The 57671-nt window shown below is 52.9% G+C and carries 44 protein-coding genes; 29 read left to right on the forward strand and 15 right to left on the reverse strand.

Annotated elements, in window-relative coordinates:
• A partial coding sequence (locus tag JRF57_05890; GenBank protein ID MBW2303229.1) for a response regulator occupies positions 1 to 283 on the reverse strand: 283 nt, incomplete at its 3' end.
• A 96-nt stretch (positions 284 to 379) separates the two neighbouring features.
• Entirely contained in the window at positions 380 to 1174 is a 795-nt protein-coding gene (locus tag JRF57_05895; protein ID MBW2303230.1) for an RNA methyltransferase, read from the reverse strand.
• Positions 1175 to 1268: 94 nt separating this feature from the next.
• On the opposite strand from JRF57_05895, the gene JRF57_05900 reads away from it, so the two are divergent.
• The 4 genes from JRF57_05900 to JRF57_05915 all read left to right on the forward strand — a co-directional run bounded on the left by JRF57_05900 (position 1269) and on the right by JRF57_05915 (position 6668).
• Positions 1269 to 2192 carry a hypothetical protein gene (locus JRF57_05900; protein MBW2303231.1) on the forward strand — a complete coding sequence of 308 codons (924 nt, stop codon included), beginning with the start codon at positions 1269 to 1271 and terminating at the stop codon, positions 2190 to 2192.
• Between the two features lie 53 nt (positions 2193 to 2245).
• Positions 2246 to 3382 carry a hypothetical protein gene (locus tag JRF57_05905; protein ID MBW2303232.1) on the forward strand — a complete coding sequence of 379 codons (1137 nt, stop codon included), beginning with the start codon at positions 2246 to 2248 and terminating at the stop codon, positions 3380 to 3382.
• 112 nt (positions 3383 to 3494) lie between these two features.
• Positions 3495 to 4547, forward strand: coding sequence for a hypothetical protein (locus JRF57_05910; GenBank protein MBW2303233.1), 1053 nt, complete (start codon positions 3495 to 3497; stop codon positions 4545 to 4547).
• 6 nt (positions 4548 to 4553) lie between these two features.
• Positions 4554 to 6668 carry an adenylate/guanylate cyclase domain-containing protein gene (locus JRF57_05915; GenBank protein MBW2303234.1) on the forward strand — a complete coding sequence of 705 codons (2115 nt, stop codon included), beginning with the start codon at positions 4554 to 4556 and terminating at the stop codon, positions 6666 to 6668.
• A gap of 53 nt (positions 6669 to 6721) precedes the next feature.
• On the opposite strand, the gene JRF57_05920 is transcribed toward JRF57_05915, so the two are convergent.
• Entirely contained in the window at positions 6722 to 8359 is a 1638-nt protein-coding gene (locus JRF57_05920) for an NAD+ synthase (GenBank protein MBW2303235.1), read from the reverse strand.
• A 300-nt stretch (positions 8360 to 8659) separates the two neighbouring features.
• Here JRF57_05920 and JRF57_05925 point away from each other — a divergent pair, with 300 nt between their 5' ends.
• The 13 genes from JRF57_05925 (at position 8660) to JRF57_05985 (ending at position 21508) form a co-directional block, all read left to right on the forward strand.
• Complete coding sequence (locus JRF57_05925; GenBank protein MBW2303236.1) at positions 8660 to 10195, forward strand: response regulator; 1536 nt, start codon at positions 8660 to 8662, stop codon at positions 10193 to 10195.
• A gap of 70 nt (positions 10196 to 10265) precedes the next feature.
• Positions 10266 to 10778 carry a chemotaxis protein CheD gene (locus JRF57_05930; protein MBW2303237.1) on the forward strand — a complete coding sequence of 171 codons (513 nt, stop codon included), beginning with the start codon at positions 10266 to 10268 and terminating at the stop codon, positions 10776 to 10778.
• 536 nt (positions 10779 to 11314) lie between these two features.
• Positions 11315 to 12241, forward strand: a complete 927-nt coding sequence (locus tag JRF57_05935; GenBank protein MBW2303238.1) for a M23 family metallopeptidase — start codon at positions 11315 to 11317, stop codon at positions 12239 to 12241.
• On the forward strand, positions 12238 to 12945 hold the full coding sequence (locus tag JRF57_05940; protein ID MBW2303239.1) for a hypothetical protein: 708 nt from the start codon (positions 12238 to 12240) through the stop codon (positions 12943 to 12945). The genes JRF57_05935 and JRF57_05940 overlap by 4 nt, the downstream gene beginning before the upstream one ends.
• Positions 12946 to 13372: 427 nt before the next feature.
• Entirely contained in the window at positions 13373 to 14461 is a 1089-nt protein-coding gene (locus JRF57_05945) for a protein phosphatase CheZ (protein MBW2303240.1), read from the forward strand.
• An 82-nt stretch (positions 14462 to 14543) separates the two neighbouring features.
• Positions 14544 to 14927 (forward strand): chemotaxis response regulator CheY, encoded by a 384-nt coding sequence (locus JRF57_05950; GenBank protein MBW2303241.1) that lies wholly within the window; start codon positions 14544 to 14546, stop codon positions 14925 to 14927.
• Positions 14928 to 14990: 63 nt separating this feature from the next.
• Positions 14991 to 17240: a chemotaxis protein CheA gene (locus tag JRF57_05955; GenBank protein ID MBW2303242.1), complete on the forward strand. Its 2250-nt coding sequence runs from the start codon at positions 14991 to 14993 to the stop codon at positions 17238 to 17240.
• A gap of 32 nt (positions 17241 to 17272) precedes the next feature.
• Positions 17273 to 17752, forward strand: a complete 480-nt coding sequence (locus JRF57_05960; GenBank protein ID MBW2303243.1) for a chemotaxis protein CheD — start codon at positions 17273 to 17275, stop codon at positions 17750 to 17752.
• Entirely contained in the window at positions 17749 to 18597 is an 849-nt protein-coding gene (locus tag JRF57_05965; GenBank protein ID MBW2303244.1) for an HDOD domain-containing protein, read from the forward strand. The genes JRF57_05960 and JRF57_05965 overlap by 4 nt, the downstream gene beginning before the upstream one ends.
• A 71-nt stretch (positions 18598 to 18668) precedes the next feature.
• Positions 18669 to 19100: a response regulator gene (locus JRF57_05970; GenBank protein MBW2303245.1), complete on the forward strand. Its 432-nt coding sequence runs from the start codon at positions 18669 to 18671 to the stop codon at positions 19098 to 19100.
• Positions 19051 to 19527 carry a chemotaxis protein CheX gene (locus tag JRF57_05975; GenBank protein MBW2303246.1) on the forward strand — a complete coding sequence of 159 codons (477 nt, stop codon included), beginning with the start codon at positions 19051 to 19053 and terminating at the stop codon, positions 19525 to 19527. The genes JRF57_05970 and JRF57_05975 overlap by 50 nt, the downstream gene beginning before the upstream one ends.
• A 7-nt stretch (positions 19528 to 19534) precedes the next feature.
• The gene (locus JRF57_05980; GenBank protein ID MBW2303247.1) at positions 19535 to 20581 is read left to right on the forward strand and encodes a chemotaxis response regulator protein-glutamate methylesterase; all 1047 of its coding nucleotides are present in this window, start codon (positions 19535 to 19537) and stop codon (positions 20579 to 20581) included.
• Between the two features lie 450 nt (positions 20582 to 21031).
• Positions 21032 to 21508 carry a hypothetical protein gene (locus JRF57_05985; GenBank protein MBW2303248.1) on the forward strand — a complete coding sequence of 159 codons (477 nt, stop codon included), beginning with the start codon at positions 21032 to 21034 and terminating at the stop codon, positions 21506 to 21508.
• 65 nt (positions 21509 to 21573) lie between these two features.
• Here JRF57_05985 and JRF57_05990 read toward each other — a convergent pair whose 3' ends face one another.
• Positions 21574 to 22320 carry a hypothetical protein gene (locus JRF57_05990; protein ID MBW2303249.1) on the reverse strand — a complete coding sequence of 249 codons (747 nt, stop codon included), beginning with the start codon at positions 22318 to 22320 and terminating at the stop codon, positions 21574 to 21576.
• The gene (locus JRF57_05995) at positions 22310 to 22885 is read right to left on the reverse strand and encodes a PilZ domain-containing protein (protein MBW2303250.1); all 576 of its coding nucleotides are present in this window, start codon (positions 22883 to 22885) and stop codon (positions 22310 to 22312) included. Before JRF57_05995 ends, JRF57_05990 begins: the two co-directional genes overlap by 11 nt.
• A gap of 366 nt (positions 22886 to 23251) precedes the next feature.
• Between JRF57_05995 and JRF57_06000 the strand changes: the two genes are divergently transcribed.
• Positions 23252 to 24406, forward strand: coding sequence for a cyclic nucleotide-binding domain-containing protein (locus JRF57_06000; protein MBW2303251.1), 1155 nt, complete (start codon positions 23252 to 23254; stop codon positions 24404 to 24406).
• Between the two features lie 85 nt (positions 24407 to 24491).
• On the opposite strand, the gene JRF57_06005 is transcribed toward JRF57_06000, so the two are convergent.
• The 4 genes from JRF57_06005 to JRF57_06020 form a co-directional block, all read right to left on the reverse strand.
• A complete protein-coding gene (locus JRF57_06005; GenBank protein ID MBW2303252.1) occupies positions 24492 to 25700 on the reverse strand; it encodes a CoA transferase in 1209 nt (402 codons plus the stop codon).
• An 80-nt stretch (positions 25701 to 25780) separates the two neighbouring features.
• Positions 25781 to 27373, reverse strand: a complete 1593-nt coding sequence (locus tag JRF57_06010) for a hypothetical protein (GenBank protein ID MBW2303253.1) — start codon at positions 27371 to 27373, stop codon at positions 25781 to 25783.
• Positions 27374 to 27686: 313 nt separating this feature from the next.
• Positions 27687 to 28544 carry a phosphoribosylformylglycinamidine synthase subunit PurQ gene (locus JRF57_06015; protein ID MBW2303254.1) on the reverse strand — a complete coding sequence of 286 codons (858 nt, stop codon included), beginning with the start codon at positions 28542 to 28544 and terminating at the stop codon, positions 27687 to 27689.
• The gene (locus JRF57_06020) at positions 28541 to 31534 is read right to left on the reverse strand and encodes a phosphoribosylformylglycinamidine synthase subunit PurS (GenBank protein ID MBW2303255.1); all 2994 of its coding nucleotides are present in this window, start codon (positions 31532 to 31534) and stop codon (positions 28541 to 28543) included. Before JRF57_06020 ends, JRF57_06015 begins: the two co-directional genes overlap by 4 nt.
• Positions 31535 to 31742: 208 nt before the next feature.
• Here JRF57_06020 and JRF57_06025 point away from each other — a divergent pair, with 208 nt between their 5' ends.
• The 5 genes from JRF57_06025 to JRF57_06045 all read left to right on the forward strand — a co-directional run bounded on the left by JRF57_06025 (position 31743) and on the right by JRF57_06045 (position 38227).
• Positions 31743 to 33554: an AAA family ATPase gene (locus JRF57_06025; protein MBW2303256.1), complete on the forward strand. Its 1812-nt coding sequence runs from the start codon at positions 31743 to 31745 to the stop codon at positions 33552 to 33554.
• A 177-nt stretch (positions 33555 to 33731) separates the two neighbouring features.
• Positions 33732 to 34925 (forward strand): 12,18-didecarboxysiroheme deacetylase, encoded by a 1194-nt coding sequence (ahbC, locus tag JRF57_06030; protein ID MBW2303257.1) that lies wholly within the window; start codon positions 33732 to 33734, stop codon positions 34923 to 34925.
• Positions 34922 to 35896, forward strand: coding sequence for a porphobilinogen synthase (hemB, locus tag JRF57_06035; protein MBW2303258.1), 975 nt, complete (start codon positions 34922 to 34924; stop codon positions 35894 to 35896). The genes ahbC and hemB overlap by 4 nt, the downstream gene beginning before the upstream one ends.
• 495 nt (positions 35897 to 36391) lie before the next feature.
• Positions 36392 to 37495 (forward strand): heme b synthase, encoded by a 1104-nt coding sequence (ahbD, locus tag JRF57_06040; GenBank protein MBW2303259.1) that lies wholly within the window; start codon positions 36392 to 36394, stop codon positions 37493 to 37495.
• 285 nt (positions 37496 to 37780) lie between these two features.
• Entirely contained in the window at positions 37781 to 38227 is a 447-nt protein-coding gene (locus tag JRF57_06045; protein MBW2303260.1) for an AsnC family transcriptional regulator, read from the forward strand.
• 57 nt (positions 38228 to 38284) lie between these two features.
• On the opposite strand, the gene JRF57_06050 is transcribed toward JRF57_06045, so the two are convergent.
• The gene (locus tag JRF57_06050; protein MBW2303261.1) at positions 38285 to 38578 is read right to left on the reverse strand and encodes a hypothetical protein; all 294 of its coding nucleotides are present in this window, start codon (positions 38576 to 38578) and stop codon (positions 38285 to 38287) included.
• A gap of 354 nt (positions 38579 to 38932) precedes the next feature.
• Here JRF57_06050 and JRF57_06055 point away from each other — a divergent pair, with 354 nt between their 5' ends.
• A complete protein-coding gene (locus JRF57_06055) occupies positions 38933 to 42064 on the forward strand; it encodes a PAS domain S-box protein (GenBank protein ID MBW2303262.1) in 3132 nt (1043 codons plus the stop codon).
• 49 nt (positions 42065 to 42113) lie between these two features.
• A complete protein-coding gene (ilvN, locus tag JRF57_06060; protein ID MBW2303263.1) occupies positions 42114 to 42602 on the forward strand; it encodes an acetolactate synthase small subunit in 489 nt (162 codons plus the stop codon).
• Between the two features lie 44 nt (positions 42603 to 42646).
• On the opposite strand, the gene radC is transcribed toward ilvN, so the two are convergent.
• From radC to JRF57_06075, 3 genes are all read right to left on the reverse strand, one after another.
• Positions 42647 to 43399 (reverse strand): DNA repair protein RadC, encoded by a 753-nt coding sequence (gene radC, locus JRF57_06065; GenBank protein ID MBW2303264.1) that lies wholly within the window; start codon positions 43397 to 43399, stop codon positions 42647 to 42649.
• A 2-nt stretch (positions 43400 to 43401) separates the two neighbouring features.
• Positions 43402 to 45015, reverse strand: a complete 1614-nt coding sequence (locus JRF57_06070) for a hypothetical protein (GenBank protein ID MBW2303265.1) — start codon at positions 45013 to 45015, stop codon at positions 43402 to 43404.
• A gap of 130 nt (positions 45016 to 45145) precedes the next feature.
• Positions 45146 to 45385: a hypothetical protein gene (locus tag JRF57_06075; protein ID MBW2303266.1), complete on the reverse strand. Its 240-nt coding sequence runs from the start codon at positions 45383 to 45385 to the stop codon at positions 45146 to 45148.
• Between the two features lie 257 nt (positions 45386 to 45642).
• Here JRF57_06075 and JRF57_06080 point away from each other — a divergent pair, with 257 nt between their 5' ends.
• The 3 genes from JRF57_06080 to JRF57_06090 all read left to right on the forward strand — a co-directional run bounded on the left by JRF57_06080 (position 45643) and on the right by JRF57_06090 (position 51006).
• The gene (locus tag JRF57_06080; protein ID MBW2303267.1) at positions 45643 to 46422 is read left to right on the forward strand and encodes an enoyl-CoA hydratase; all 780 of its coding nucleotides are present in this window, start codon (positions 45643 to 45645) and stop codon (positions 46420 to 46422) included.
• 94 nt (positions 46423 to 46516) lie between these two features.
• On the forward strand, positions 46517 to 48133 hold the full coding sequence (locus JRF57_06085; protein MBW2303268.1) for an acyl-CoA dehydrogenase family protein: 1617 nt from the start codon (positions 46517 to 46519) through the stop codon (positions 48131 to 48133).
• A 155-nt stretch (positions 48134 to 48288) separates the two neighbouring features.
• On the forward strand, positions 48289 to 51006 hold the full coding sequence (locus tag JRF57_06090) for a DEAD/DEAH box helicase (protein MBW2303269.1): 2718 nt from the start codon (positions 48289 to 48291) through the stop codon (positions 51004 to 51006).
• Between the two features lie 133 nt (positions 51007 to 51139).
• Here the strand turns inward: JRF57_06090 and JRF57_06095 are convergent, their stop codons facing one another.
• Together JRF57_06095 and JRF57_06100 are read right to left on the reverse strand one after the other, a co-directional pair.
• A complete protein-coding gene (locus tag JRF57_06095; GenBank protein ID MBW2303270.1) occupies positions 51140 to 51439 on the reverse strand; it encodes a helix-hairpin-helix domain-containing protein in 300 nt (99 codons plus the stop codon).
• Positions 51440 to 52358: 919 nt separating this feature from the next.
• Positions 52359 to 53858 (reverse strand): hypothetical protein, encoded by a 1500-nt coding sequence (locus JRF57_06100; protein ID MBW2303271.1) that lies wholly within the window; start codon positions 53856 to 53858, stop codon positions 52359 to 52361.
• Positions 53859 to 55889: 2031 nt separating this feature from the next.
• Here JRF57_06100 and JRF57_06105 point away from each other — a divergent pair.
• A complete protein-coding gene (locus JRF57_06105; protein MBW2303272.1) occupies positions 55890 to 57650 on the forward strand; it encodes an ABC transporter substrate-binding protein in 1761 nt (586 codons plus the stop codon).
• Positions 57651 to 57671: the final 21 nt, after the last annotated feature.

Raw genomic sequence — 57671 nt, forward strand, 5'->3', positions numbered from 1 at the left:
AGGACTTTTTGGTATCCTCGACGCTCAGGGCATGGGCGGTGAGCATGACTGCGATCACCTTTTTTTTCTTAGCCTTTTCCAGAAGTTCATATCCCTTGACACCCATTATATCCAGAACGGCGATATCGAAAAACTGGGTATCAAGGAGCCGTTCGGCCTCCTCGTAACTGGTCGCTTTCACCACATTGCACATGGGCAGGAGTTCTTCTAAGGTTTCAAGGACATCGGGCTCATCGTCCACGAGCAGAATCCTTTTCCCTTCCAACAGATCTTTCTGGTTCATGATCATGCTCCTTGTCGAGGATGGTCTTCACGCGGGGATCCGTTATCTCCCGGCATGCTTTAGTATCCCAAATATTAATACAAATAAGGTGTGGATTCAAGGCGGGGTTTCTGGATCTACCGGCATCCGATTCCCTTTCCCTTCGGATTCATCACCCTTCAGTTTTTCGATTTGACCGGTATACCAGTCGATTTGTCTGCAGATTCCACGGATGACTCTGACTTCGCGGGCTCGCAAGGGAAAGCGGGAGAGAAAACGCCGGATGTTGAGCATCCAATGTTCGGGATTTTGCGGGTGGATGAACCCGATCTTCATGAGCACCTGTTTGAGGTGCTCGTACATCCCTTCCAACTCAAAGGTGTTGGCGAGACGAGGGAGGTTCATGGTCTCCATATCGCCCCCGGCCGCGAACAGTTCGTAGCAGAATACCATGACGGCCTGGGCCAGGTTGAGGGATGCGAAATCAGCCGTCGGAATCGTGGCGATGGTGTGGCAGAGCTTGAGATGTTCGTTGGAAAGCCCACAGTCCTCCCGTCCGAAAAGCAGGGCCACCGAATTTTCCTGAGACAGGGGTATGAGTTCCCGGGCCAGGCGGCGCGGGGTTGTGAGAGCGGGGCGTTGAGCACCAAGGCGTGCCGTGGTCCCCACGACGTATTGGAATGGCCCGATTCCTGAAAGGAGATCCTGGTGGATCTCCATGGAATCGATGACTTCAGAAGAGGTCCCTGTCGCCATTTTCAGAATCCGCTCCATGTCCAGATTTTTGGGCTTGATCAGGAGCAACCGGCGGATTCCCATATTTTTCATGGCTCGGGCCACGGAACCAATGTTTTCCGGGATCTGGGGTTCCACCAGTACGATAGCGATGTTTTCAAGGTTAATGGCGCCCATGCCTTGTTCCCCGTCGGTGTCATACATTGACAGACCCTGGAATTTAATATAATTTCCAGTTCAGGAAAACCAAAAAAGAGTGAAGGAGGAAGAGATGGGCAGATTGAAAGGAATTCGATTCGGACTTCTGGCCCTCGTGCTAGCCGTTTTTTCCCTGCCGGCCCTGAGCTCAGCCCAGAATAAGGGACTCCGTTACAGCATAGCGGTGGCCAAGTTTGAAAACCATTCCGGCTGGACCGGGCGATGGAATCTAGGGGATGCTTGGTCGGCGGTATTGACGGACAGCCTGAACCGGACGGGAAAATTCATCGTCATCGCTGAGCAGGACATGAGGCGGGAGGCAATGGCCGAACAGGATTTCGCAGCGAGCGGCCGTGCGGCCGGAGGGGGAAAAACAGTTGTCACCGGTCAGATGACTCCTGCCCAGTTGCTGGTAAAAGGGACCATCACCCATTTCCAGGACGGGACGAGTGGCGGGGGCTTCGGCATAGGCATAAAGGGCTTTCGGATCGGTGCTAAGGGCGCAAAAGCCGAGATCAATGTGCTGGTCTACATCATCGATTCCTCCACAGGCCAGGTGGTGGCCTCTAAAAAGGTTTACGGCTCCATGCAGAAGACCGGCCTTTCCCTGGGATTGACGAGCGGGGATTTCACCGGCGATGTGGGCGGCTTTAAAAAAACGAACGCCGGCAAGGCCATGGAAAAAGCCGTGGATCAGGCGGTTTCCTTCCTTGTGGCCCAACTGGAAAAGGTTCCCTGGACCGGGAAGGTAATCTTGGCCAAGCGGGGAAAGATATATATAAATCGAGGCAGCAGAGAGGGTGTCGCCGTGGGCCAGACCTTTGACGTGGGAAAAGCGGATATTTTGAGGGATCCGGATACGGGTGAGGTCCTGGATTACAGCCTGAACCGGATCGGGACCATCCAGGCCGTGAGAGTGAAAGAGAAGGTGTCCATCTGCAAGGCGGTCAGGGGCTCTGGTTTCAAGAAGGGGATGATGGTCATGCTGCCCGAGTAAGATTCCGATCGTTTCCCCTTGTGAACGGGGAGGCGATACAAGGAGAAAAAAAGGTGATAGCTGGAAAAATAATCCGTTTGCTCCTCTTCATTCTTTTTATCGGGCTGGCGCTTTCTACAGGGGTTTCGGCGCAGGAGACCCGCCGGGTGAGGGCCGTCGGGGTGGCTGACGGTTCCTCCTCTTCCGCCCGGGATGAGGCCCTGAACGACGCCCTTCGAAAGGCAGTGGAACAGGGTGTGGGAACCTTTGTGACCAGCGAGATGACCGTTGAACAGCAAAAACTCGTGGAAGAACGCATCTATACCGAGAGCCTGGGTTATATCCAGAGTTACGATATCGTCCGGGAAGGTTCGTCAGACGGCCTTTACGAAGTGGAGATCTCTGCTTTGGTCAAGATGGGAAAATTGGCGGGCGATCTCGAGTCCATCGGCCTCCTGATCCGGAAAAAGCACTATCCCCGCGTCATGGTGGTGATCTACAGCCGGGAAGTGGATAGTTCCATATTCGGAAAGAACATGGAAGGCAACCGCCAAGTGGAAAACCAAGTGGAGGGGAGCCTGCTCGAAAAGGGTTTCAGAGTGGTGGACGCCTATCAGCTCGGACGTAAAAAAGAGGCTGAGAGGTTGCTTATCCAGGGTAACACCTCCAAGGCGGCCCAAATAGCCAAAGATCAGGGCGCGGAGATTCTGGTGGTGGGAGAAGTTCGCAGGTCCTTTGTGGAGGTCCGCAAGGTCATGGGCACTCCGACGCGATTCCTTTCCAACGAGATTCGGCTGAAGGCCCTGGAAACGGATACGGCAAAGGTGCTCTTCTCCGGTTACAGGACCCGTCCCCCTTCGGGAGCGGGGTCCTTTGTCCCCTTGGAGGACGCTGCTTCCGAGTTGATTGATGAGATGGTCCAGGGGATACTGAATCAATGGAGGAAGGACGTCTATCAGGCGGGGGCATACCAGCTCGAAGTTTCGAATGCGTCCTTCAATGAACTCACGCGCTTAAAGCAGGGACTGAAGGCCATCAGGGGAGTGGCCGGTGTCCAGGTGAGAAATTTCCGATCCGGGCGGGCCCTGTTGGAGGTAAGATACAGGGGGCCCTTGGAAGCTCTGGCGGAGAAGATTGGATCCATGAAGGGGGTGCGTGTGGAAATTATGGCCCTTCAGGCCAATACCCTCGAAATTGTCATCAAAAAATAATTCACAGGAGAACCTGATCCCAGATCGAGCCTGGCGCTTCGCGGGACAAAGGCCGGGTCCCCCGTACCGGCCCCCGGGATTTGAAGGCGCGGCCAACCGAAGTGAGAAGCAAGTGAGCCCACTGAAAAGAATCCTTGGTATCGCTGTTTTCTTTTTTCTTCTTTCCCCATCTATTTTCCTTAATTCGCCTTCCTGGGCCCGGACCCTTAAGACCAGGCCTTTCATCGAGGCGTTTCCCAACGGAAAAACGGACTGGGATGCCGGGTACTTTTACGGCACGGGGAAGGGTTACCTCAAACCAAACGGGGATTCAAAGGCGCGGGCCATTAAGGCCGCAGAGGCAGGGGCCCTTGGGGCCATCCTGCAGGTCGCTGCAAGGATCAGGGTGGATGATCACAGGACCCTTGAAAGACTCCAAAAGGAGGGCGTGATCCTTCAGATCAGAGGGTTGATTCATTACGAACCTGTCGAGCGCACCTTCATCAGGAAAGAAAACCCTTATTATCAGGTCACCTATCGGGCTCCCCTTCGGGGGGTTGAGGGACTTGCGACGAAACTGCTTCCCCGTTTGAGGTCCGGCTTTGCTCCCCCGCGTCCCGGCCAGGGGCCCTTCATGGAGGATTTAAAAGAAGACGGACCCTGGTTGGTCCTGGATGCCCGGGGGCTGCCGAGGGAAGCCGGAATCCAGCCCGCTCTTTTCCCAAGGATTCTCACGGAGGAAGGGGAAACGGTTTCAGATATGGAGACCGTCGATCAGGAGGCCTTGACCCGCCGGGGAATGGCCAGGTACGTGGTATCGGAGGAGCCACTTCGTGATTCCCGTGGCTCTATCGGAGGGGCGCTTTTTTCCCTTTTGCAGCATATCCTGGGGCCGGATCCCGCCTTTGCCCAAGGGACCCACAAGCGGAAAAAAAGGGGACGATACATCATCAAGCGGGTCAAGGGGGCTGAAGGTCTCCTGCGGACCAACCTGGTCATCAGCGAGAGGGACGCCAAGGACCTCAGGGCCGAGGATGCAGCGAGCGGGATCCTCAAACAATGCCGTGTGATCGTCGTGGTGTCCGGTTCCATCGGTGGAATCGAGGGGGGACACCAGGGATTCTTAGCCTTCTCCACCGTACCCTCTTCGAACCGATTCCCAGTGACGGTGAGAGGTGTTCCTTAAGAGGCGATGGATCCCCAACGGAAACTGGCCCGAAGCCACAGGATCTTTTCCTTCCTGCTTGCCCTCATCCTTATCCTGCTACTATCCTCTCTTTACTTGGCCGGATTTTTCCGGAGAGCAGACCTCTTCCTATACGATCTTCATTTCAAGTGGCGGGGGATCAGGTATCCTTCCGGAAAGGTGGTCCTGGTCCTGATGGACCAGAGAAGCGCCGATTCTCTTGGCAGGAAAAAGGGCTCCTGGTCCCGGCGCGACATGGCAAGGGCCGTCCAAAACCTGGATCGGGCCGGGGCTGGGATCATCGGACTGGACATGGTACTCTTCGCCCCGGGCAGCGATCCGGAGGCGGACAGGGAACTGGCCCAGGCCATTGAGCGGTCGGGGAAGGTGGTCCTTGCTAAATTCATCCCTGTAAATGAAAAAGAAGAGGTGAATCCCCTTCCCCTGTTTCAGGAGGGAATGATCGGCGATGGATTCGCAAACCTGTTTCCCGATCAGGACGGAGTCCTGAGAAAAATTCCCTTCTTGAGCGTCAGGCCCCTCCGGGAAGGGCTGGAGATCACTCCGAGCTTTTCTCTTGAGGTTGCAAGGGCATATCTCGACCTTGACTTTCTGCTGGATTTCTCCGGGAAGGACCGGTTTCGGTTGGGAGCAGAGGGGCCTGATCAACTTCTTCTTCCCTATCCTGACCTCAGAATTAACTTCCATGGTAACGAGGAGGTTTTCCCACGGTTATCTTACGTCGACGTAGTAACAGGGCGGTTCAACTCTGTCGCCATTAAGGGGAAGATAGTTCTTGTCGGGAGTAGTCTCCCAACGGACAAGGACTTCTTTCCGACTCCCTTCAGCAGGTACCGGTTCGGAAAGGAAGTCTTCAGGGACAAGTTCGGGAAGATTCTGGAGGAGGGCGTTGGGAAGAGAAGTCCGGGAGTGGCCTGCCATGCCGAGGCCGTTGAGACCATCCTGAGCGGACGGTTCATAGAAAGGGCGAGCGAAGTCTGGATCTTTCTTTCGGTGATCGCCTTCGGCATAGTTGGATTGGTTTTTTACTCCTACGGCCGCCCCGGCGCCCTTTGGGGATTGGTTATCCTGCTCGGTTGCTGGGGGCTGATCCTCCTATCCGCTCACCTGCTTTTTGTGAGGTCCCTTACATGGGTGGAGGTCTTCCCGGCCCTGGGAATCCTCGGAGCCCAGTACGTGGGAGGTATTGCGGTTCAGAAGGTCTATGCAAGGAAGAAAATGCGGCTGGTAAGCTCCCTGTTCGGCAAATACGTGTCCCGGGGGGTGGTGGATGGGATCCTCAAGGGGGAGATCCAGGTCGACCTCGAGGGCCGGGCAAGAGAAATCACAGTGTTTTTCAGTGACCTGCGGGACTTTACCAGGATCGCGGAAACCCTGTCTCCCCTTGAAACGGTAAGGCTGCTCAACGCTTATTTCGATGCAATGCTGCCCATCATTTTCGAACATGAAGGCACCCTTGATAAGCTCATGGGAGACGCCATCATGGCCTTTTTCGGCGCACCCAACGTATTGGTTGATCATGCCTCCATGGCCGCCGAAACGGCCCTGGAAATGGTGGACCGTCTCGAGGCCTTGAAGAGGGAGACGACCCTTAAGGGTATTGAAAGGCTCCGGGTGGGAATCGGACTGAATTCAGGTCTGGCCACCGTGGGAAATCTGGGGAGTCGTCATTTCATGGATTACACGGTCATAGGGGATGCGGTCAACCTGGGTTCAAGACTTGAGGGTCTGAACAAGGTCTACGGTACCTCCATCATCCTGAGTGAGAACACGGCCGCAGGTCTGGACAACCGGTTCGTTTTGCGTGAACTGGACCAGGTAAGGGTCAAGGGAAAAGAGGAGGCCGTGGCCATTCATGAACTCGTCGGCCTCTCCGACCGGGTCAAAGGGGAGACCCTGGAAATGATCGACTTTTTTAGCGAGGGACTTCGAAATTTCCGAGAAAGGAGATGGAAGGAGGCCGAAGAGGTGTTTTCCGGGATCCTGACCCGCTTCTCGAAGGACGGCCCCACCCGCCTCTATCTTGAAAGGACCAGAAAACTGCTTGCTGATCCCCCTTCCGGCGAATGGTCCCCGGTGACGATATTCACCACAAAGTGATTCCCCTTGAAAACCTTTGCCCAAGGGCATGGTCACAGCCTCAAGGGGAGCCGTTAGAAGGTTATTCCTTTGGCGATGGGGTATCGCCTTCCATACCCGAAGGCCTTGGTCGTAATCTTTAGACCCGGCGGGGCCTGCCGGCGCTTGTACTCGTTGAGGGCGAGCCGGCGAAGCACGTCCCGTACCGTATCGGGATCGTGCCCTCTTGCGATGATTTCCTCAGGCCCGAGGTTTCGGACGACGGCGGCCTCAAGGATGTCGTCCAGGATTTCATAGGGTGGAAGGGAATCCTGATCCGTCTGCCCCGGGCGGAGTTCCGCCGACGGCGGCCGGGTCAGGACCCTTGCCGGAATCAGTTCTCTTTCGCGGTTGACGTATTCGGCCAGACGATAACACAGGGTCTTTGGCACGTCGGAGATCACGGCAAGGCCCCCGCTCATGTCCCCGTAAAGGGTGCAATACCCCATGGCCATCTCGGATTTGTTGCCCGTAGAGAGCAGCAGGGAACCGAACTTGTTGCTGATGGCCATAAGCAGGTTGCCTCGAATCCTGGCCTGGATGTTTTCTTCGGTCTCGTCCTCCGGAAGGTCTCTGAAAAGGGTCTTCAGGGATTCCCGGTAGGCCGTAAAGATGTCCGTGATAGGGATTTCTTTAAAGGCAATGCCGAGGTTTTCAGCAAGCTTCCGGGCGTCCTCCCGGCTCATGTTCGATGTAAAAGGAGAAGGCATGCTCACCCCCAGGACATTCCCGGATCCAAGGGCCTGGGTTGCGATCACCGCCACCAGGGAAGAATCGATACCTCCACTCAGACCCACCAGCACTTTTTTAAATCCGCATTTACTGACGTAGTCCCGGGTCCCCATCACCAGACCTTTGAAGACCGTGGCCTCCATGGGGGTGGTGGGAGCCTCAAGCGGGGTATAGGGAATCTCGCTGTCCCAGATCAGCAGATCGGGCTCGAATTCCTTGCCGAGAAGGACCATGGCCCCGGTGGAATCCATAACCATACTGCGGCCGTCAAAGATCAATTCGTCGTTTCCACCGACCTGGTTGCAAAAGAGAGTCGGGATCCCATAACGATCCGAGATAGTCCTGAGGATTTCCGCCCTGATGGAAAGCTTGTAAAGGGTATAGGGTGAAGCGGAAATATTCACGAGAATATCCATCCCTTTGCCATGGAGGTCTTCCACGGGGGACTGGGAATACCTGGGAATCCCTTCCAGGTCCCCGACATTCCAAATATCCTCGCAGATGGTCACCCCGATGCGTTTCCCTTCCATTTCAAAGCGCAGACTTGAAGGGGCGGGCTCAAAATACCGTGCCTCGTCAAAGACATCGTAAGTGGGAAGAAGTTTCTTCCCACCACTTTTGACCACTTCGCCTCCCCGTATCAGGGCAACGCTGTTCAAGAGTCCCTTTCCATACGGACGGGGATTGATATCCACGTAACCGCACAGGGCCGAGATTCCTTGGATCCGTGAAGCCAGGGCCTCAAGGCACTTCAAGCCTTCGCTGATAAAAGAAGGCTTTTCCAGGAGGTCCATGGGTGGATAGCCTGTGAGACATAATTCCGGAAACACTGCAAGTGAACATCCTGATTCCCGGGCCCGCCTGCAACCATCGAGAATCAGACGGGTATTGTACGCAAAGTCTCCAATGATGGGGTTTATCTGGCAAAGGGCGATCTTCATGGATTGTTTCCTTTAATGAGTCGAGAAGGCGCGAAAATATCCCCCGAAAGTGCTCTGCTCGGAGAACCCATCGTCAAAAAAAAATCATCAAATGTCAAGAGAATGACTCAAAGGGCATATTTTTGAAAAGACCGTAATGTGGAACTCACAGCCAGAATGCGGAAGATTCGGGATCCAAAAAGATATGCTTTCCTGGCACGGAACTCGCAAGGGTATCATGTGTGATTCTCTAAAAGTTACGGTTTCCGGTGTCCTGTTTCCAAAGGGAGCCCGGGTTTTCTTGCCAAGAGAGGGGTGGTGATGGCAGGTGGAGATTCTGGAAAGGTTCAGGCGACGCGAAATGGTGAATGGTATGAACTCGCTCTAAATGAAATTTCCGAGGGTATTCTCGCTGTTAGTGAAGAGGGGGAAATCCTTTATGCAAACCGTAGCGCGGAGGATTTGATCGGCGGCCAAAGGGAAAAATTGCCCGGCAGGAAATTAATCGATCTCTTCCCGGCATCTTCCGATGATGGAGAAAGGGACATAAGGGCCCTGTTCCGCACTATCAGCGGCGATATTGGGGACTTCCCTTCGGATTTTACCGTGGACATGGAGGGAAGAACTCTCTCCCTCAAGGCCTTCCCTTTCAGGAATCGTAAAGGGCTTTTGATTCTGGTTCGTGATGAGACCGACCGGAGACGGTTGGAGATTCAGCTCCAACAGGCCCAGAAAATGGAGGCCATCGGTACCCTTGCTTCTGGAATCGCTCATGATTTCAATAACTTACTCATGGGTATCCAGGGGCAAGTCTCTCTTCTTCTCCTTCATAAAGATCCTCGCCGATGCCGGGACCGCCTGAGGACCATTGAGAGGCAGATCGAGAGCGGCACCCGGTTGACCCGGCAACTCCTGGGATTTGTAAGGGGATCAGAGGAGGATGGAAGGAGTTTTGACCTAAACAAGCTGGTAAAGGATGTGCTGGGGACCTTTGGGAGGATTCGAAAAGAGTATCCCGTCATCCTGGACCTGGGGCGGGACCTCTATGCCCTTGATGCCGATCGTGCTCAGATTGAACAGGTCTTGTTGAACCTCTATATGAACGCGGTACAGGCCATGCCCTCGGGAGGTGAGATCACGGTCAGGACCCGGAATATGTCCTGGAAAAAGATGAAGGCCCTTGGCCTGGACGGGAAGCCTGGGGATTATGTGCTCCTTTGCATTGAAGACAAAGGACGGGGGATTGAGAAAGAGACATTATCCCGCATCTTCGAGCCCTTTTTTACGACCAGGGGGAATCGCGGAGGGCATGGTCTGGGCCTGGCGTCGGTTTACTGGATCGTGAAAGGGAACGGGGGTCATATCGAGGTGGAGTCCGAGCAGGGGGTGGGGACCGCTTTTAAGATGTATTTCCCGGCACGCAAGGACGTCCTTCCCGAGAAAAGAAGAACGGATTCCAGTACTTCAACGATCGGGACGATTTCTGGAAAGGGAACGGTTCTTTCCGTGGATGACGAGGAGACCGTTCGAAAGGTCGGCCAGGAAATGCTGGAGGTCATGGGATACAATGTCATCACAGCCAAGGACGGTGAAGATGCCATTGAGCTGTTCATGAAGTACAGAGAGAAAATCGATATCGTGCTCCTGGACATGGTGATGCCCAAGATGAGCGGTGCCGAGGTTTTCGAGAAGCTCAAAGAAATCGATCCGGGCGTCAGGGTCTTGCTCTCAAGCGGTTACAGCATAGAGGGAAAGGCGGGAGAGATACTGAAGCGTGGATGTGACGGGTTCATTCAAAAGCCATACAAGATGGAAGAACTGGCTTCAACCCTGAAGGCCCTTTTGGACAGGAATTGAGATGGGAGTGCTTGACGATAAAGTTCAGTGCCGGGGGTTCCACTAAAAGGATGAAGGGTAAGGAAGCGCCATGACGAGGAAGTCGGAAATATTGGCTTCTGCCAACTATTTCTTGAAACCGGGATACATCCTTGTCGCCAACCAGCCGACCGTCATATCCACGGTCCTCGGCTCCTGCGTGGCGGTTTGTCTATACGACAGGAAACGAAAGGTTGGTGGGATGAACCATTTCCAGCTTCCATCCATATCACGTTCCGAAGGGGCGACGGCCCGATACGGTAATGTAGCCACTCTGGCCCTCATCGGAATGATGATCGAGGATGGGTCCAAGGTCAAGAACCTGGAAGCCCAGATTTTCGGAGGGGCTTTTAACCGGGAGGTATCCGATAAGGACGTTGGAAGAGAAAATATTCGGGTTGCGCGGAGGATCCTGGCCCGGAAAGGCATCAGGCTTGTCTCAGAGGACGTGGGCGGTGAGAAAGGGAGGAAGATCGTCTACGATACGAGTACGAACGAAGTCGCCGTGATGAGGGTCGACAAGCTTCGCCGGGGAGATTGGCATCCTTACAAGGATGATCGCTAGGTCTCCTCTCTTTCCAAGTATCGAGGACCGGAAAGGCCTGAAACCTTACCAAGTTCAAACCCGTCGGTTCAGGATCCCTTAAGATCAGCCAGGGATCCTTCATGCCGGGACCCCATCCTATCTCGAACTTCTTACCGCCCCAAAAAGTTTGGATCATCGTTGGATCATTTCCGTTTCAATGTCCATTCCGGTTCGGAATGCCTTAAGGGATCATGGGTTCAACGGTTCAAGCGGCGAAATATTTCAAAGGTCTCATTTCAATGTTTAACCCGGATTATGCAATCGGCAAATTTGCCGGATCTGCAGCGTTGTAAGACGCTTGAAGTACTAAAAGTACGTCATCTTGGTTTAAATCCTGAACCCTTTTGGAAAAACTCAGACGGAATTTTCGCTACAAGGCGGGGATTTCTCTGCCCATTACCAGAGAGTGACAATAAAAAGGCATGGAATTTGCTTTTCACTAAGACAAGAAGGGTGAAATTGGGAAAACCCCTGTCATTTCACCGACAGGAATAAAGACACAAGCGGGGTGATCCATGAAACGGGCACAAATGATTCTTGTTTCCAACAACGGGCTCGGAAAGGTCGTTTCCTTTTGTGTGAATCCCTGGCTGGTGGGGTGCCTGGTCTTTTTGATCGGGATTTGTATCTGTTCGGTTCCCCTCCTTGAAAAGAAGGTCATCAACCTTGTTGAAAGACTGCAGGTCATGGAGAAGAAAAAGAGGGCACTTGAGTCGGATATTTACCGCTTGGAATATGTCAAGAGATCCCTGGCACGCTTCGAAGAAAAAGAGAAGTTCCTGCGGGACTACTTCGGGATGGAAGGTTTCGGTTTTCTTGAAAAGGCCATCGGTGTAGGAGGGGATTACAGCCTCGCGGGGCCGAGTGATAGAGAGGCGGAAACGAATGAAGCCAAGGCGGTAAAGATGAAAACGGATCACTCTGGAGCCCTGCATTCGATCCCGGAGGATTTCAAGGAGAAAATCGAGACACTCATCGGTAACCTTGAGGTGATGAACCGTTTGGCGGTCAAACAGGTCAAGATCTGGGACAGGACCCCCAGCATCTTTCCCGTTGACCTGGCGCGTCCAAAGATTTCATCGGGATTTGGATGGAGGACGAATCCCTTTACTGAACGCAAAGAATTTCATGCAGGAATCGATATCATCGGACCGAAAGGGACGAAGATCATCGCACCTGCCTCCGGGGTGGTGGTGGCGAGAGGTTACGACCGATGGTTGGGCAATTTCCTTGTCCTTTCTCACGGAAATGGGCTGAAAACCATTTACGGTCACATGGAAAAGATCCAGGTCCAGAAAGGTATGGAGGTCAAACGGGGAGATTGCCTCGGGCTCATGGGGAACACAGGCCTCTCCACCAGCCGCCATCTTCATTACGGGGTGATCGCAGGTGAAAGGGTAGTGGATCCCATGCAGTTTATCCTGGAAAGAGGCGTGTCGTGAATTTCCTGAATCTCAACCGCTTTTTTCTTCTCCTGCCCTTGACCATGCTGTTTTTGTTCCTGGCACAGGGTTACGCCCCTTGCAAAACCGTTGTTCCCCTTGAGAGGGAGTCCCTGTTTTGTCTTTATCACAAGATGAGTGGCGAGGTGATAAAGGATCAAGATATCGAAGACCTCTCGGCCGAGGAGGGAAGACCCTTTTACTCGGCATACAAGCCATCGGAATTGTTTACGAAAAAAAGCCTCAAGGCTGCAAGGAAACGGCTGGAAAGGTTGATGCACGATTTGAACGGGGAGACCCTCTTCATGTGGCTGATCGAGTGCCGGGCGGTTTCCTCCAGGAGGGGTTCCCGTGGCCTGTATCTCAAGCCGTCTGTAACCGGACTTCCGGAATCCACCCCCTTTATTCGGGCCAAGTGGCAAAGGAACGGGAGACGCAGGTTGCTGAAGATTGTGAATAGTCTGCTTCCCAAGGTCCCTGACCTTTGGGAGGGAAAGACCCTCAGAGTTAAGATCCACTTGAAGGCTGTGAAGACTGTAGAGGCCTTGGAGGTCAGGAATATCGCAAGGCAGAAGGTGAGAGTTCCGATCCGCTACGTACTTTTTGAACCGCTTCAGGCGGAATTAGCTGCCGAGCCAAGCGTCCATCCCAACAACCTTCCGCCCTCCTTTTCTCGTAATCTCCTCTCTTCAAGAAGACAATGAAATGCTCATTGCTGGATGAAAGGGTTCCCACATTGAAGCCGTTTTTGGCAGGATGTCAAATGAATGACGTATTCCTCTCCCTGATTTTTTCGTTTTCGATTAAAGACCCAGTGCAATTCGGCCGACTTTCATCCATGGAAAACCGGGATTCATTCAGCGGGACTCGCCTTCTTTCTTATCACTCCGATAGGACTGGAGAAAAATCCGTTGTAACCTGTCCCACAGTTTTTGGAAAAAGGCTCTACACTTATTATTGGGGGCGGGAAAAATCGAATCCTTTGGCATAACTTTTGCTGATTGATATTATTCAAGTACAAGGTCTCCTGATAAATTCTGAGAGACCTTTGGGGCTCAGCCCTTTCAAGAGACTTCTCGCTTGAGCAGGTTTAATTTTCGCCATGGAACTTCATGTAAGGAGTAAGGGGTTATGGGTACGATCTTGATGGGTAATATTGGGGAGAATCAAAAGGGCATAGCTTTCCAGGCGCAAGATATCGTCCGTATCATCCGGAGCGGGGACATCCAGATGGTTTCTTCCAATGAGGAGCCCGGGGTGTTTCTAGATATAGGGGGACAAATGTATCCGGTCAGGGAAAAGATGGATAAGGAAAATTTAAAGCCCTATTTTATCCTCCACAAGTCCGGGGATATACTTAATGTGGAGGATTACCGGCTTCTTTTCAACGCCAGGGACCTTGACGGAGGCGATGTCGAAGGTGTGGATGTGGATGGTAAGGCGTATCGTTGTATGTGGTATGACGGCGGGCCGGATCCTAAAAATTCGATTTCAGGGCTTACACTGAACCAGATCGAGGAGAAACTCAGGCAGGTTGAAGATCCCCTTTGTGAATTGAAAGATCTAAAAGACATGGTGTTGAAACTGAAGCAGGGGGAATTCTATGAGGCTTTAACCATGGAGTTCTCCGGTAAAATAAAGGAAATCGCTCAGGAGCTGATCGAATTCAGGAAGGATATCCAGAGCAGGATCGAGCCTGGCATCGTCGAAATAGCCGCCAGAGACATCCCGGAGGCCAGTTATCAACTCGAGGGGATCAATCAGACCCTTGAGTCCAGCACCATGAAGATCATGGATATCAATGAGGAACAACTGGAGATAGCGAACAAGCGGCTGGAGCGCCTTACTTCACTGTTTTCCGGGAATGGTGGACCACCCGAAGCGGCTGAGGAAGCCCTGGAGATCCTAAAGGAAGATATAGAAATCCTTAAAAGGATCGGAAACCTGTCCATGAGCATGATGGAACCTCTAAGCTTCCAGGATCTGGTGGGACAGCGGATTCAGCGTATCATCAAACTGGTCAAGTCCATGGAGGCGCGGATCAGTGACCTGGTTATCTCCTTTGGAATAAAAATTCAAAAGCACCGTGAAAATCCGGAAAAGAGTTACGAAGATCTAAAAAAGGACGTTGAAGTTTATAAGTCTGAATTGAAGGGCCCCCAACTTGAGGGGGAGGGTCTCAAGCAGGAAGATATCGACGAATTGCTTGCCACCCTGTAATAGGATGTCATCTCCGATGGAGGTGCGCGGTACAGGAATGCAGGTAACAATAAAAATTTGAAATAAGCCAGGGAGGGTCAAAATGTCTTTTGACACATCAATGAAGGTTTTGGTCGTGGATGATTTTGCGACCATGAGGCGCATCGTTAAAGGGGTTCTCAAGCAGCTCGGCTTCAGTGATATAGTAGAAGCCGAGGACGGCAACATCGCCCTTGAGGAACTGAAGAAGGAAAAGTTCGGATTGATTGTCTCTGACTGGAATATGCCCAACATGACCGGACTGGACCTCCTGAAGGCCGTCAGGGGGGACGCCAACTTGAAAGACATACCCTTCATCATGGTTACAGCGGAAGGACAAAAGGAAAACGTGGTTGAGGCCGTAAAGTCGGGGGTCAGCAATTACATTGTAAAACCCTTCACCCCCGAGACTTTCAGCGAAAAGCTCCAGAAGGTCTTCGGAGGGTAACGAAAGCCGTCTTTTCCTTCACATTGGCCTTCGGCATGATCTCATCAGGGAGAACATAATTCAATGTCTGAATTGATCGGAAAAATAGGCAGCGAAATAGAGAAGATCGCCCTTGAGGTGGTCACCCTGGAAAATGGAGACATCCCGGCCATGGGAGACGTCATGAACCGGCTCTGCTTCCTGGAGGAAAAGGCCGGGGAGATCAAGGAAGGCGCTTTCAATAACCTGGTTTCCGCCCTCAAGGGTTATCTTGAGAAGTTGATCCTTTCGGAACTCGATGACATGGGGCCGTTTGAAGAGGGGATCGAAAAGCTTCAATCCATTCATCGGGCCATGGTCAACGAGGAACCCTTCAGGGGAGATATTCATCCTTTACTGAAAAAGTTGGGTTTCAATTCGAAACCGAACGATAAGGGAGAAGAGGTGCAAGAGGAAGCGACACCGGAAATCGCCGAAGGAGAGGAAAAGGAGCCGCAGACGGAATCTACAGATGCAAAAGAAGAATCGGCGGCGGAATCCTTCGAGGAATCTTCCCAGGAGACCCAGGAACTGAGCGAAGAGGACCGGCAGATCCTCCAGGATTTTGTCGTTGAATCCCTTGAAAACCTTGGGACGATCGAGGTGAGCCTCATTGACCTTGAGCAGGATCCCACGGATGCGGAGACCATCAACGCCATATTCAGGCCCTTTCATACCATTAAAGGTGTTTCAGGCTTTCTGAACCTGGACAAGATCAACAAGCTCGCCCATAGTGCGGAGAATCTCCTGGACAAGGCCAGGAACGGAGAAATCCGGGTGGAAGGCATGGTTATCGACCTGATCCTGGAATCCGTGGACATGCTGAAAAAGATGATCGAAGGAGTCCAGGATGCCCTGGAGACCGGCGGCCCACTGGATGCCGGTATCGACATCGGACCCCTTGTAAAACGCATCAACGATGCTCACTCAGGTGAGGGGGACAAGCCCCTGGGTGAGATCCTCGTAAACAAGGGGGCCGTTGCAAAGGAAGATGTCGAAGAAGGCCTGTCAAAGCAAAAAGAGGAACCCGACAAGAAGATCGGTGGAATCCTCGTAGAAGAGAAAAAGACGGGTTCAAAAGAAGTCATATCCGCCCTGCGGGAGCAGAAAAGATATAATCGCCGCCACATAGATCTCCAGGTAAAGGTCGATACCAAGAAGCTGGACAACCTCGTGGACCTGACCGGAGAACTGGTCATCAGCCAGGCCATGCTCAGGCAGAACGAATGGGTCCGGAATGCCAACGATCAAAAACTTTTTCATACCCTGAACCAGTTGAACCAGATTACATCGAGCCTCCAGAGGACGGCCATGTCCCTCCGGATGATTCCTATTAAAAGCACTTTTCAAAAAATGGTGCGTCTGGTCAGGGATCTTGCCAAGAACTCAGGAAAAGAAGTAGGCCTGGAGATGTCCGGTGAGGAAACCGAGATCGATCGGAACGTGGTGGATGAGTTGTACGAACCCATGGTCCACATGATCCGCAATGCCGTGGACCACGGGATTGAAATGCCGGATGAGAGGGAAAAGGCCGGAAAGGATCGAAAGGGGACTATTTTCCTCAAGGCCTATCACAGGGGAGGAAATATCATCATCGAAATCAAGGACAACGGCCGCGGACTTGACAAAGCCCGGATCCTTGAAAAAGCCAGATCCAGCAACCTGATAACCGATGAGGACCAGCTCACGGAATCGGAAATCTATAATCTTATTTTTCGACCCGGATTTTCAACGGCCCAGAAGGTGACTGATATATCCGGGAGAGGCGTTGGTATGGATGTGGTCAAGCGGGCCATCGAAAAACTCCGGGGCCGGGTGGAAATCAATTCCATCCCCGGCGAGGGATCCACCTTCGTGATCAGCCTTCCCTTGACCCTGGCAATTATTGAAGGGATGGTGGTGAGGGTCGGAAAGGAGCGTTACATCATCCCGGCGCTCGCCATCCTGGAATCCTTCCGGCCTCAAAAAGATCAGTACTCGACCGTGGAAGGAAAGGGTGAGCTTATCCTTTCCAGGGGAAGACTCATCCCGTTGATCAGGCTGGATCGGGTTTTCGGGGTACAGGGAGATTCCGTCCATCCGTGGGACGGGCTGGTTGTCGCTGTGGAAAGCGATGGAGAGCAGAGATGTCTCCTCCTTGACGAATTGCTTGGAAAGGAAGAGGTCGTCATTAAGAGCCTTGGCGAAAGCCTTAAGCATACCAAGGGAATCGCCGGGGGAGCCATCATGGGTGATGGCAGGGTCGGCCTCATCTTGGACATTTCAGGTCTTTTCGAGATTGCCCAAATGAACTGAACTTCAACCCCGAGAAGGAAAGGGATATTCTGGTGAACTTAGTCGTCGGCGTTTCTGACATGAAGGTGAGCAGTGATCTCGATTCCATCCTGGTCACTTACTCACTTGGTTCCTGTATCGGGATTTCCATTTACGACCCCGTAGCACGGGTAGGGGGGTTACTTCACTTTATGCTCCCGGATTCGAAATTGGATCCCGAAAAGGCGCGCAAGAATCCTAACATGTTTGCGGATACGGGCATCCCCAATCTGTTCAAGTCCGCTTATAAACTGGGGGCGGCCAAGCAGAGGATGAAAGTCATCGTGGTCGGCGGCGCCCAGGTTCTTGACCAGAAGGGCTTTTTCAATATCGGAAAGAGAAATTATATGGCCGTTCGGAAGATGTTCTGGAAGAACAACGTGATGATCGACTATGAGAATGTGGGCGGAAACGTGAACCGGACCCTCAAATTGGCGGTCAAAGACGGGAAGGCCTGGCTGAAAGTATCGGGCGAGGGGGTTTTTGAGATATGAAGGATATCAGAGAAATCATTAAAAAGATTGACGCGCTGAAGCCCATGCCGCAGGTCGCCCAGAAAGTCATGGCTATCGCAAAAGATCCTCAGAGTTCCATGGCGGACCTTTCCGAGATCATCATATACGACCAGGCCCTGACCGCAAATGTGCTGAAGCTTTGCAACTCGGCCCTTTTCGGCCTGCCGAACAAGGTGGAATCCGTTCAGCAGGCAATCGTTTATCTTGGAATGGACCAGATCGTGGATCTTGTTCTCATAAGCGGAGGAGCTTCAAACCTGAAGGGAAAACACGAAGGATATGACCTGGAGGAGGGGGAACTCTGGCGGTATTCCGTGGCTTCTTCTTTGATAGCGAGAGATCTTGCTGAAATCAAAAAGGCCGAGAATGTCCACTTGATATTCACCTCTGCCCTTGTAAAGGATATCGGAAAGGTCATTTTGAATCAGTACGTGGCGGATTCTTACGAAAAGATCAAGTTTCTTGTTTCCAAACACGGCTTCAGTTTCAAGGAAGCGGAGAAGGCCGTTATCGGCATTGATCATGCCGAGCTTGGGGGACTGGTCGCGGAAAAATGGAACTTCTCCTCCAAGATGATTGAAATCATCAGGTATCATCATTCCCCTTCAGAAGCAAAGGAATCTTCTTTCGAGACTTGCCTTGTTCATCTGGCTGATTCCCTTTGCATGATGATGGGAATCGGAGTGGGGTCCGACGGCCTGTCTTACCGTTTCGACCGCGATGCGGCCGAACAACTGGGCTTCTCCGAAAGAGATTTTCAGGAGATCATCGCCGGGTTCGGCGAAAAGATCCAGAAGGTGGAGGAACTCATCAATGCGGTGTAGGGTTTCAAGCGGCCCCTTGAACAGTATGGCCCGCGGTGGAGTACACCGGAGAAGCATACGAGAGGATGATTATGGCGTATAATGTCCTGGTAGTAGACGATTCTCTTCCCATGAGATCCGTCATCAAGAAGACGATCAAGGTTTCCGGGTTCAACGTCGGGCAACTCTTCGATGCCTCGAACGGAAAAGAGGCGTTGGAGATTCTCCGGAAGGAATGGCTCGATCTCGTCCTGACCGATTACAACATGCCGGATATGAACGGCCTTGAACTCATACGGGAGATGAAAAAAGACGATGCCCTTGAGGGAATACCGGTCGTAATGGTTACAACGGAAGGGAGCGAGCAAAGGGTCAAGGAATTCCTCGAAAGCGGGGCGGCGGATTATATCAAGAAGCCCTTCACCCCTGAGGAGATCAGGGAAAAACTAAACCGTATCATGGGAGAAAAAGACGATGAAGGAGAATCCGGCGCTGATTTCAGCGATGATGGCCTCGATTTCTGAGGTCTTGGAGACCATGTTTTTCATGCCGCTTGAATTTTCCGAGGACGCCCAGTTCGAGGACTGGTGGACCGGGACGCCGGAAAACGTGCTGGTGACCCGGTTGACTTTCAACGGTCCGTTTTCCGGGACCTTTTACTTTTTTATTCCCGAGGAATTGGGTCGATCGTTAGCCGCTAATTTCATGGGAGAAGACGAGGATGCGGTCAAAGAGAACCACGTGACCGATACGGTCAAGGAAATAGCCAACATGATCGTTGGCGGCACCTTTGCGAAATGGGATGCCAAGGCAGTCTTTGACCTGGGAATCCCTGAAAACACTACTTTCGGGGAAGCCGAAAAACACCACGGTGCATCGGAAAACAAGGTCTTTATCGGTATCACCACGCTCGACGATACCCTCGCCGCCGAAATGATCATGAACTCCTGAGGGAGCCATGGGACAGAAAAATATCAAGGTTCTGGTCGTGGATGATTCGGCCATCGTGCGAAAAGTTCTCTCTGAGGAATTGTCAAGGGAGAAGGATATTGAAATCATCGGGACGGCCCCGGATCCTTATGTGGCGAGGGATAAAATCGTACGGTTGAAGCCGGACGTGGTGACGTTGGATATCGAGATGCCGCGGATGGACGGCCTCACTTTCCTGAAGAAGTTGATGCGGTACTATCCCCTTCCGGTGATCATTGTCAGCTCACTTACCAGAAAGGGCGGAAAATTGGCCATGGAGGCTCTCTCCTTAGGTGCCCTGGAGGTGATCTCAAAGCCCTCGGCCGCCTATTCCGTGGGAGATATGAGTGTTCAGCTCGCGGATAAGATCAGGGCAGTGGCCCACGTGAAGGTGGAGGCACGGAATACTGCTGAACGGGCCCGGGATGAAGTTCCAAGATCTGAGCCCGTGCGCGCCCTGGCGGCCACTACCAATAAAATAATCGCCATCGGAGCCTCTACCGGAGGGACCGAGGCAATAAAGACCGTTCTCTTGGACATGCCTCCCAATTCTCCAGGGATTGTCATCGTGCAGCATATGCCGGCGAAATTCACCACCTCCTTCGCCGAGCGACTGGACAGCCTTTGCGCTATCAACGTGAAGGAGGCCGAAGACGGGGACTCCGTCATCAACGGCAGGGCACTCATCGCCCCCGGTAACTTCCACATGCTTCTGCGCAGGAGCGGGGCTCGATATTACGTTCAGGTCAAAAACGGTCCCATGGTTCACCACCAGAGACCATCGGCGGATGTACTTTTCAAGTCGGTCGCAGACTATGCAGGCCCCAACGCCGTTGGGATCATCCTTACGGGGATGGGGGCGGACGGTGCAGAGGGACTCTTGAAGATGAAAGAGGCAGGGGCCAGGACTATCGCCCAGGATGAGAAGAGCTGCGTCGTATTCGGGATGCCAAAGGAGGCCATCAAGTTGGGCGCGGCGGAAAAGGTGGTGGATCTTCACAAGGTGACAAAGACCGCATTGGACATGATCACTTGAGGCCGCACCGGTCTCAGGACCCATCTCCTCATCACCGGTTGACCATAAACATCCCGAAAGCCCCCCCTCAGTCTCTTTTTTCCCTGAAACCCTGAATATTTTTCCGGGAGGCATGGAAACATGAGCATGCTCCGTAACTATATCCAACCTTCGAACATCAAGGTGGAAGTTTTCGGTTTTTCCATCGCATCTATTTGATTTTTAATGGTTTTTTGTTTTCATTGGGATCGTTGGTCGTAAAAATTTTATGGGGACGGATGCAGTTGGAAAAAGTGGCAACTATTTTGCAATATACCGATGGTAAAAATAGGGGATTCCCCCTCCCAAGTAATGTGCTGGCAGTCCTGGGGGCGCTAAAACCGGAGATTTTTCTCTGTAACGGTTGGCACAAACGAAATACAGATCAGCGGGGTATGTGCTGAAAATGTTTCCCTCTGGAAGGAGAGAGTCATGAAAATTCAGGAAAACAAGGGCCTTTTGATTCAACAGGATGGTCGAAACGTCTCCCGGAAGCATGGAAAAGAAGGCGATTTCCGCAGGATTATGGACGAGATGATGGGCCCGATGGAAAAGGAAGCCGGGCAGGTCGTTCCCGGAAACCTGGATCCTGCTATCAACGGTGTTCAAATTCTCCAGGGGGCCGAAAAGGTGAACATGGGCTCAGTGCGACCGGAGGGTCAGGTGTTGGTGGATGAACTCAAGAGAACCCTGGATCTTATCGATTTTTACGCGCTCAAGCTTGCGGATGTTTCCATTCCGGTTGAGGGCATGGGCCCCCTGGTTGATCACCTGGAGGAGAGGCTCGAGGGCCTGAAGCGTCTGGAAAACGATCCCGGGCTTCCCAAACCATTGCAGAGCATCGTATCAGAGGTGGTCTTGACCATGGGAACGGAGATCGCCAAATTCAGGAGGGGCGATTATCAATAATTTGGGAAAGTTCAGGCACTGAACCTACGGGAAAAACCCGGAGAAAAAAATAGCCGGCAAAACCGTTAAGGGCTGGTTTTTTGCGGAAAAGGCAGGATTGCACGGATCTTCCCGCCACTCTCATTCTCCAGGCATTCCAAGGTGCACCCGAAACGCTTCAGAAGGAGTGAGGCCAGGTTCAATCCAAGATCCTCAGCCTCGATTCGAAGATTACCGCCAGGTGCCCCTCCAATCTCCAGGGCCTCTTTCAACCGTGAGGACGGGCTTACGCCCTCAATAATAAAATCAAGTACAATTTCTTTGTCCTGCTGTTCCCCTTCGATGATCAGCCCGGATCCCTTCCCTCTTTCCAGTTCTTCTGCCAGTCCCTGAAGGAGCCATTCCAGGGCCAGCAGCACCTCTGGCGAGAGTCCATCGGTGGAGGCGTTGTTTTTCAGTCGGATTTCTTTTCGAACATTATGCTTGAAGTAGAGGTTGGCCCTGAGAAAGGAGAGGGTTTCCTCGAAGAAGCCCCGGAGACTGCGCGATTCATGTAATACCTCGTCTCTTCCACCCTTGGCGGAAGCGGTTCGTACGAGGTGGTTGACAGCATCGAATTCTCCCTCCATTCGTTTGAGTCGGGTGGAGAAGTCCTCGGTCAGGCTGTCCTCAGGGGCCCTCTTCTGCCGGAGCTTATAGGTCATCATTTCCATGTCGATACCGATATTCTGCAAGGGGCCGTTCAGATTGTGGATCAACCCGTTCATCAATTTTCCCAGTGCGGCCAACCGATACAGATAAACCAAGGTTTCCAGTGGGATTTCAATGACCAATAATTTCCTCCTTTTTCGTTTTTTGCATGCGGATTTCCCGCCTGTGTTTCTTGAAAACGACATTGATGATCGCGTCCCTTCCCGTTTCGTCGATTTCGACGATCCGAGCGGCTGCTATCAGTCCATCCGGACATTTTTCTATTCGAAGGATTTCCGCGATGAGCTCAACAAGGTACTGGAATATGCCGGGGATGAGCAGGTGTACCCTGATGAAGGTTCCAGGGCTCAATTCTTCTTTCAGGACGAGCTTGAGGCCTGATCCGCTCAGTTCGATGACTTTGTCCCGGCGAAAAAGGGATTCCGATGGTGAGGTGAGCATCTGCTCGATTATGAAATCCAGCTTGTTGTTGATCATTTGAAGGGATCTGTACAGGTTTTCCTCTCTGGATCCAGGCTGGGTCTGTTGGAGAATATCCTCGATGGGGCTGGTGATTTCGGTTTGTGTGAGAAGGCTCTGGCCCTTTCCGCTTTTGAGGATCTCCAGTTCCTGTTCCGTCAATCTTTTCCACCTGGCGTGAAGGGTGATATTCACCCTGAAGTCCTTGCGCCTGTTTTCTGAAACCATGGGGAACCTCATTTAAATTTTCGGTTAGAAAAACACATATCTTTTTTGTTTGCAACAAAAATGCCACAGAGACCGAAAACCCGCCTTTCCTGTCCTCGGGCATGGACTTCACAACGAGTGTTTTTATCCTCCGGAGAGAAACATTGAAAGGCCTGTTCTCCACATGTATATTCGGGGCAGGAGGGGAAATTCAGTGAAAGAGGAAATTTCAAGAAGCGCCCTCTTTGGCCGATAAATGAAGGTAGAGAACACTTAGAACACTTGGCCTTATTTATGGATGGACACCGAGGGAGATGGGATGACTCTTGATAAGGATCGCCTCAGGTGTATCAAAAAAGGACCGGACGGAAGAATCGGGGGATGGATATGACAGAAAGACCGGCCTTTGCCGGTGATATAGGTTTTATCACCCTCGCCGATATCTTCCAGATCCTGGGAGGTAACAACAGCACGGGGGTATTGTACCTGAAGAGTCCCCATACAGAGGGACCGGGTGTGATCTATTTTTCCGAAGGCAAACCCATCAATGCCGCGGTCGGGTCCCTTTACGGCAAGGAGGCCATCTATGCCCTTTTCGGTTGGAGGGAAGGCAGCTTCGAGTTCCGCCTTGAACCGGTTCATGCCGGCAGGGTGGTGGAAGAAAGCTCCATGCAGATAATACTGGATGCCTTGAGAATGTTGGACGACGGTCAAATCCCCCGGGTCGGCGGTGGCGAGGGAAGGCCGGCGGGAGGAGGGTCGCCGATCCTGAAAGGCCGAGTTGTAGATTACATGTATGTGATCGACGAAGAGGTCATCCCGGATGGAGAAACCGTGGTCAGGGAGGGAGCACACGGGAAGTGGATCTGGGTGATCCTGGAGGGTTCTGTTAAAGTGAGCAGGGAGACGGGCCTGGGAACCTTGACTGTTGCAAGGCTCGGTCAGGGAAGTTTTATCGGCACCATCGGCTCTTTCCTTTTCAGTGACATACCCCGAAGTGCCACTGTCATTGCCCAGGGAGATGTGCGCCTCGGACTCCTGGACAGTCAGCGGCTTCACGAGGAGTATTCGAGGCTATCCCCGGATCTCCGGACCCTCCTGATCAGTGCGGCGCGACGCCTTCAGAGGATCACAGACCGTGCGGTGGCGCTTCATTCGAAGAGGGGGAAGGATGAAACGCTGCCACAGGCCCGAATGGTCGTCCAAAAAGGGACCCGGCTGGAGGAGGCCTTTTTCATTTCGAGGGGAAAGGCCCTGCTCCTGGGGGAAGGTCCGGGAGGGGCCGTTCCCCTTCTCACCCTGGATCGAGATGATGTTTTCGGGTTCCTGCCCTTCCTTGACCTCGGCCATGAACCCCTGTATGCATCAGTGCTTGGGTCCGGGGATCTGGAGACCAGGCAGGTGGATATCTTTTCCCTGAAGAGGGAATACGACGATATTCCCGGGACCCTTAAACATCTCATCGAACAATCCTGCCATTCAGTGGCCATGACCACGCGGCTGGTGTATCAACTGATGGAGGGAAAAGAAATACAGGAATAGAGGTGCAGAGGCCTTGAGCCTCCGACACCTCCACGCCGGTTACAGGTTCCAAAGAGTTCGAAGTCTTTTCCCCGGTGAATCTCTGTTATCCCAGGACGCTTTCCAGATATTCCGATATCTCTTCTTTCGAGTATCCCAGTTCTTCCAGGATTTCACCCGTATGTTCGCCCAGGGCGGGCGCAGGTCTGCGGAAGCGGGCCGGCGTATCGCTGAAATCCCACGGCCATCCCACCATATTTGTGGGTCCTTCTTTGGGGTGGTCCACCTTCACGAAATAATTGTTGGCCCAGGCCTGGGGATCACGGGTTACTTCAAGGGGATCCTGGATGGGCGTGAAGATGCATCCTTCCCTTTCCAGAATCTTCATCCATTCCTCTCTCGTTTTGGTCCGGAAACGCTCGTCGAACACAGCGACCAGTTCTGCGGCATGTTCCCCCCTGGCTTCGATACTGTTGAAGCGAGGATCCTTCTCCAGTTCCTCCACGCCCAGGGCCCGGATCACCTTAGGCCAGTAACGGTCGGGATCCAAGTGGGCGATGACGGTCCACTTGTCGTCCTTGCAGCAGTAGTGATTGTAAAGGGGATTTCCGGCCCGGGCCCGGACCTCCCGGGGAAAGGGTTGACCGAGGATTGCCGGGGCGGCCATAATAAAGCCGAGAAAAGAGATCACCCCGCCCATCAGTGAAGTGTCCACAACTTGTCCCCTGCCCGTTTTCTCGCGGGCATACAGGGCAGCTGTTACGCCCCAGGCACACATCAAGGCACCTGCTTCGTCGCCTATTCCGGGAAGGATCTGGGTGGGCGGAGAGCCCTTTTCTCCGCAGGAGAGCATAAGCCCGCTACGGGCAATGCCGGTATAATCAAAGGAGAAGTCATGGGCGTCGGGCCCCTTGCGGCCCCATCCCGAGGCGTGAGCATATATCAGCCTGGGATTCCTCTTCAGAAGCTCTTCAGGTCCGATTCCCAGGCGGGCGGGGGCATCGATACTCATGTTGTTCAGGAAGACGTCGGCCGTGTCGATCAATTTGAGAAAGATCTCCATTCCTTTTTCCGACTTAAGATCAAGCACGATACTTCGCTTGTTCCGATTGCAATGTTCAAAGTAGTAGTTGCGACCCTTAAGACCCGCCATGGCGCCGATGATCTTCATGAAACCCCTACCGGGATCACCGGCCCTGCTCTCTACTTTGATGACGTCCGCTCCGAGGTCCCCCAATCGCATGCCTGCGACGGGTCCCTGCTGGAACATGGTGATTTCCACAACCCGGACTCCGCTCAACGGTCCTTCGTTCATTATTCTTTTCCCCTCCTTTTGTCGGTATTTTTGGTATGTCACCCTCCGTTTATGAACGGAGAACTCTCCCTTCGGAATTTTTAAGCGATCCATATGGATTCCAGACACGGGCCCGAGGCGTCCACGCCGATCCTGGGTATGTTCTTCTCAAGGTCCCATGACACGAACCAGCTTATGAATTCAGGGTCCACCAAGAGGCTTTTGTCCAGTTCCTCCACCAACAACTCCCGCGCCCGTTGAAGGGTTCGGAGAATCAAGCGGTCCAGGTGAAGTTCCCGATTCCATCGCGCCAGGGTGCTGTTGGCCCGGAGTTGATCCAGGGCCTCCTCCCAGTGGATGCCGGAAATCTTGCGCCTCAAAACATAGGCGTTTCCCCTGTCTGCAAGGACCACCAGCGGTGGATTGCATCTCAGGACGGCCCCCAGGGCCTTTATGGCCGGTAATCCTGGGGTGAGCCTTTCCATCCAGGTCCTCTTTTGCCGGATCTTGGGGATTTGGCGTGCCTGGAGGCGTTCAAAGATGTAAGGTCCTCCTTCATGATCCCATTCCTTCAGCCGCGTGGGGTCGAATCCCAGGTCAAGCAGGTGGTCCAGGGTGAATGTAAGGGGCATCCGCAGGTCCCGCACTCTAAGCCAGGCCTTGAGGGTAGGGCGCTGATATTCGGGGAGGGCTTCGATAAAACGGGCAGGCTGATCCATGAGGGGGCCGGGAAGGCATCCGGGAATGGGCTCATACTCCTCGACCGCCACGGAATTTCCTGAAAGACCTTCAGGTGCGTAAGAGAGTAAAGGGAGGGAGGAAACCGCGGGAGAGGGGACGACCCGGTCCAGGGATTCACCGCCGGTGTATCCGATGAGGTCCCCCATCCTCCTCCTGAAAGCGATCAGCTTGGTGACGAATCGGGTGAACATGAATCGCATTAGGGGTGTGAAACGACCTTCTTCGAGTTCCCGCTCGAAGTAGGTCTCAAGGGCCCGACGGATCTCCTTGAACTCCTCAATGGCCCTGCTCACCATCATTTCGTTGTCCCGCATATCAATGAATGCCCGTTTACGTCTGATGTGGTGGAGAAGCCTGTATAAGGGATGTCGAAGATCCTTTTTCAGCAACGGCCGTGGGATGTAGACCATGTAATGTTCTCCATCTCCCGCAGAGGCATCCCCGATGACGGATTCGATCGGTTCCCAGGCATGCTTCAGGTAGATTCCCCAGGTGGGATCCTCAGGGGGAATGATATTATCCAGTAGTCCCACCGTGGACTTCTCGTCGAGAAACTCCCTGAAGGTGTCAAGAATCCGGTGCCCGAGTCCCTGTTTCCTGAAAAGGGGGTCGATTTCCACGTAGACCAGGTAATAGCAGGGGAGCGGTTTCTTCAGGTAGATCATGTTCAGATACCCGAGGGATTCCCCGGATTCAGTCCGGAGTTCCAGGATGTGAAATCCGTTCGTTGTCTCCTCGGGGGCCAGGCGATCGATTCGACTGCCTGCGATCGTGCGATTGATGATTTCCCAGAGGTTGCTGAACAAATCAGAGACTGCCGGGCAGTCCCGGGCCCCTGATTGTACTCCCTCGTCGATCAAGGATATCAGGCGCAGGCGTTCTATCAGGCCCAATGGTTTTCTTTCATTCCGTGTACCGGGTGCCTCGCTTTGCTGTTTTTGCACGATCATCACGGCGTTATCTCCTTCAGGGTTTTTTGGGAATAAAAAAAGCGGAGCGTGTGCTCCGCTTTTTTTATGAATGAATGTAGGTATGGGCACACGCTAGGCCATGCAGTACCTCCTGCTAAAGTAAAAGCTAAAAAAACTGTTAAAAGCGCGTGCCAATGGAGAACTCCTAAAGATTTTCGAGTATCATGGCCTTTGGAAAATTTTTTGTCAACCCCTTTTTCTCCATTCTCTCAACCTTGATTCGGCAAGTTCAGCAATCGCCTCATCAGGGTTCAAATCCCACTGAATACGGCCCTGGATGAAGAAATTTCTCAGATCAGTCTGCAAGTCGTCCGCTTTCAATGGCCTCCTTGATATATGCCACCGCGTTTCGAAAGATCCGGACGCCGTCGCCCTCGCGGGATTCAGGTTCTTTCCCGAGCCTTCTGAGTTCTTCCTTTTTCCGGGGCCAGTCGGGATGATTGGCCCAATGGTTGAAGGCCTCCGGGTGGGGCATGAGACCGAAGATGCGTCCCGTCGGATCGCAGATGCCCGCGATGTCCATGAGGGAACCGTTTGGATTGTAAGGCCAGCGCCCCCCGGCCGGATCTCCCCTTTCATCCGCATATTGGATGGCCACCTGCTTGTTGTCGAAAAGCCTCTGGATGTCCCGGGGCTCGGCGAAGAACTTCCCCTCCCCGTGCCGGACAGGAAGCTCTATGTGCGTGATCCCCCTCGTGAAGACACAAGGAGATTCAGGATGGACCTTCAGGCGTACCCAGGTGTCGATGAAGTTGCCGGAATCGTTATAGGTGATGGCTGCACGCCTCTCCCAGAAGTTTCCATTGAAAGCAGGTAGGAGCCCGGATTTGACAAGGGCCTGGAAGCCGTTGCAGATACCGATGATGAGCTTTCCCTTGCGGACAAAGCGCTCAAGTTTCTCGCCCAGGTGGGTGCGCAGCTTGGAAGCAAGGATCACGCCGGCCCCGTGGTCGTCCCCCCAGCTGAAACCGCCTCCTAGGGCAAGGATGTGAAAATCATCGAGATCCATGGGAGCCCCGCCTCGTGATCCGTCGATGAGGTCGTTGATATGGATCCGTCGGGATTCGGCCCCGGCCAGTTTCAGGGCATGATCCGTTTCGTAGTCGCAGTTCAGGCCGTAACCCGTGGGAACAAGGGCTCTAACCGTCGTCATATCAGTCCTCCAAAGGGAGCCTTCCAGCTTTGTTTCAAGGCGGAGATGTTTTCCTCCAGGATAATCCGGCCATCCGGGTCCCGAACTTTCAGCTGGGGCGTTTCAGTGACGTTCCCTATGCAGGCTGCAGGGAGACCCCTGAAGAGTTCCTCGAAGGCCTCCCGGTGGGCGGGATTCAGGGTCACCAGGAACCGGCCGGCGGATTCCGAGTAGAGCAATTGCGAAGGAGCAAGGGCCTGGGGCGAGGGGATTTTCCCCAGGTCGATATCCAGCCCCAACTCTCCCCCCATGGCCATGAGGGCCAGGTGGACCGCGAGACCTCCACGGGCAACGGCATGGGCCGAGGCCAGGAGACCTGATCTGATGGCCTTGTACAGGGCCCGGTAAAGAGGGACCACCTTCTCGACATCGACACGGGGGCAATGGAGGCCGATTTCTCCCATCATCCGGTAGTACTCGCTCCCTCCGAGTTCGTTTCCGGTCTCCCCCAGGACATACACCAGGTCACCGGGGAATTTGGCCTCCATGGTGATACAACACTCGATGTCATCCACCAGGCTTGAGGCGGTGAAAAGGAGGGCGGGTTTCCCGGACACCTTCCTTCGTTCTCCAAAGGGCCCCTCGAGATGGCCGTCGATATACATGCTGTCCTTTCCGGATAAGAGAGGGATTTCAAAGGCGAGGCAGGTGTCTCTCAGGGCCCAGTTTGCTCGAACAAGCTGGGCCGCCTTATACTTTCCATCCGGGTTCTGTTCCGGATGGTAGAGAATCGTGGGCCAGCAGAAGTTGTCCACCCCGCCGATGTGATCCGGATCTCCGCCCACGGCCAGGACCCTTCTGACCGCCTCATCGATGGTGACGGCGGTCATGTGGTAGGTGTCGATCTCGCCGTAAAAGGGATTAAGGACCTGGGTGACGGCGACTCCCCTTTGGCTGTGTAAAAGGGGTCGCATGACCACGGCATCGTTCGGTACATCCCGGGACCTGCCCACAAGGGGTTTGAGAATGCTTCCCCCCTGGACTTCATGGTCGTATTGACGGGCGATCCAGTTCCGGGAACAGATATTGGGCCGGGCCAGCATCGCTCTTAGAAGGGGGCCGTGGTGCCGGGGTTCGCTCAGCACGGGCTCCCTGAGGCCTCTCATTTCGGGTGGGATCCATTCCGCCTCGAAGGTCCATTGTGGAAAATCCGATTCCAGGAAGTCCATCCGGATATAGGCACAAGTCTTACCATTGTAATCCAGCCGGAGGTATCCCGAATCGTTGTATTCGCCGATGACGGTGCTCTCCACGGCGTGTTTGGCTGAGAGTTCCATGAAGCGATCCAGGTGCTCGGGCTTGACGGCCACGGTCATTCTTTCCTGGGACTCGGAGACCCATATCTCCCACTGGTCCAGCCCGTCGTATTTCAGGGGCACCTTGTCGAGGTCCACGCGGCATCCATTGCTGAATCGCGCCGATTCTCCAATGGAAGAAGACAGGCCGCCCCCGCCGTTATCGGTGATGAAGGCGATGAGTCCCTCGTCTCGGGCTTCAAGGAGGAAGTCGTGCATTTTTTTCTGGGTGTAGGGATCCCCGATCTGGACGTGGCCGGCGGGGGTATGGGCTCCGAAAGTTTCCGAGGCGGCCGTAACACCGTGGATGCCGTCTTTGCCCACCCGGCCGCCGCACATGATAATCAAGTCTCCCGGGTGGGTCTTCTTCCGGTGGGCGGGCTCGCCCTTGACGAGGGCGGGCATAATCCCCATGGCCGTTACGAAAACCAGGCATTTCCCGAGATAGCTTTCATCGAAGAGAAGTATTCCGTATGGCGTTGGGACCCCGCTCTTGTTCCCTCCGTCTCTGACCCCCTCGATGACGCCGTCCAGGAGGCGCCGGGGGTGAAGGTGGGGCCTTAGTTCCCCATCGTAGTCACGGGGACCTACGCAGTACCCGTACATCCCGAGGAAAAGCCGGGATCCTTTCCCGGTGCCCAGGGGATCGCGATAGATCCCGACGATACCCGTGATAGCCCCCCCGTATGCCTCCATATTGGAAGGGCTGTTGTGGGTTTCCCCCGTGATGGTATAGAGGTGCTCCTCATCGAATCGGGCCACTCCCGCATTGTCCCAGAGTACGGAGACCACCCAGTCCTTTTTTTCCTTAACTGCAAGGGTCGGGGCTTCTATGCAGGTCTTGAAGAGGTTGTCGACGACCTGCTCTTCGCCGGTCGCGAGGTCCCGGTATTTGAAGAGCCCCTTGAAGGTATTGTGGTTGCAATGATCGGAGCGGGCCTGGGAGATGTATTCCAATTCGACGTCTGTCGGTAGATCCAGACCGAAGGCCCTTCGGTCGGCCAGGATGTCTTCCCGCAGGAAATACCTTCGAATGATGGGAATGTCGCTTTCCTGCAAGGCAAGGTTTCGTTCCCTCGAAATCCGCTTCAGTTCTTCATCGCTTCCTATGGCTATAGTAGAGACCCGGGGTTCATGATTGAGGATTACCTTGGGCAGGATAAACCCGATCCCCTTCTCCGGATTCCAATCCCCCCGGGAATAGATCCGCCACTGTTGAATGATGTCGTTGGCCAGGATTTCCCGCGCAATGGTTTCGACCTCGTCGACCGTGAGGTTCCCTCTGATTTCATAAAGCTTGGAGGTATAGACCGCTTCATGGTCATTGAAGCGGATATTCAAGAGGTCCTCCATGGCCTCCCTGGCCGTGCTCCCCGCCGTATCCCGCACGCCGGGCCGGAATCCGACCCAGATGGCCCAGTCGAAGTCCTTGGCCAAAGGGGCAAAGGAGGATTCCTCTGTCACAGGATCGGTGAAGAGGGAAGTCCTGAGGGTCTCCAACTGATCCGTTGAAAGGTCGGCATCTATAGTCAGAACCCGGATGACCCGAACGTCCTCGAGAGCGAAGCCGAAATAATCTCCAGCCTTCCGAAGGACCGTCCTCCCCTCGGCATCCATTAAGTTGTCCTTAAGTCTTATCTCGAGCCTGGAAGTCACTGATTACTCCCTGATTTTTCAATGAGTTATCAAAATCTGCGCCCACTCTAATGCAATTGGACACCGGAGTCAACAGTGAAGCTACACCCAAATCGGCTTGAAATCCGCGATCCCAGTGAATATATTGGTTCCAAAGCATGAAGTACCGAAGAGAAGATCCCGGGTGGACCTGGGTTGCGGCTGGCCGGGAATCGAAGAGGGGTAACCGATGGAAAATGATTACAGGGGAGACAAGGAAGGTAGCGAAAAGCTTCCGAATCAGAAGGAGCTTGAGAAGGAACTGAGCGAGTACCTTTCCAAGAAATATGGGAACCGCATCAAGATTATTTCGCCTTTCCTTCTCCCAAAATCCCAGGAACAGGCCGTTGATGAAGGCCGGGGTGGAGAGGATAAAGGAAAGGGTATCCGCTTTAATATGCTCCCCGAGGAACTGGAGAAGCATCTGGACAGCTTCGTCGTGAAGCAGGACCGGGCCAAGGCGATCCTCGCCACCAAGGTCTGCACCCATTTCAACCGGATCAAATACCTGAAGGAGCATGCCGGCAGGAAAAGCACTGTGGGCGTGGGCATGATCAAGAACAACGTCCTTATGATCGGACCCACCGGCGTAGGGAAGACTTACATGATCAAGCTGATAGCCCAGAAGCTCGGTGTGCCCTTCGTAAAAGGGGATGCCACCAAGTTCAGCGAGACCGGTTACGTGGGGGGGGATGTTGAGGATCTTGTGAGGGACCTGGTTTACGAGGCCAACGATGACATAGAGCTTGCGGAAAACGGGATCATTTACATCGACGAGATCGACAAGATCGCTTCTTCCCGTAATATTATCGGGCACGATGTGTCCCGGACCGGTGTTCAAAGGGCCTTGCTCAAACCCATGGAGGAAACCGATGTGGACCTGAAGGTCCCCCATGATGCCGTGTCCCAGATCCAGGCCATTGAGCATTACAGGCGCACGGGCAAGAAAGAAAAAAGGGTGGTCAACACCAAGAATATCCTTTTCATTATGAGCGGGGCCTTTGGGGAACTGGGGGAGATCATCAAGAAAAGACTTCAGAAACAGGGAATCGGATTCGAGGCCGACGTGCGCTCACCCGAGGTGTCCTGGGAAATCCTGAAGGAGGTGACGGCCCAGGATCTTATCGAATTCGGCTTTGAGTCGGAATTCGTGGGGCGGCTCCCGGTGGTCGTGGTGTTTGATGAGCTGACCCGTGAAGACATGGTGGAGATCCTCAAGAATCCCAACAACCCCATCGTATTGAGCAAGAGGCAGGATTTCAAGGCCTACGGTATCGATATCAAGTTCGAGGAAGAGGCCCTGGAAAAGATCGCCGAACTTGCCGTCAAAGAGAAGACCGGCGCACGGGGACTTGTGAGCGCAATCGAGAAGGTCCTCATTCCCTTTGAAAAGACCCTTCCATCCACCCCTATCAAGCAGCTCTTGGTGACACCCGAAATGGTGGATGATCCGGAAGGAGAGCTGAAAACCCTTCTTGAAAACCCCGATGACCCCGAACGGATCGCCCGGTTCGAGAGGGGGGCTGCAAAAGAACTGGAAAACATCGCTTCATTCATCGGGGAGCGGGCAGGGGATCTTTTCCGGAAATCCGGCCTTGAAATATACGACCGGAGGATCCAGCTGATCGCTGAAATCTATTTGAAAAAGACCTGTGACGTTAATACCGCGTACCAGGACTTCGTGGAAATGTATGCCGAGATAAAGGAAGAGGAGGCCTCCCTGCCCGAGAGGATCGAGGTAAATGTCTCATTCGATGATACCGCCATCGACGAACTGATCCGGCAGGCCATCGATTCGAACACACGGGCGGGGACTCTGACTTTTCAATTGGCTAAGAAACTGGAGTACGGCCTGAAACTCGTCAAGGACCGTTCAGGAATAGAGACCTTCAGGATAACGGGCGAGGCCGTTACAAACATGGAAAAGTATATAAATGATCTAGTAAAGACTTATTATCGAAGGGAATACGAGACGATTGAATCTATAAATCGGGAGGATTGATCCGGCCCAAGCACTTGTGCTTGGAAGGAATATCGGGTTCCGCCTGCGCTTCGGCCGGGCCAAGGCCCGCGAGACGGGCATTAAGAAGCGGTCTATGTTTATGTTTTCAACTGAGAAGCCCTTCCTTTCCTGTCCCCTTCCAGTCTGAAACCCTTTCAAGAGGTCCGAAGAGAAACCATGATCGGCATATCCAAGCTTTACTGTGGAACCGTGGAGCCCTCTGACACTCTGCGGTATGGGAGGCGGTCCCAGGACCTCCCTTCTCACTTGCTTCAATTCTCAGAAGACAAGAAACCCGTGGTGGTGTGGAATTGTACCCGTTCCTGCAACCTCAAGTGTATCCACTGTTATGCCCATGCTGTGGAGCGACCCAGGGAGAAGGAACTTACCACCGAGCAGGCCCTTGCTCTTCTCGATGATCTTGCGGATTTCGGGGCGCCCGTGATCCTTTTCTCAGGGGGAGAACCACTCATGCGCCCCGACCTGGTTCCATTGGCCCGCCACGCCGTCAAGCGGGGCATGAGGGCGGTGATCTCCACAAACGGCACCCTAATCACCCGAGAGAAGGCACAGGAGTTGAAGGATATAGGGCTTTCTTACGTTGGTGTCAGCATCGACGGACTCGAAGAGATCAACGATCGCTTCAGGGGACGGCGGGGGGCTTTCAAGGCCGCCATGGAGGGAATCCGGCATTGCAAGGAAGCGGGTCTCAAGGTGGGACTCCGTTTTACTATCAACCGTATGAATAAGGACGAGGTCCCGCGGATTTTCGCTCTCCTTGAAGAACAGGGGATCCCGCGGGTCTGTTTTTACCATCTGGTCTATGCAGGCCGGGGGACGGCCCTGGTGGAACAGGACCTGAGCCACGAGGAGACCCGCCGCGTAGTGGATCTGATCCTGGACAGGACACGGGATCTCCACCAGAGGGGCCTTCCCAAGGAGGTCCTGACCGTGGACAATCATGCGGACGGGCCCTACCTTTACCTTCGGATGCTCCGGGAAAACAACCCCCGTGCGGAGAAGGTTTTGGAATTGCTGAAGATGAACGAGGGCAACAACTCGGGGCGGGGGATCGGGTGTATCAGCTGGGACGGTTCGGTCCATGCGGATCAATTCTGGCGACATTACAGTTTCGGGAATGTCTTGGAGAGGCCCTTCAGCGAAATCTGGACCGATCTTTCCGATCCCTTGATGAGAAAACTGAAGGAAAAGAAGAAATACGTGAAGGGGCGGTGTGCATCCTGCCGGTGGCTGGATATCTGCGGAGGAAATTTCAGGGTGAGGGCGGAGGCCGTGACAGGTGATGTGTGGGCACCGGATCCCGCATGCTACCTGAGGGATGAGGAAATAAAAGGGGAGGCGGAATTATGAACATTCGTCCGAGGCGATTGAGGAAGAGCCCGGCCCTGAGGGCCATGGTCAGGGAGACGTCCCTCTCGGTCAGGGATTTCATCTGCCCGCTTTTCGTTCAACACGGAAAGAACATCAAGGCCCCGATCCCTTCCATGCCCGGCCAGTATCGCTTTTCCGTGGATCGAATCATCGAGGAGGTCGAGGAGATCCGGTCCCTGGGGATTCCGGCCGTGCTGCTCTTCGGCCTTCCGGAGACAAAGGACCCGGAAGGGACCTGTTCCTACCAGGAAGACGGTGTCGTGCAGAGGGCCGTGCGGGCAATCAAAGAGAAGGTCCCGGACATGGTGGTCTTTACGGACGTGTGCCTTTGCGAGTACACGGATCATGGGCACTGCGGGATCATCAAGGAGGGCCGGGTGGACAATGACGCGACCCTTGAAGTTCTGGCGCGGCAGGCCGTAAGTCACGCCAGGGCAGGGGCGGATTTCGTCGCGCCGTCCGACATGATGGACGGCCGTGTGGCCGCCGTGCGCGCGGCCCTTGACGAGAACGGGTTGCAGGATACGGGCGTCATGTCCTATGCCGCAAAGTACGCCTCGGCATTCTATGGCCCCTTCAGGGAGGCCGCCGATTCGGCCCCGCAGTTCGGCGACCGCCGGGACTACCAGATGGACCCGGCCAACGGCAGGGAAGCCCTGAAGGAGATTTTCCTGGACATCGAGGAGGGGGCTGATATCGTAATGATCAAGCCCGCCCTTTCCTATCTTGATATCGTCCGGAGCGTACGGGAAGAATGCCTGCTTCCTCTCGCCGCTTACAACGTCAGCGGAGAATACTCCATGATCAAGGCGGCGGCGGAAAAAGGGTGGATCGACGGAGAAGGTGTCATGATGGAATCCTTGTTCTCTATCAAGAGGGCGGGGGCGGATCTCATTATCACTTACTTTGCCAAAGAGGCCGCAGAGGTCCTGCGCAGGAACCTTCTTTAGGGCATAGTAAAATAAGGATACCGACGGATCGATATAATTTCCTATCGGCTGAAGCCGATAGCTTGAGGGGCCAAGGGTTCAAGGGTTCGAGTGAAAATTATTTTAACCTAAATTATGCGTGAACGCCTGTCTAAGGAAGGGTAAAGGGATTTTCCCGAAGCGGCCTATTTTGGCTCTGGAGCAGCCTGCCTGCCGCAGGCAGGGAGAGCGAAAGAGCCAAAATAGGCAGTGAGCGGAGCCATGGACGGCGTAGTGAACGTAGCGGAGGGAACATACTTTTACCCTTCATCCATCGGGTGCTCTCAGAATGCTTTAACATATTGTAATAAAAATCAATTTCATTTTTCACGCATAATTTGGGTTTAATTCAAATCCTTTTTTCTCACTCGACCCCTGGACCCCTCGAATCCTTGAACCCTGATTGAAAAAACGATCGAACTGGAGTCTTCGCCTTAAGGCGCAAGTTTCTCTCATTCCACGAATGGGTTGATAAATATGGAAACACATAAGGGAACCGCCCCTTCACATTCCCACGGAGACGGGCCCAGGCTGGTGGCCTGGGAAGTGACCCGGACCTGTAACCTGAGCTGTGTTCATTGCCGGGCCTCGGCGGAAAGAGAACCTTATCCAGGTGAGCTTTCGACCGGAAAGTGCCTGGAGATTCTTGAGGAGATCCGAGCAACGGGAACCCCGATCGTGATCCTTACAGGGGGGGAACCCCTTCTCAGGAAAGATATTCTTGACCTGGCCCGTAAGGGTACGGCCCTGGGACTGCGGATGGTAATGGCTACCAACGGGACTCTGTTGAGCCCGGATCTCGTGGCCGAGATGAAGGCCTCGGGGATCAAGCGGGTAAGTATTTCCCTGGACGGGCCCAACGCCGCGGAACACGACCGATTCAGGCAGGTCCCCGGGGCCTTTGGGCGCACCCTCGAGGGCGTGAGATATTTGCGGGATGGGGATCTGGAATTCCAGATCAATACCACTGTAACCAGGCGGAACGTGAACCAGGTCCCGGAGATGCTGGACTTGGCCATAGCCCTTGGAGCCGTCGCCCACCATATCTTCCTTCTGGTCCCTACAGGGCGTGCCAGGGATATGGCGGAGCAGGAGATCGACGCCGAACAATACGAACGGCTGCTGCATTGGTTTTACGAAACGGGCCGGGAAGCACCGATTCATCTCAAGGCTACCTGTGCCCCCCATTATTACCGGATCCTACGGCAGGAGGCACGAAAAAGGGGCGAGAAGGTGAATTTCGAGACCTACGGGCTGGACGCCGTAACCCGCGGGTGCCTGGGAGGGACGGCCTTCTGCTTTATATCTCACGACGGGATCGTGCAGCCTTGCGGATACCTGGAGATCACTTGCGGAGACCTCAAGGAGGAAGGTTTCGATCAGGTATGGCGTGGATCGAAGATCTTCGGGAAACTGAGGGATTTTTCCCTCTACGGAGGAAAATGCGGCCGCTGTGAATATGTCAGGGTATGTGGGGGATGCCGCGCAAGGGCCTTCGAGGCCACCGGCGATTTCTTGGCGGAAGAACCCCTCTGCCTGTATCAACCGGGAAACAGGAGAGAGGGCGGTGAAACAGATTGAAGAACGCCCGGGGGCGCGCCGGAGCCCGGGAGTTTGATGAAGATGAAGATAAGGTGAGACCTTTGAAAAACGTTCAATTTTGTTCAAGGTCAAGCCTCCGGCCCGTAAGGCCTACGCCCCGGAGGGGAAGGCGAAAATTTTAACCACAGGAATACATTGAAGTATTTCGGATTAAAATTTGTCCGCGCTTTGCTTCGACTCCCCACCCAACGGGTGGGTCCCCGGTTTGAGCCTGACGCCGAGATTGGGCAAAAGGGAGCGTTTTTCAAAGGTCTCAAGGTAGCTATGGACGATAAAGACAGGGCCATTCTAAACGAAATCCAGACCCGGTTTCCCATTCGATCCAGGCCTTACCGTGAACTCGGGAAACGACTCGGCATGTCAGAAGAGGAGATCCTTGACCGTGTGAGGATCCTCAAGGAGGAAGGGATCATCCGGAGGATCGGAGGGAATTTCAATTCGCGTAAACTGAACTACTCAAGCACTCTTTGTGCGGCAAAGGTGCCCGAGGAGAGATTGGAAGCCTTCGTGGCCGCGGTGAACCGGCATCCCGGGGTGACACACAATTACCTGCGCAACCATTCTTACAACGTGTGGTTCACCTTCATCGCTCCGGACATGGAAACGATCGATCAGGCCCTGGAGGAGATTTCGGATGAGACGGGGGTCAAGGAAATCCTGAGCCTTCCCGCGGTTCGAACCTTCAAGATCAAGGTGAACTTCGAGGTATAAAGGGCAGTGGCCTTGGGGCAGGTATTCCCGTCCCAATCAGGCTCAGGAGAGAGAGGATTACTCGTCCTTTTGCTCTTCTTCGATTTCAGCGAGGATGCGTGCCAACTCCTCCTCGCTGATTTTGCCGGTCTCCAGGAGGAGTTCCCCGATTCCGTCCTCCCTCAGGTCGTCGACGGACAGGATGGCCTTGTTGCTCTTGGCATGTAGGCTTACAAAGGTGTAGTCGAAGGTTCGCCTGGATTTCTTGAGGAGCTTTACGTGGACTCCCATGAAAATTACATGGTAGCTTAAAAGGAAATAGATCACCCCTCCGATAACAGCCCAGATAAGGAATTTTTTTGTAAATCGCATAGCGAAACCCTCGGAAAATATCTCGGATTTCTGAGATCCTTTTATCTGTTTCGATTACCCGTTTTATACCCTTCCCATGATTTCATCTCTTCCAGACCCTGACTCAAGACCTGCCAAGGCCTCGGCGTATCAAAAAAAGCACGAAACTTGCAATACATAAGGAAACGGGTGAATCTCGAGATCTTTTTATCAACTGGACAAACGGCGGTCAATAGGGTGTCCCTCTGGCCTTGAAGAAGGCCTCAGCGAACGATGGTGAAATGGGTATTGTCTTATGGCCCTATTGTTTGATATGTTGAGCTAAGAGATTGATCTTCTTGCCGATTTCGGGAAACCTCGATCAAGGAGTTTTTCATGGGCATCGAACCCGGAGACAAGGTTTTGGAGTTAAGGCTTCGGGAGCTCGAAGAAGAGGTCAGCGCCCTGAGGCATGCGGAAAAGGCCCTGAGGGAGGAGCTTGAGCGGTACCGGAGATCCAGTGAAAGCCTCAACATGCTCCTGTTGGGCATGGAGGACCCCATCCTCGTCGCGGACCAAAGTGGTGGGGCGGTGCTGTTCAACAGGGCCTATTCCCGGTTGATCCGGGAGATGCTGGGGATCGAGATGCGGCCGGGACTCAGGCCCCATGAAGTCATGCCGGATAGAAGCTTTTGGGACCGTCTTGTCAGGCGGGTGCAAAAAGGTGAGAAATTTTCCGCGCAATACAGCCGCACTTTCGGAGACGGTGAACTCCGTCACTTCGAGATCCGATTTTATCCGCTTTTCGAGGGCCGAAGGTTCACGGGTTTCACGGAACATATACGGGACGTAACTGCGCGTAAGCGGGCGGAGGAAGCCTTCAACCGGGAGAAGGTCCTGCTGGAGGAACTTTCCCGCAGTTCCAGGGCCGCCATCGTGATGGGGGACAGCAAGTCAAGGGTGGTGCGGATCAATGAGTCCTTCACCAGGCTTTTCGGGTACACCAGTGAAGAAGCCCTGGGAAAACATGTCGATGACCTGATCACTCCCCCTGAATTCCGTGCAGATGCCGAGGACAAGTGCAAGATGGTATGGTCAGGGGAGATCAGCGAGTATGACGCCGTTCGGAGGCGAAAAGACGGTACCCTTGTGGACGTCTCGGTCATGGTCTCACCCATCTATATCGAGGGGAAACGGATCGGGGCCTATGCCCTTTACAGGGACATCACCGAAAAGATGCTTTCCCGTAAGGCCCTTGAGAAGGAAAAGGCCCTCCTCGGTCAATTGTTCGAGAGTTCCCAGATGGCCATTGTGATGGGTGGCGAAAAGGGGCGGATTCTTCGTATCAACAAGGCCTTTACCCGGATGTTCGGTTACACTCCGAAAGAGGCACTCGGCCGTCGCGTCAAAGACCTGATCATTCCCGAGGAATACCATGAAGAGGCGGAAAGGCATCGCAGGCGGGTATGTGACGGCGAAATCACGGAATATGAGGCGATTAGGAAGAGAAAGGACGGAAGCCGCCTGGATGTATCAATATTTATGTCTCCTATTTATATCAGGGGGGAACAGACAGGGGCATATATTCTATACCAGGATATCACCGACCGCAAAAGAACGGAAAGGGCCCTCCAGGAGAGTGAAAAGAAGTACCGCACCCTTTTCAACCAGATCGGGGACGCTGTTTTGATATTCGACCAGGACACCATGGAGATCCTGGATTGCAACCAGTCGGCCATCGACCGTTACGGGTATACCCGGGAGGAATGGCGCACCATGAAGCCCTATGATCTCCATCCCCCGGAGGATTTGGAGGAGGTGAAAAGGAATATCCAGAACACCACCTTCATGCCCCATTGGTACACTCACCTGACAAAGGATGGGAAGCGGATACCCGTCGAGATTTATTCCAATGTGATTACTCTGGATCAGCGCAGGATCTGTATCAGCATCATCCGGGACGTATCCGAACGAAAGGCGGTGGAAGATCAGCTCAGGAGGAGTGAAGAGAAGTTCCGGAGGCTGGCGGAAAATTCCCCCTTCGGCCTTTCCATCATGAATAGGAGAGGTGAATTCGAATATTTCAACCGAAGGTTCACGGAGATCCTGGGCTATACCCTGGCGGACATCCCGGACAAAAATACATGGTTTCGAAAGGCTTACCCGGACCCCGCATACAGGGAGAGGGTCATGGCCGCCTGGGAGAATGATATGGCGGGAGTCAAGGCAGGGATACCTGGTGAAAGGTCCTTTACGGTCAGGTGCAAAGACGGAAAAGAAAAAGTCATTCTTTTCAGGAACGTTGAGATGGCGGACGGGAAGCAGTACATGACCTACGAGGACGTCACCGAGAGGAAGAGACTGGAGATCCAGCTCAGGCAGGCCCAGAAGATGGAGGCCATTGGAACCTTGGCCGGAGGCATCGCACACGATTTCAACAATATTTTATCGGGTGTGATCGGTTACGCCGAGCTGGCCCTGGAGGAAGTAGAGAGGGGGACGACCCTTGAGAAGGACATAAGGCGAGTACTCGAAGCAGGCACCCGCGCTAAGGACCTGGTCAACCAGATCCTGGCCTTCAGCAGGCAGCGGGAGCAGGAACTAAGGCCGATGCAGATCGGACCCGTGATCAAGGAGGCGCTCAAGCTGCTCAGGGCCTCGATCCCATCCACCATCGACATCCGTCAGGACATTCGGGGGGATCCCCTGGTCATGGCGGATCCCACCCAGATTCACCAGATCCTCATGAACCTCTGCACCAACGCCTGCCATGCAATGGAAGAGGGGGGCGGGGTGCTGGAGGTGGGCCTCAAGCAAGTTTACTTGGACCGCAATTTCACGAGCCGCCATCCGGAAATTGCGCCGGGCTCCTACATGCAACTTACCGTGAAGGATACCGGCAGCGGCATTCCTCCTGAAATCATGGATCGCATATTCGACCCCTTTTTCACCACGAAAGGAGAAGCAAAGGGAACGGGGATGGGCCTTTCCGTGGTCCACGGCATTGTAAAGGCCCACGGTGGCACAATAACAGCTTACAGTGAACATGGAAGAGGGAGTACGTTCCATGTATTTCTACCGGTAGTCGATGAGTCCGGAACGATTGAAAGGGGCACCGATCAGCCTCTCCAGACCGGTACAGAGAGGATTCTTTTTGTGGACGACGAAGAGTTCCAGGTGGACCTCGGAAAACAGATGCTCGAACGGCTCGGTTATAAGGTCACCGTGCGGACGAGCAGTGTAGAGGCCTTGAAATTGTTTCGGAGCAATCCTTACGATTTCGACCTGGTCATCACCGATATGACCATGCCGGGTATGACCGGTGATGTCCTTGCAAGGGAACTCATAGCCGAACGTCCCGATATCCCGGTGATCCTCTGCACGGGATTCAGTACGCAGATCACTGAAGAAAAGGCCCTGGAAATGGGGATCCGGGCCTTTGTCATGAAACCCATCATTATGAGTGAAATCAGTCATACGATCCGCAGGGTGCTGGAGAAGGATTCCGGGTCCGGTTTTTCCGATTGATTTCCTTAAACTTCTGCAGGCGGTGTAAACGATAGGGCTTGAAAAAATCATGAATGAAGAAAGACATGTGATTACCATGTTGGTCGAAAACGAACCCGGAGTTACGGCCCGGGTATCCGGGCTTTTCGCGGGACGGGGATATAACATTGAAACGATCTGCGGCGCACCCACCGCTAACCCGGCAATGTCCCGCATTACGATCACTACGAAAGCGGATCCTGAGCAACTTGAACAAATATTAAAGTACTTGAGACGGATCATCAATGTGATCAAGGTCAGGGATATGACCGGGGAGAAGGCGATCAAGCGGGAAATGGCCTTGATCTGCGTAAAGGCGAAACAAAAGGACAGAGAAGAGATATATCGGCTGGTGAACACCTTCAACGGGAGGATTATCGATACGGGACTCACCCACTATATCATCGAGGTGACAGGGGGAAAGGATAAGATCGATGCCTTTTTGCGGCTCCTGGAGCCCATGGGGATCAAGAAACTGGCAAGATCAGGAATCCTGGCCCTTTACCGGGAGCCGGATTGAAGTTCCTGCATGCACCGGCCCTGACAAGCTGCCCTTCACTCCTTCTATCTCTCCATTTCCCTTGAGACCAGGGGTTGCAGGTTCACCCTGTATTCCTCCAGGTATTTCCGGATCCATCCTTCGTCTGCAAAGCTGTAATAGGTGTTATGCCCGATGATGACGTGGTCAAGGACTTGAATCATCAGGAGGTGGGCTGCCCAGACAAGGTTCCTCGTAAGGAGCCGATCCTCGGTGGAAGGAGTAGGGTCTCCCGAGGGGTGGTTGTGCACGAATACAAGGGCCGCCGCCCTGTTTTCCAGGGCAAGGGTCATCACCTCCCCGGGATATACGGCGCTTCCTGTAAGCCCGCCCAGGAAGACGTCCTGGTCATGGATCAATTCGTTTTTCCTGTTAAGAAAGAGGACCTTGAACACCTCCCTTTTAAGATCCCTCATGGAATGGAACAAATAGTCGAAGACGGCCCTGGAAGATCCCAGGAAGGTCCGCCCCGCAAGCCTGTCCCTGAGGTACCTCCCGGCCACCTGATGAACCAGGCTCAAGTAAAGGGCGTTTTTGGGGCCAAGACCTGGAATCTGCATGAGTTTTTCAATCGGGGCTGAAAGAACTCCAGACAGGCTGCCGAATCTCTTCAGGGCTTCCCTGGCCTGAAGCTTGACATCCTTGCGGGGAGTGCCGAGGGTCAGGAGAAACTCGATAACCTCTTCGTCGGAGAACCGCTCCAGGCCTCCTTCCATGAATTTTTCCCGCAGCCTTTTGCGGTGCCCCGCTCCCCTTTTCGGTTGTTCTTTGTTTTTCATCTTCAGTCCTGCTTTTTCCTTCGGGATAAAGTCCATCGGAAGGTTTTTCTCTCCGAGCAGTTATCATACCAGTAGCACTCATTTCCCATGGTATTTTTCGTTGCCGTACCGCTCCCCCCGAAAAAGCTGATACCGTCTCCCATGCTGACAATCAGATCAGGGTATATGTTTCCGGCGATTGTTCGCCTGGGTTTTCCTACGGGACCTATGGGAAATTCCTCGTTTTTCTTCGAGTGTTTGATTTCCGCCTCTCTTTTCACAGGGGAATCCGGTGACCACTGTTTTGAATTCATTTTATCCTGGATCATGAACTCGAACCCGATATTTGCCCCCGGGAAAAAAATTCGTTTCGCCTTCCTGGTTTTCCTGTCGAGGGCGAGGATGACGGTGTGTACCATCATTGGAGACGTGAAGCGCTTATTTTCAGCATATCCGCTGATTACCTGGTGCGTTTCAAATCCGTGTCCCTTTGATGCACCCATTTCGTATCTTGTATCCCTGAAAACGGCATTGAAGGAGGTGAGATACCTTTTTTTCGGCCTGTAATATTCCCAGATTTCATTGAAAGGGAACATTTCCACAAAATTGGTCATCTCAAGGCTCATGACCACCGTAGCCATAATCCTTTTCTCATAAGTTCGGTATTCTTTGTAACTATCCCAACTGGTGCTCTCGTGGGATTCATCTTTGTTTAGCACAAGGGTGCCGGTAATTGTCAGGGTGGCGTCGAAGCAGCCTGAATTGGGGATAATCCTCGTGAATCGCTTTTTGCCGACCGTTTCAGGCCCGTCATGGTAATCGCATACTCCAGCGACTTCCAGCGTGTCCTCGGTGGCCTCTTCGCATTGAGGGGGCCTGTATAATACCTCATCGCGTATCTTCCCGCCGGTAGTGTTAAAAACCCGCCATCCGTCTATCAATTCTCCGCTTTTGAGGTCTCCTTTCTCGACCCGGAGGGCGACCCTTACATTATCGGGCATTGTTTCATTGAATTGGTTCTTGATGGCGGAGATTTTCAGCTTGTAAAGGGGAGGAAATCTTGAATGGTCGTCCACTTCCAGAGACAGGCCGGACGGTGTTTCTTTCATCCTGATTGTTGTCCCGACATCCCCCTTGTCGAAATGAATTCTGGAAGATGAAATGGTTGAAGGAGGGACACTTCCTATAATTAATCCATCATTCGGAAGGTAACTGATTCCATCAACCTCAATCTCTGCGTCTTCATCGTAAAAATAACTTCCTTCCTCTTCAGAGGGCTCGGGAACCCAATCGATCAGGTCACTTCCGGTATCGTAAACCTCGCCGTTTTTAAGGGAAATCAGTTTATGCTCGATATACACCTGGGCAATGGTAGGGACAAACTCAGCCTTATCGAAAATGGTTTTGACGTCAAACCATTGAAGATTACCATTTGGTGTGGTTATGGGTTCTTCCAGTTTGATCCTTTCGTGAACCACATGACGAACGACCGCCTTTTCGCCGTTGGTGGAGTTTTTGATCGTTGCTGTAGACCTGATCTCGTATTTTGCCTTTCCCGTCTTTTTTCCGTGCCGGGTGGTGTGCCCGTCAGGGTGTTCAATGATGGTATAAAAGTCCGCACAGGGGTTTTTATTCACAAATTCTATCCATGCCGTCAAACTTCGTTCGACCTGGGCGGTAAAATGTGAGCCACCCTGTTGGGCCTGGTCCCAACCTATCCATTCTTCAAAATTGGGGATATCTCCCTCCATGCGAAATTTCTTTATTTCAACGAGCGGGTTTTCGCATTCCTCGCAGCTGCCCTGAGATAGAGCGGTATTTGCTGAAGAAAAGAAAAGGACCAGCGTCAATAAAGCCCATGATGCAATAACCGATGTTTTTGCCATATTTTTGGGCGTAGAGGGTGTCATCATGCAAGGTGTCTCCTCTCTGGTTGATCATTTCAGGACTGACAGGCTGAAATCTTTCAAAAAAAATAATCCTGCAGTTTGCTGCAGGAAAAACCATAATAGCATATCGTTGGTGTCCGAAAAAGAATTTGTCCCTTCAAACAAGGGCTCCGAAGAAAATCCGTAGCCCTGCTTTATCCGCCTTCGCAGAAGACCACGGGCTTTCCCGTGGGGCTCCATATACGGGCACAAGTTGGAAAACCGAAAAGCTTATCAGAATTATGGAAATTTTTGCATGCATCGATCAATTGTGATAGCATCCTATACATCATTTTCATGTGGGCGTTTTCTCTGAAAATTCTTTTATGCGACCCTATGAGCTATAAGACAATCACCTATGAAGAGAGGGATAAGGTCGGAATCCTTTGTCTGAACCGGCCCCGGAAGCGAAACGCCCTTTCCAGGGGTCTATTGGAGGAATTCACATCCTGTATTAAAGATGCGGGTAGGCGCGGATCGGTGAGGGTGATCATCATCCGGGGGGAAGGTGAACATTTTTGCGCCGGTCATGATCTCGTGGAGATCCTTGAAGAGGATCAAGTCGGAATCCGGGGGCTTTTCGAGGCCTGCATTCGATTGATGAATCTTCTTCAACAGATCCCTCAGCCCGTCATCGCCCAGGTCAGGGGGGTGGCTACGGCCGCGGGTTGCCAGTTGGTGGCTGCAAGCGACCTTGCTGTTGCTGAAGAAGGGGCGCTGTTTGCAACCCCCGGAGTGAAGATCGGGCTTTTTTGTTCTACACCCATGGTGCCCTTGAGCCGGGCTGTTGGGCGGAAGAGGGCCCTGGAGATGCTTTTTACCGGCAGGTTTGTGAGCGCCCGCGAGGCCCTGGATTTCGGATTAATCAACCGGTTGGTTCCCCTTGAGAAGCTTGAAGAGGAAACCTGGAAACTGGCCCGTGACATTGCCCGATACAGTCTGGCCACCCTTGGTTTGGGGAAGCGTGGCTTCTACCGCCAGTGGGACATGGCGGAGGGCCAGGCCTATGAGTTCGCGAAGGAGTTGATCGCGGCCAATGCCTTGATGGAGGATGCAAAGGAGGGAATCAGCGCTTTTCTCGAGAAGCGGAAGCCCAGGTGGAAGGATGGGGAATAGAAAAGGGCCCCTTCACCAATGGGAATACTTATTCGGGGGAGCCTGCAATCGAAGGCCCCCCTGTTTATATCGATCAGAGAAGGAGAGGTAAAAAATGCCCGAACAATCAAGGATGGATCCCGAAATGCTTTCAATGGTTCTTGACACCTTGTCCAAACTGGAAAGGGAAAAACTCACGTTGGAGGCCAAGCTTGAGATGGACCGGAGCGGTGAATTCCCGGAAGAACTGGTCCGGTTCATGCTGGGACCCGACATGGCCCTGCACCTGATATTTATCCCGGAGGAGTACGGCGGACTGGGTGCCGGTGCCATGGACATCGCGGTCATTTCCGAAAAAATGGCCAGGATGGATATGGCGTTGGCCACGTCTTTTCTGGCTATCTGCCTGGGCATGGATCCCCTGAGGGTGGGAGCCACACCGGAGCAGAAGGAAAAATACATCAGAAAGATCGCCGAGGAAGGCCTTATTGTGGGATACGGAGTCACGGAACCTGAGGCCGGAAGCAATGTGCAGGCGTTGAAAACCAAAGCGGAGCGTGTGTTGGACGAGAACGGCGCCGTCAAGGGATACCGGCTGAACGGGCAAAAACAATTCATCACCAACGGCGGCGTGGCGCAACTTTTCACGATCCTGGCGGACGCCCCTGACGGGCCTTCCTTTTTCGTGGTCGAGGGGGGCACGGAGGGGCTGATCCCCGGAAAACACGAAGATAAACACGGTATCAGAGCCTCCAACACCTGTTCCTTGACGCTGGAGGACCTTTACGTCCCGGTGGAAAATCTGGTTGGAGGCGTAGAAGGGCAGGGTCTAAAGCAATCCAACCAGGTGTTCGGCTATACCCGGTTGATGGTGGCCACCTTTGGGCTTGGCGGCGGGGTTGCGGCCTTGGACAAGGTCATTGCTTATGCCAAGGAGAGGGTCCAGTTCGGGACGACCCTGGCGGAAAAACAGGGTTACACCCACAAGCTTGTGGTGCCGAACGCCGTGCGCCTGGAAGCAGCCAGGGCTTACATCGAGGAAGTCGCCTTCCGGCTGGACAGCGGGGAGGAGGATCTCCAGGTGGAGGGATCCATTGCCAAATATTTTGCCACCGAGGCGGGCGATCGGGCGGCCAACGACGCCATCCAGGCACTGGGAGGCTACGGCTACATCCGCGAGTACGAAGTAGAGAAGATCAAGAGGGATATCAAGATCACCACTATCTTCGAAGGGACGAGTGAGATCCAGCAGAACATCATCAGCATGTTCCGCATGCGGGAGACAGTTCGATCAAAGGGCGGCTATTATTCCGGCATGGCCGATGCCCTTGAGGACCTTCCCGAGGCCTGTGGTTCACGTCTGCTGGCGCAGGGCATCCGAGTTTTGAATGAGGCCATCAAGCTCGGGAGAAAGAACAAGCTGACAAGATCCCAGCACGTCCTATTTCTTTTGGCGGATATGATGACCTGGGTTGAGGTGGGTCAGGCCCTTTGCAAGAAGGCGGCTTCCTGTGGGGATAATGAACGGCGTCGGGATTTCATGATGGCCGTTTCCCGACTGTTTGCGACCGAGGCGGTGGAGAAGATCTACTTTAATGGGCTTAGGATCGCCCGGGGATGCGGCACCCTTCTGGAACCACTGGTTCAGAAACTGGAAGAGCTGGATCTTACGGGAGGAATCGCCGAATACCTGGAAGACATGAACCTGGTATCCAGGGAGTTGTTTGCGTAAGAGTGAGAGAGAACCGAGGGACGAGGAATCTGGATTTTCAGAATGCACGATTCGGGATGGTGCCGCGAAAGAGGATGTTTCGTATTGACTCCGGATCCATCGGCCATCCAGCGAGGCCTTGAAGGAGACTAATGGCCCAACGGCCAAGAGAAGGGATGTCGGAGAGAAAGAAGACTTTCTACCGCCGTTCGGGGCAACCCCCGCGAAGGAGGCGACCGTCGGGGCGGCGGAGAGGCTTTTGTGAAAATCCGAGAATCGATCCCCAATTGAAAAAGGCCTTTGACCGTATCGGGGTTCCGGAGGCCGAACCCTTCAAGCCTGATCCGTTCCAGGTGGAGGCCTTGGAGAAGATCAGGGATTATGACGTCCTGGTAAGTGCCCCGACCGGTTCCGGCAAGACCTGGATCGCCTCCCAGGCTATCTCTTCCTACCTGGCAGGGGGGAAGAAAAGCTGGTACGCCTCGCCCCTCAAGGCCCTGTCCAATTCCATCTACCGGCAGTTTCAGCAGGAATTCGGAAAGGAGCGGTGCGGCATTCTAACGGGTGACCGGAAGGAGAACCCGGAAGCCCCCATCATCGTCGGCACCACCGAGATCCTCAGAAACCAACTCTATGACGCCATGCAGGAGGGGACGAGCCTCCAGGCGGACCTGGTCATCCTTGATGAGGCCCATTACCTGAGTGATCCGGATAGGGGCGTGGTATGGGAGGAAGTTCTCATCTACCTTCCTGCCAGGGTCCGGCTCCTCCTCCTCTCAGCCACCCTCTCCAATGCGGAGGAGATCGCCGAGTGGCTTGAGGAGAACCGGGGTGTCAGGACCTGGGTGGTCCAATCCCATGAGCGACCCGTTCCCCTGGAAATGCTTTTTCTTTTCCCAGACGGGCTCCTGTCTCCTCTCGGAGGAAAGAGAGGGCTGGTGCCACGGGTCAAGAAATTCGTTTCCTCCGGGGCAGACCGTGGAAAGAGACGGCGCAGCCCAAGACTGAACTATGGGGAAATCCTTCGCTGCTTGAGGATTTTCGATCTGCTTCCGGCTATCTTTTTCCTCAAGTCCAGGGTGGACTGTGATCAGGCTCTTGCCACGTGTTCTCCCTCTGGCATATCCCTTGAAAAAAGGGAAAAGGTTCGAAGGGAAGTCAAGTCCTTTCTCCGAAAATATCCCCACCTTGAAGGCCACCGCCAGATAGGCCCACTCCTCGATTCGTTGGTGGGGGCCCACCATGCGGGCCAGCTTCCTTACTGGAAGGTCTTGATCGAAACCCTTATGAACAAGGGATACCTGGAGGCCATTTTTTCCACCTCCACAGTGGCGGCCGGAGTCAATTTTCCCGCAAGGACCGTTGTTCTCGTTCAGAGCGACCGTTTCAACGGGCGGGAGTTTTCCGACCTTACAGCCACGGATCTCCATCAGATGACGGGGCGGGCCGGTCGGAGGGGGAAGGACCAAATCGGATTTGCCTTGGTGATACCCGGGATACACCAGGATCCACAGCTCATTCAGGATCTGCGGGATTCTCCACCTGAACCCCTTAAAAGCCAAATCCACATAAATTTTTCCATGACACTGAATCTGCTTCTCTCCCACAGGCCGGAAGAGGTCAGAACACTTCTGGATCGAAGTTTCGCCCATTTCCAGGAAAAAAGGTCGGGGGGGCAGGTTTCCCGGAAATGGAAAGAGTTACTGGAAGACCTGAGGCGACTCCTTCCCCGGGCGGCCTGCGGCGGTGATCCATATGAGATCCGGGAATTCATCCAAAAGCGGGAGAGATGGCAGCGTGAGATCAGGAGGCTTGGCTCAAAAAGCCGGAAACGTGCACACCAAGAGGCCGTGAGGAAAGCCCTTGTCCCTGGCCGGCTTTTCATCCACAGAAACGGCCAAATCTTTGCAGCCCTTCGAATTTCCAGGATGAAGGAAAGAGACGTTTGCTTCGCAGTAAATGTCCGGGAGAGGTCCGTGGGCTCTTCCAGCAAGGCAAAACCGAAGATCAGAAGGATCGCCCTCGGAAAGGTAAAGGCCCTTTTGGATCATACGCTCGATCTATCCGGGACGGATTCCGCAGAAATGGCCCTTGAACTCGCCAGGGACCTGGATTTGATCGGACTTCAAGTACTCCCCACGAAATACACGGAGGAGGAAGGAAAAGACGACGCCCTCGGCCGGTTGATGGAGAAGGTTCGATCTCTCCCATGTCAGGATTGCACCCATACAAAGATCTGTCATTCCGGGAAGAACAAGGAACTGAAGAAACTGCTCAATAAATGGTATTCTCTCGGAGATGCAGTTGATGGGATAAGCGAAGGTCTATGGGCCAGCTTTAAGAGACATCTCCGCTTTTTAAAAGAGACAGGGTTTGTGGACAACGAAGATAGACTCACGCCCGACGGGATCTGGGCCTCCAAGCTGAGGCTGGATCAACCTCTTCTCATCGCCGAAGCCATCCGGAAAGGTGCCTTTGAAGGAGTTCCTCCAGAGATTCTGGCTGGATGTCTCGCACCTTTCGTATGGGACCGAGATCAGGAGATCGAACTAAAGGCAGAGGGCCCCTTCGAGTACAAAGCACTCCGAAAACATTTCTCAAATGTTTTAAAAGGCATTGAAGAAATTCGCAGGTTGAAGGCCGCCCGGGGTTTCGATTCTCCCCAGATTCTTTTCTGGCCCGCCGTCGCCGTCTACCTGTGGTCCAAGGGGGTTCCCTGGGAACCCCTCATCTCGTTCCTCCCTGTAGATGAAGGGGACATGGCCTCACTCATCATCCGAACCGCCGACCATCTCAGACAAGTGGCCAATCTAGAGGAAACTCATCCGGAACTGGCCCGAACGGCGAAGACCGCTATCGATCTTATCATTAGAGAGCCTGTATTTATTGAATGACGGCGCGAATCCGGAATTGTTCGTCGCCCACCTCGGGGGACAGAAGAAATCCCGGTCTTCAGATGAAAACTCGAGTTGGTTCCCTAATGTCATGGATTCCGCGTGAATGGGTAACGGGGGGCTTGGGCTAAAGTTATTTTATGGTAATCCGATCCTTGTTCTGTTCAAATATCTTCTGCCCTATCCCCGGGACCTTTACAATGTCTTCAGGAGAGGAGAAGGGCCCGTTTTCGGTCCGGAACTGTACAATCCTTTCAGCGTACTTCTCTCCGACACCTTTAAGAGCCGTGAGTTGTTCAACCGTGGCTGTGTTGATATTGATCTTTTCTCCTTCATCCGCTGAAACACATGGAACGATAGATATCATGAAGAAGACAACCGAAACGATAACCGCAAATCTTTTCAGCACTTTCAATGTTCTCCTCCTTTTCATCAAGCCCCCCTTCAAGTACCCAAGAAAGTGAGATATTTGCAAAACGCAGCAAGCATAATAAACTCTGACGAAATTTAAGCAGATCTATAAAAGGAAACCATTGCTGTCTAGAATAGAATTGTTTTGTTATTCATTGATAATAAAATCAGATGGATAGCCATACATAACGGTTTTTTCAAATTCAGGTTCTTTTGCAGGCCGGCAGAAAGCAGAGGCTGTGGATGTTTTCCTCGCTAACGTTCCCACCAGAAAGCCGGCGGGCAGGCGCTCCGCCGTCCATGGCTCCGCCCACTGCCTATTTCGGCCCTTCATCTGTCCTGATTCAGGGCCGAAATACGCCCGCTCCGGAGAAAATCCGAAGCCTCTGCTTGGAACGGCCCTATTTTGGACAATAGTGAAAGGAACCCGTAATTCAATAATTCCCGTTATTGCGGGATAGAAAAGTAAAAACCTAAATATTGCTCCATTGGATATGAAGCAGAGCTCATATCAAATCGCATGCCATAATGAAAAGCTTCGAATCGACAGCTTGATTCGATATTACTTGCGATGGGTATAAGTTGCTGTATTTGCAGAGTATTTGCAGAAATCAATTGCTTGTTTTTAGGGCTTTAAAAAAATGAAAACAGTATGTTTTTTAACCATCAAGAGAAAAGAACACAAGGAGCGAGTATCAGGATATGCACAGAAAATTGTGCATGATGTTTGAGGTTTCCTGCACAGACCGGTATGTTTTCTTCACCCGCTGCCGTTGTGGAAATTCAGGCCTCAGCTCTCCTCGAGTTGTGAGGGAATCCGTATTGACGATGGAAGGATTGACATGAGATGTCCGGGGGCCCCGGAGAAGAAGCCTGAGCATAAAAAACCCGGCCATCCGAGGGGAATGGCCGGGTGTGACTTTCGAAGAATTTTTTCTGATTTATTGTCCGGGAAGGAGTTTGGTCAGACCCTTGCGCATTGAAACGCTCTCAATGGGCTGGAGGTTGTTTCCATCCATGAGTACAGTCTCTCCTTCCGATAAGGCGTTCTCATTATCCTTTCTTTCGCTGGCGTGCCCCACGAAGATCGAGAGGGTATCAATGGCCGATTTCATTGCCTCGGCCTGGCCGTTGAGGTCGGCTGAAGCGGAAGCGGATTCCTCCGCGCTCGTGGAATTGTTTTCAGTAACCTTACCGATCTCAGCCATCGCCCCGTTCACCTGCTTGATACCTTGGGCCTGCTCGTGGCTGGCTGATGCGATTTCTTCCAAAAGACGGGTGACTTCCTGGACACTCAAGTTGACCTTTCTATACCTGTTGTCGGTTTCGTTTACGAGTTGAGAACCGTCTTTGATTTTCCGTATGATATGTTCCAGCAATTTCTGGGTATTTTTGGAGGCTTCCGCCGACCGGAGTGCCAGGTTGCGTACCTCGTCCGCTACAACCGCAAACCCGGCGCCCGCCTCTCCGGCCCTCGCCGCCTCAACTGCGGCATTGAGCGCCAGGAGGTTTGTTTGAAAGGCGATCTCGTCAATGGTTTTGATGATCTTGGCTACGTTATCGCTGGCCGTCGATATATCTTCCATGGACTTGATCAATTCCTTCATAGATGTATTGGCATCAGAAAGATAACCCAATCCCTCCGTCGAAAGGCGATTCGCCTTCTTGGAGTTTTCCGCATTTTGACTGGTCATGGAAGAAAGCTCTTCCAGAGAGGAAGAAGTTTCCTCTATAGAAGCCGCTTGGCGGGCCGCACCCTCGGCGAGCTTACCGCTGGAAGCGGATACCTGAGAGGCGGCCAGGGTAACCTTGGAGGCTGTTTCCGTAAGGAGTGAAATAGTTTTCAAGAGGGGTTTTGCAAGGGAGCCGGAAAAAAGATGAACGAATGGCAGGATGAAAAGGATGCATCCGAGATAGACGATACCGAGAAGCTTCATTATTTGTCTGTTGTTTTCCCTCAAGTAAGATTTGGACCGAAGCACAGTGACGGTGCCGGCCCTGCCTTTCTCACCGTAAAGCGGCAGGATCACCTGGAAAAAGTCCCCATCCTTTCCCAGGTTAATTTCGCTGAAACTGGCATCCTGTTCGGTGAGGGCCGGGCCGGAGGCCTTTTCGGGGAGGTTTTCGGCTTGAAGCTTCAGGTATGCTTTCCGGGTGCCGGCGATCAAATCTTTCTTGGAAAATAGGTTGACATCCATACCAGTCAGCTTCGCCATTCTGGAAGCGAACGGCCCGCCGAGCCTCATGTAAGCCGCTGCGAATCCCGCCTGTTTTTTCTCAAGGTTCCCTGTTTTCTCGTTGAAATAGTTGCCCAATATCGGGGAATAGGCGACCAGACAGATTTGCTGGTCGATTTCTTGAAAGGTGACTATTTCTTTGGTCGGAATGACTCCACTGAATTTAAACCCCACAGAGACACCCTGAGGGAGGCTCTCCTTCATCTCAAGAGACTCCAAGGACAATTTTTCCCCCCTTTTCAGGGTTGTAAAATGAAAAGAGGCCTTTGGAGAATGGGAAGCATAGGAGACAAGGATTCCGTCTTTCCCTGTTTCATTGTAAAGGGCGATGAGGTCGCCTTCCACGTCGTAAACGGCCACTCGCCATAGGTTGGAGGTAAGGCCGATCTGGAAGAGGGTATTGCAGATTTCCTTGTTGGTATTTTCGGTAATGGTGCTGACATCATTTCCTTTCTTGAACTCAAGGAGAAATTTAACCTTCCCCCCAATCTTGTTCACCGTTGCGGCCTGTCTTGTATTTATTAAAAGTTTTTGCTGTTTGGTTTTCAGGTCGTCCCGAACGATATTGAGGGCATTGGCAAGCTGTTCCTGGGTGGACTTGAGGTTTTGGCGGGTGATGATGGTCGTGACCACGATCCCTGATATAATCATAACGAGGATCACGGTGACCAGCGACCCGAGGGTCAGCTTGCTCTTCAATCCCAATCGTCTCATCTTCCTGTCCTCCTTGCGGTCTGAATGGTCGCCATTGCCCGGACACCGAGGTTTGTTTCCGTAAATGGCCGCAGGATACCTATTGGTTTTTCATTCACATGCCATTGCGGGGGAATGTTCGATTCACACCGGATCCATCTCATTCGTTTCAGGTCCTGTGACCCCTGAAAAGGGGAGCGTTAGAAACGATGCCGGGAGCCTTTCTCACTTGCGTTCAAATACCTTTGACATGGAGAATAGCAAGAACCGTGCCTGCTAAAAGGGGTCCCTCCTTCCCCTTCTCCTCTCTTGTTTATGGATTGTGTCAGATAATCCTGAAGAGCTGAGATGGTTTCGTGCTGACAAATTTTTGACGGGATTACGCTGGCTTTTCGACAAAACAGGGGAAGTGTGAGGGGCAGGGCGATCGAGATTGTTGCGGGTCCCATACATGGAGCCCCACGGGCAGGCCCGTGGTCTTCTGCTAAGGCGGATAAAGCGATGCTCAACTAGTGCCCATCCATAAATGGCCCTTTTGCCCAATCTTTGCGTCAGGCTCAGATTTTAATCCTCGAAATACTTCGATGTATTCCTGTGGTTAAAATCTTCGCCTTCCTTGACCTTGAACAAAATTGCCTATTTATGGATGGGCACCAACTAGAAAACGGTCGATTCCTACAATCTCTGCGCCCGCCTGTGGTCGCCCTGTAGGACGCTATGCACGAGTTGAATGAATATGGGGTTGTCCGTCTATTTTTTGTGGAAAACCTCAGTTTATCCAGAAAGATTTTTCTTGACATAAGTTTTATTGATCGATTATGAAATAAAACGAAAAAATTATTACAATCCCGGATAAAAAACTCTCACATGCCTGAAGAATAGTATAGGCAGCTTGAAAATTCCCGGACAGGCTGACTTCATCCGAAGTAAAAAAACCGTCCTCGCCTTGAAACCTGATAACGTTGTTCTGGACAAAGGTTGGTGGACCACAACAAATATATTCCAATTACTGACGTCCATTGGTGTTAAGACTTCAAAAACTCGAAGGACTAAGGTGAATCCGGAATCGCATCCATTTTCAAGGGTTCCGGTGAGTAAACCCGGCAAAACCTTGGGTTCTTCGTACCGAATATCATGCCCTGCCTATTAAGGGAAAAACCGAATTTAGCGTTTCAGTCGGAAAATGACGGGCTGTATGGATGCCTGTGGTTATGATGCCCATGCCACCATCTTCTCAGATGCCTTCTCGCCAGGATAGCTGTTGTATCTCCAGGCGGGAGTTTTATGGGGCTGAATATAGATTTCTGGGGGCGTAACTAATTGAAATTCAAATATGTAATACTCAAAAACGAATTTTTGGACGGCATGGATCAATACTGATTCGTGGGTCCATTGTCTGGGGGGGTGGGAGAAAAATATCACCACAACATAACCTGGGAGCAGAAGGTAAGGTTTTGCGTGCCGACGGGAAAAAACACCCGGTAACGTGCTTTTCCCGGGGCGTCGCAATCCAAGAATCCTTTAGCAAAGGAGAAGAATGAGATGAACCGTAGAAAAAATCGTAGGGTACAGTGGCTGATCGCTTTGCTGGCCTCTGCAATGATGGTTTTTGCTTTTACATTCAGTGCAGTCGCTGGTTCCAAAGACACCTTTACATGGGCATCCATCGGCACTGTAGGTACCATTGACCCGGCAAAGGCCTATGATGATGCCAGTATGGAAACTATCTGGAATGTGTATGAAACTTTGATCTGGTATGACGGGGCCAATAGTGAAAAATTCATCCCGGTCCTGGCGACCAAGGTACCGACCGTGGAAAACGGTGGGATTACAGACGGAGGAAAAACCATTATATTCAATATCCGCAAGGGGGTGAAGTTCCACAATGGTGATATCTTGACTCCCGAAGATGTGGAATATTCCCTGGAAAGGGCGATGATCTGTGACCCGGACGGCGGCCCCATGTGGATGCTCCTTGAAGCATTGGTCGGAACGGGGAGTACCCGCGGTTCTGATGGGAAACTGAAACCCGGTATCGTGGATAAAATCAAGAAGGCTGTGGAAGTAGAAGGAGATAATGTGGTCATCCGCATGCCTGCCCCGTATCCACCGATCATGAGTATCTTTGTCAGCTCATTGTGTTCAATCATTGACAAGAAATGGGCGATTAAAAACGGGTGTTGGGACGGGAATTATGCCCATGCGGCAAAATTCAACGGTCCTGAAAGCGGTAAAGAACCCCTGGCCAAAATCGAGAACGGGACGGGTCCATACACCATTAAGGAATGGGTTCCTTCGGATCGCATCGTGTATGAGCGATTTGACGGATACTGGGGAAAGAAACCGCCCATCAAGACAGGTATTCGAAAATATGTCCCGGAATGGAGCACACGGATGCTTATGATGCAGAGTGGGGACCTTTCGGTGTTGCGCGTTCCGGCATCTCACCTGCCTGAAGTCCAGGAAATGAAGAATGTCCGGTTGGTTGAAACTCCCAGCCTGTTTGTGACAACCGCCTTTTTTTGTCAGCACATCGAAACGGCCGGAAATCCGAATATCGGGAGCGGCAAGCTTGACGGAAACGGTATTCCACCGGATTTCTTTTCAGACATCAACGTGAGAAAGGCGTTTCAGCATTGTTTTGATGCCAAACTGTATAAAAAAGAAGTGACCAATGGAAAAGGTGAAATCCTGACAGCTCCCTTGCCCAAAGGACTTCCGTTCCAGAAAGATGTTAAGGGATATGAATTTAATCTGAAAAAAGCGGCGGAATACATGAAAAAGGCCTGGGGCGGAAAGGTGTGGGAGAAGGGTTTCAAAATGACCATCCTTTATAATACTGGAAATGATATGCGTCAGGCGGCCGCCAATATGATCGCTGAAAATGTGATGAAACTGAATCCCAAATTCAAAATCGAAGTGTCCCATGTGGAATGGAAAGATTACTGGGTTAGATATCGGCAACACATTTACCCGATATTCATCATCGGTTGGTTTGCCGATTTTGCCGACCCCCATAACTTCCTCTACACTTTCATGAGTTCGAATGGCGCTTATGGAAAACACATGATGTTTAGGAATGAAGAAATAGACAGATTGTGTGATGCAGGGATTAAGGAATCACGGGTTTCCGAACGGAAGAAAATATATGAGAAGCTGCAGGAACTATGGGTAAAATATGCATTGGGGATAAATGTGATTCAGCCGGTTACGATCCGTGCTTATCCGAACAATGTCAAGACAAAGCCCATCAATTCACTGCTTGCAAGTATCGTCCTGATCAAAGACCATGAAATTAAGTAGTACCTGTCCGAAATGGATCAT

Source organism: Deltaproteobacteria bacterium (genome assembly GCA_019310525.1).
GTDB lineage: Bacteria > Desulfobacterota > DSM-4660 > Desulfatiglandales > HGW-15 > JAFDEE01.

Excerpts from the sequence above, each read along its gene's own strand:
- JRF57_06055 (MBW2303262.1), top strand. The coding sequence starts at position 38,933 with ATGGGCATCGAACCCGGAGACAAGGTTTTGGAGTTAAGGCTTCGGGAG.
- JRF57_05985 (MBW2303248.1), top strand. The coding sequence starts at position 21,032 with ATGAAAATTCAGGAAAACAAGGGCCTTTTGATTCAACAGGATGGTCGA.
- JRF57_05925 (MBW2303236.1), top strand. The coding sequence starts at position 8,660 with ATGGCAGGTGGAGATTCTGGAAAGGTTCAGGCGACGCGAAATGGTGAA.
- ahbC (MBW2303257.1), top strand. The coding sequence starts at position 33,732 with ATGATCGGCATATCCAAGCTTTACTGTGGAACCGTGGAGCCCTCTGAC.
- JRF57_06100 (MBW2303271.1), bottom strand. The coding sequence starts at position 53,858 with ATGAAGGAGAGCCTCCCTCAGGGTGTCTCTGTGGGGTTTAAATTCAGT.
- JRF57_06000 (MBW2303251.1), top strand. The coding sequence starts at position 23,252 with ATGACAGAAAGACCGGCCTTTGCCGGTGATATAGGTTTTATCACCCTC.
- JRF57_05955 (MBW2303242.1), top strand. The coding sequence starts at position 14,991 with ATGTCTGAATTGATCGGAAAAATAGGCAGCGAAATAGAGAAGATCGCC.
- JRF57_05895 (MBW2303230.1), bottom strand. The coding sequence starts at position 1,174 with ATGGGCGCCATTAACCTTGAAAACATCGCTATCGTACTGGTGGAACCC.
- JRF57_05900 (MBW2303231.1), top strand. The coding sequence starts at position 1,269 with ATGGGCAGATTGAAAGGAATTCGATTCGGACTTCTGGCCCTCGTGCTA.
- JRF57_06105 (MBW2303272.1), top strand. The coding sequence starts at position 55,890 with ATGAACCGTAGAAAAAATCGTAGGGTACAGTGGCTGATCGCTTTGCTG.
- JRF57_06085 (MBW2303268.1), top strand. The coding sequence starts at position 46,517 with ATGCCCGAACAATCAAGGATGGATCCCGAAATGCTTTCAATGGTTCTT.
- JRF57_06080 (MBW2303267.1), top strand. The coding sequence starts at position 45,643 with ATGAGCTATAAGACAATCACCTATGAAGAGAGGGATAAGGTCGGAATC.
- hemB (MBW2303258.1), top strand. The coding sequence starts at position 34,922 with ATGAACATTCGTCCGAGGCGATTGAGGAAGAGCCCGGCCCTGAGGGCC.
- JRF57_05915 (MBW2303234.1), top strand. The coding sequence starts at position 4,554 with ATGGATCCCCAACGGAAACTGGCCCGAAGCCACAGGATCTTTTCCTTC.
- JRF57_05920 (MBW2303235.1), bottom strand. The coding sequence starts at position 8,359 with ATGAAGATCGCCCTTTGCCAGATAAACCCCATCATTGGAGACTTTGCG.
- JRF57_06025 (MBW2303256.1), top strand. The coding sequence starts at position 31,743 with ATGGAAAATGATTACAGGGGAGACAAGGAAGGTAGCGAAAAGCTTCCG.
- JRF57_05945 (MBW2303240.1), top strand. The coding sequence starts at position 13,373 with ATGGGTACGATCTTGATGGGTAATATTGGGGAGAATCAAAAGGGCATA.
- JRF57_05995 (MBW2303250.1), bottom strand. The coding sequence starts at position 22,885 with ATGGTTTCAGAAAACAGGCGCAAGGACTTCAGGGTGAATATCACCCTT.
- JRF57_06095 (MBW2303270.1), bottom strand. The coding sequence starts at position 51,439 with ATGAAAAGGAGGAGAACATTGAAAGTGCTGAAAAGATTTGCGGTTATC.
- JRF57_06075 (MBW2303266.1), bottom strand. The coding sequence starts at position 45,385 with ATGGTTTTTCCTGCAGCAAACTGCAGGATTATTTTTTTTGAAAGATTT.
- JRF57_06050 (MBW2303261.1), bottom strand. The coding sequence starts at position 38,578 with ATGCGATTTACAAAAAAATTCCTTATCTGGGCTGTTATCGGAGGGGTG.
- JRF57_05970 (MBW2303245.1), top strand. The coding sequence starts at position 18,669 with ATGGCGTATAATGTCCTGGTAGTAGACGATTCTCTTCCCATGAGATCC.
- JRF57_05975 (MBW2303246.1), top strand. The coding sequence starts at position 19,051 with ATGAAGGAGAATCCGGCGCTGATTTCAGCGATGATGGCCTCGATTTCT.
- JRF57_06045 (MBW2303260.1), top strand. The coding sequence starts at position 37,781 with ATGGACGATAAAGACAGGGCCATTCTAAACGAAATCCAGACCCGGTTT.
- JRF57_05980 (MBW2303247.1), top strand. The coding sequence starts at position 19,535 with ATGGGACAGAAAAATATCAAGGTTCTGGTCGTGGATGATTCGGCCATC.
- JRF57_05930 (MBW2303237.1), top strand. The coding sequence starts at position 10,266 with ATGACGAGGAAGTCGGAAATATTGGCTTCTGCCAACTATTTCTTGAAA.
- JRF57_06015 (MBW2303254.1), bottom strand. The coding sequence starts at position 28,544 with ATGACGACGGTTAGAGCCCTTGTTCCCACGGGTTACGGCCTGAACTGC.
- ilvN (MBW2303263.1), top strand. The coding sequence starts at position 42,114 with ATGAATGAAGAAAGACATGTGATTACCATGTTGGTCGAAAACGAACCC.
- JRF57_05965 (MBW2303244.1), top strand. The coding sequence starts at position 17,749 with ATGAAGGATATCAGAGAAATCATTAAAAAGATTGACGCGCTGAAGCCC.
- ahbD (MBW2303259.1), top strand. The coding sequence starts at position 36,392 with ATGGAAACACATAAGGGAACCGCCCCTTCACATTCCCACGGAGACGGG.
- JRF57_05935 (MBW2303238.1), top strand. The coding sequence starts at position 11,315 with ATGAAACGGGCACAAATGATTCTTGTTTCCAACAACGGGCTCGGAAAG.
- JRF57_06005 (MBW2303252.1), bottom strand. The coding sequence starts at position 25,700 with ATGAACGAAGGACCGTTGAGCGGAGTCCGGGTTGTGGAAATCACCATG.
- radC (MBW2303264.1), bottom strand. The coding sequence starts at position 43,399 with ATGAAAAACAAAGAACAACCGAAAAGGGGAGCGGGGCACCGCAAAAGG.
- JRF57_06090 (MBW2303269.1), top strand. The coding sequence starts at position 48,289 with ATGTCGGAGAGAAAGAAGACTTTCTACCGCCGTTCGGGGCAACCCCCG.
- JRF57_05950 (MBW2303241.1), top strand. The coding sequence starts at position 14,544 with ATGTCTTTTGACACATCAATGAAGGTTTTGGTCGTGGATGATTTTGCG.